Raw genomic sequence first — 57,671 nt, 5'->3', positions numbered from 1 at the left:
ACAACCGAGAAATCAATCTGTTGACCGATAGAGATAGCACTAAATTCCGCTTTCAGGTTGTTAAAGACTTCCGACAATTGAAACCCGCGCACGTTAGTCTGCAACTTCCCAGACTCAAGGCGTGAAATATCCAGCAAATCGCCAATCAACTCCTCTGCGGCTCCCAATGCACTCTCGATATGAGAAGAGAGTTGGCGTGTTTCATCATCCTTGCTTGCCTCCGATAAAGAAGAGGCAAATAAACGAGCTGCATTTAGCGGCTGCATTAAGTCATGGCTCACCGCAGCTAGAAAACGCATTTTTGATTGCGATTCCGATTCCGACTTTTTGGTGGCAAACACCAATCGTTTGTTGAGCTGTTCGAGCTCTTGCGTTCGTTCAATCACCCGCTCTTCAAGCCGCTCATTCGCATCACGTAATGCACTTTCCGCTTCTCTAAATACCGTAATGTCAGTAAAGCTCATAACAAAGCCGCCGCCGGGCATAGGGTTACCTTGAACTTCGATCACGCTACCATCGGGACGCACTCGAGACGACGTATGAGGAGAGCCTTGCTCTAGATAATGGATGCGTTTGCGAACGTGCTCATTGGGATCACCTGGCCCACATAAGCCTTGTTGTGCATTGTGACGAATGACATCAGCAATGGGTCTGCCAACTTGGATTAAACCAGCAGGAAAGCTGAATAGTTCGAGGTATCGACGATTCCACGCCACCAACCTAAGCTGTTTGTCTACTACCGCTATGCCTTGTCCAATATGTTCAATTGCCCCTTGCAACAAGCCACGACTAAAGTGATAAAGCTCCGACGCTTCATCAACAATGGTCGCCACTTCCTCAAGCTGCATATTTCGTCCCTGCAAGGCCGACGTTAGCACCAGTTTGGCCGATGACGCGCCAAACACCCCGGCTAAAACACGTTCTGTATGACGAATTAGCTCTGCAGAAGCTTGCTGATTGGGTAAAGGCTGCTTTTCCTGCTGCTTCCAAAACTGTCGAAATGCACTTCTGACTCTGGTTCTGCCAACAAACCGAGAAGCAAGCATCTCCAGTTCAGCCACTGTGACTCGGCTTTGATATAAGCTGAGATTCTCACTTTCAGGAAGTGGCGTACCAACAAACGAAGCCGATTGCAGTCTTTCTGTTAGGCTTGAACGAGTGGCCAGTGAAATTACTACAAAGCAAATAGCATTCAACACGACGCTAATTAGCATGCCCCAGTCAGAGCTTTCAATATGTAGAGATGAGAGAATGTCAGGCGGCGTAATCACTCGTAAAAGTAGGTTATTGGTCGCATCGCCAGCTAAAAGCCCAGTTTCACTCATCAGGGTGATCAGCCAAATTGCGAATCCAACAAACAGTCCGACATACACCCCTTTTCGATTACCGAGACGCCAATACATCCCCCCAATCAAAGCAGGTGCAAACTGGGTAATAGCCGAGAATGACAAAAAACCAATCGCCGATAGCGAGTGTATTGTGTCCAGCGCCTGATAAAACGCCCAAGCGCCAAACAACAGCAAGCAAATGAGTGCTCTACGAATAATAAGCAGCAGACCGGATAAATGACGGTGTGAGCGGTGCGCCAGTTTAATTCGGCGCAGTAACAATGGCATCACCAGATCATTCGACACCATGATCGCCAATGCAATGGTAGACACAATCACCATACCACTGGCGGCTGATGTGCCTCCTAAAAACGCCAATAAGGCGATATTGTTCGCCTCTGCAAACTTAGGAATACTGATGACAAAGGTATCTGGAGATGTTCCCATCAATAAGCCTTGTCCTACCCAAGCAATTGGCAACACAAATATCCCCATCAGGACCAAATACGCGGGGAACAACCACCTTGCAGTATGTAAATCTTGGGCGCGCTCATTCTCCACTACAATCGTGTGGAACTGACGCGGTAGACACACGATCGCCATCATGGTCAGGCCGGTATGAATTAGCAAGGTAGGAATATTAGGGGATTGATAGGTATTCGATGCCAGTTCACCAAGATGGATATCTGGGCGTTGCCATGCCAAGTAAAGAATGAAAAAGCCAACAACGAGGAATGCTACCAATTTGATAATTGATTCAAAAGCAACAGCCATCATCATGCCGCGATGGTGCTCGGTATTATCGATATGGCGAGTGCCGAACAGCATGGTAAAAATTGCTAGCGCACCAACAACAAACCACGAAATATGATTATCTTGATAGCCCAGTTCATCCGCTAGATTCGGTGCGACGACATCCAATCCCATCGTAATACCGCGAAGCTGTAATGCTATGTAAGGCAAGATGCCGGCTACCGCAATCAGCGTCACCACTACCGCTAAGCCTTGAGACTTGCCATATCGTGCGGCAATAAAATCCGCGATTGAAGTAATGTGTTCGCGCTTTGCTATCAAAATAAGGCGAGCAATAACACGCCAGCCTAATGTGAAGACGATAATGGGGGCGATATAAATGGGTAGAAATGCCCAAGGATTGGAGCTGGCTTGACCAACGGTTCCGTAAAAGGTCCACGAAGTACAATACACAGCAATAGATAGGCTGTACACCCAAGGTCGCCAGTTAGACAACCATTTCTTTTGTCTGTCTCCATACCACGCAATAAGAAACAAAATCCCCAAATACGCCAGTGAAACGGGGACGACTACCCATCCTTGCATGTTGTGATATCCCTTTAAATTCCTTAACTATTATTTAAAGGGCTATCACTAATTTTCACAAATGTTCAGCCTCAATTCTGTGGCTCAGGCTGAGAATTTTCGTTGATATCTCGCACACCTTTGTTTTTCGGCTCAACTTTAATAAACAGTGCGAAGAAGCCCATCGCCGCCATCCCCCAGAAAACGTTGGCTCCCCACAATTCGTAGCCCCAGCCACTGACGGCCATCATCAACGCAATAAGTGCACCTAATGGGATGGCGTTATACAGGGCCTGCAATGCCACCATCTTGTTAGCATCAGACTTTTGGATATATTGAATGGCAGCAATATGAGCGATTGCGAACGTCACACCATGCAGTAACTGGATAACGACAAGTGCCCCAACGGCGGTCGTTGAAGCCGTCAAACCCCAACGAACCATGACACCCACAGAAGAAATAACAAACAGAGTGCGTAGCGACCATCCTGCAAACCATTTCTTACTGAAAGCGAACAATAGCACTTCCGATACCACACCTAGGCTCCACAAATAGCCGATTAGGCTTTCTGGGTGCCCTGCTTCCTTCCAATAAATAGAGCTAAAGCTGTAATAAGCCGCATGGCTTCCCTGAATAAGCGCAATAAGCACCAAAAAGCGTATCACCGACCAATCTTTTAACAGTAATGTCAGCTTTGGCCTAACCGCATCATCTTCATGTTGAGAAACTGGCATAGTCGCTGGACTACGCATCACCAACAGCATCGAGAACACGAAACCCGCAATCGCGGTGTAAACAATCATATTCGCGCCAAACTGTGAGGCTAAATAACCCACCACAGAAGAACCCGCTATAAAGGCAATAGAGCCCCAAAGTCGGGTACGGCCATAATCCAACATACTGCGGTTCGCATAGTGGTTAGCCATCGCATCGGATAAAGGCACAACCGGGCCAAAGCTGAGGTTAAACAGAACTGTGACCAAGGCTAGCATCATAAAACTTGGGCCTGCTGCTAGGTGAGCAGCGACAAAAATGGTGCACGCTAACGTTGCCCAGCGTAGTGCTGGTAACAGACTTTCTGCTTTGTGAATTCGTGGGGTAATCAATAGGTTTGCAACGCAGCGAGTCGCAAAGCCTAATCCCATCAACATACCGACATCTGCTGCAGATACCCCTTGATCTTCAAACCATAACGCCCAAAAAGGCAGATAAACACCGTAGGCAAAAAAGAAACCAAATAAATATTGGGATACCCAAGCGAATGGGGATGGACTCAACATAGCAGCAACCTAAAACAACGACAGGAAAGAGAGCAAAGAGACGCTCTGAATAAGATCGCGCCCATTATGCAATGCGAAACGTTTGCAAAAAAGGGAATTGTTTATAGAAATGAATTTCCCCATATCAAAATGCCTTAAATATTACGTGGCCAACATTCGACTAAAGTCGTCTGGAGCTTGTCGTTAATTTTGCCAGACTATCAGCATAGCCACGGTTACGGAGCTCGTTTTTATGCCTGATAAATTCAATATGTCGTCACCTCCTTTCGACAGACTCACCGAACAGCAACAAAATCAGCTAAGAACAGCCTTAGATGTCGCGTACTTTCGAGATAAGGACGTCATGCTGCGTGCCGGGTCACCCAGCGACAGTTTACATATTATTATTAAAGGCTCTGTCGAAGAGCGCGATGAACACAACCAAGAAGTATTTGCCCACTATACCTATGATGATCTCTTCGACGTCCGTGCATTACTGGGCGATAGCGTGAAACACAATTATGTCGCTTTAGAGGACACCTTAGTTTACTTGTTACCTAAAGAGGTATTCTTATCTCTTTATCATAGTAACGGGCAGTTTGCGGCCTACTTTGATACCAGTTTGGCTACCCGTCAGCAGTTGATAGAAGAAGCACAGAAGCAACAAAACCTTGCTGAGTTCATATTGACCAAAGTCGACGAAGACATCTACCACCCTCCTTTAATTCTAGGGCCAGACTTAACCATTACTGACGTTACTAAGCAGCTGCTCAATCATGGTGTCGACGCCGCATTAATTGAACTGAATCTGGATACTGACACGCAGCAGCGCCACCCTAATACCCTGCCTTACGGCATAGTCACTCGCACCAATATGCTCCATGCCGTCGTGCTAGAAAACCTACCTAATACCACTCCAATCAGTGAGATTGCTACTTTTCCAGTCCACCAAGTCGACAAAGAAGAGTTCCTTTTCAATGCAATGGTGACTATGACTCGACAACGGGTAAAGCGACTAATGGTATGCGAAGGGAAGAAAGCGGTGGGCATGCTCGATATGACTCAAATCCTCAGTGCTTTCTCTACACACTCGCATGTGCTGTCACTCAGTATCGCCAGAGCCAACAATGTTGATGAGTTGGCGTTAGCATCTAATCGACAGCAGCAACTGGTAGATAGTCTCGTGACTAACGGAATCCGAACTCGATTTATGATGGAACTGGTTTCTGCTATCAACGAGCAAATCATTGAGCGCGCGTTTGAGCTTATTCTGCCACCTGCGATGCACGGTCACTGCTGTCTTATCGTCATGGGCTCAGAAGGTCGTGGAGAACAGATTCTAAAAACTGACCAAGATAACGCGCTTATCTTAGAAGATGGTATTGATTGGCCTAATAAAGACAGCGCGCTCAAGGAGTTAAACCATACACTAGCCAGGCTAGGTTACCCACTTTGCCCTGGCAATGTGATGGTCAGCAATGCTCATTGGGTCAACACCACCAGCGAATGGAAACATCGCATAGAACAACTCGTGAGTAGCGCTAATAGTGAAAGTGTCATGGAAATCGCGATTCTGGCCGACGCCAGAGCTGTCGCAGGAAACGCTGAATTGTTAACACCAGTTAAGCAACATTTGCAACAGCAGATGGAAGGTCAAGAAGCAATCCTTACCGAATTCACTCGCCCAGCCCTCAACTTTGCAGTGCCTCTGACTTTGTTTGGTAATGTTAAATCATCAAAACAAGGTGTGGATCTTAAACAAGGCGGTATCTTCCCAATAGTTCATGGGGTGCGCGCCATCAGTCTTGAGTATGGTATCAACGAAACCAACACCTTTGATCGCATCGAACAACTGGTCAGTAAGCGAGTATTGGAAACCTCCACCGCAGAAAATTTGGCCGAAGCGCTCAAGCATTTCTTTAAACTCAGACTGCAGCAGCAGCTATCTCATCACGATATTAGCAATGCCATTCAACTTAATGATTTAGAGAGACCAGAGCGAGACTTACTACGACATGGATTCCATGTCGTGAAAAAATTTAAACAGTGGCTGGGATATCACTACCAAATACGTCACTAATTTCAGCGGAGCAAGGCAGTACCATGAATATTATCTCAAGAGCCTATTGGCGCTATCATTTGCGCCACTCGCCACATCGGCACTTGTTTGCTCGCCCCAAACACAATGAGTATGTGTCCTTGGATTGTGAGACGACAAGCTTAGACCCAAGTGTGGCAGAGATTGTCACCATCGCCGCAACTAAAATTATTGATAACCGAATAATCACTAGTGACCCATTTGAAGTGCGTTTATCTGCACCCAAATCTCTAGGAGAAGACTCGGTGAAGATTCACCATATTACTCACGATGAGCTCAAACACGGCATTAGCGAAAAACAAGCGATGTCAGCACTGCTGAACTTTATTGGTAATCGACCTTTGGTAGGCTATCACATCCGTTATGATAAGAAGATTCTTGATCGCGCGGCTAAAAAACACCTTGGGTTCCCCCTACCCAATGAGCTCATTGAAGTTAGTCAGATCTACAATGATAAACTACTCAAGCTGCTTCCCAATGGTTACTTCGATCTAAGTTTGGAGGCAATCTGTCGACATTTGCAGATTCCTAATTATCACAAACATGATGCATTGGAAGACGCTAAAGCCGCCGCCATGGTCTATCTCAAGCTGACTCGAGGCTCACTTCCACCCTTTCGCCCACAGAGCTAATTATGCTAATCGGTCAGAATGCGACTTAGCTCTCATTAACGCAGGCTTGTAAGTCATTAATTTTGTTTGCCTTTCCTATACTAAGCCTAAAGTCTAATTGCTGAATACCGCAATCTAGCCGAGAGTTAATACACGATCTAGTTCAGCCCTAGTCAAAAAAGCTCAATTCACAAGGAGAGAAGCAATGAGTGAAGTTCATGTTTATCCGGTAAAAGAAAATATTAAAACAAACACTCACGCGGATGACGACACTTACCTATCCATGTACCAACAATCCGTCAGCGATCCTGAAGCCTTCTGGGGTGAGCATGGAAAAATCGTTGATTGGATTAAGCCATTTACCAAAGTAAAGCAAACCTCATTCGACACTGGACACGTTGATATTCGTTGGTTTGAAGATGGCACCCTGAACGTATCTGCCAACTGTATCGATCGTCACTTAGCGGATAAAGGTGATGAGGTTGCCATTATTTGGGAAGGCGACAACCCAGAAGATGACAAGACTCTAACTTTCAATGAGCTTCATAAAGAAGTGTGTAAGTTCTCTAATGCATTAAAAGCTCAAGGAGTTCACAAAGGCGATGTCGTCTGCCTCTATATGCCAATGGTGCCAGAAGCCGCCATCGCTATGTTAGCTTGTACTCGTATTGGTGCAGTTCATACGGTGGTATTTGGTGGTTTCTCGCCTGAAGCACTCTCTGGACGCATTATCGACTCCGATGCCAAGGTCGTTATTACGGCGGACGAAGGAGTACGTGGTGGACGTGCAGTTCCACTTAAGAAAAATGTCGATGAAGCACTGACCAATCCAGATGTAAAAACCATTAGCAAAGTGATGGTGCTAAAACGCACCGGAGGCGATGTCGAATGGCACGAGCACCGCGACGTTTGGTGGCATGAAGCGACAGCACAAGCTTCTGACGTTTGTCCTCCAGAAGAGATGAAAGCGGAAGATCCGCTGTTTATTCTGTACACCTCTGGCTCTACTGGTAAGCCAAAAGGTGTACTTCATACTACTGGTGGTTATCTCGTATACGCCACCATGACCTTTAAATACGTTTTCGATTATCAACCAGGTGAAACCTTCTGGTGTACCGCTGATGTAGGTTGGATCACTGGCCATACTTATTTGGTTTATGGACCACTGGCAAACGGGGCTAAAACGATTCTATTCGAAGGTGTCCCAAACTATCCTGACACAAGTCGTATGAGCGAAGTAGTTGATAAGCATCAGGTTAATATTCTTTATACCGCTCCAACAGCAATCCGCGCATTAATGGCTAAAGGTGATGAAGCTGTCAAAGGCACGACTCGCGATAGTCTGCGCATCATGGGCTCGGTTGGTGAACCTATTAACCCAGAAGCCTGGGAATGGTATTACAAGACCATCGGCAATGAGAAATCACCAATCGTCGATACATGGTGGCAGACTGAGACGGGTGGCATTCTTATTACCCCATTACCAGGGGCAACCGAACTTAAACCTGGCTCAGCAACACGTCCATTCTTTGGTGTTCAACCTGCTCTGGTAGACAACATGGGCAATGTTATTGACGGTGCTACCGAAGGTAACCTTGTCATTCTAGATTCATGGCCAGGTCAGATGCGCACGGTTTATGGTGACCATGATCGCTTTGAGCAAACTTACTTCTCTACATTTAAAGGCATGTACTTTACTGGTGATGGTGCTCGTCGCGACGAAGATGGCTATTACTGGATTACTGGTCGTGTCGATGATGTGCTGAACGTCTCAGGCCACCGTATGGGTACCGCCGAAATTGAATCCGCTTTAGTTGCCTTCGATAAAATTGCTGAAGCGGCCATTGTTGGTATCCCACACGATATTAAAGGTCAGGCGATTTACGCTTATATCACTCTTAATGACGGTGAATTCCCATCGGCAGAACTGCATAAAGAAGTGAAAGATTGGGTGAGAAAAGAGATTGGCCCAATCGCTACACCAGATGTACTTCATTGGACTGACTCGTTACCTAAAACTCGTTCAGGTAAAATCATGCGTCGTATCCTACGCAAAATTGCGACTGGTGATACTAGCAACCTTGGTGATACCTCGACCTTGGCAGATCCAAGCGTCGTAGATAAGCTGATTGCGGAAAAAGCCGAACTTGCTTAACTTATTTGACACTTAATCAACAAACCGCCCGCTTTTCGGGCGGTTTTTTTGTATCAGGATTTATCAAGGTGACGTCAAAATGTGCTCTGTGTTGCAATTTTTCTGACAGACAAGAGGTGATTAGACCAGTAAATTGCTGCTAAATGCTGTGAATTAGCTATAATCTTGGTCAATTTTTAAAAATATGATGGTTATGAGCTTTTCATACCCTCATTTTTTTATGTAGACTTGAAATAAATCACGTTTATTTCACGTTAACCGAAGATGGCGACATTATGGCAGCAAAGTCACGAATTCTAGTTTTAAATGGACCAAATCTTAACCTCTTAGGTCTAAGAGAACCTGGTCATTATGGAAATGAAACACTAGCGCAAATCGTTGATAACTTAACTGATCAAGCATCACTTGCGGATATTGAATTGTCCCATCTCCAGTCAAATCGTGAATATGAACTGATTGAAGCCATCCATGCTGCGCATGGTAATACTGATTTTATCATTATTAACCCTGCTGCTTTTACGCACACGAGTGTTGCACTACGTGATGCATTACTGGGTGTTTCAATCCCATTTATTGAAGTGCACTTATCTAACGTTCATGCCCGAGAAACATTCCGTCATCATTCTTATTTGTCTGATGTTGCCCAAGGTGTTATCTGCGGATTGGGTTCGCAAGGCTATGAATTTGCGCTTTCAGCTGCCATTAAAGCCCTGAAAGCAAAATAACCAAATACTCTACGGCTCAATATTTGAGGCCGTCTTACTCACAAGATAAAGAGAAAGAAACATGGATATTCGTAAAATTAAAAAGCTAATTGAACTTGTAGAAGAATCTGGCATTGCAGAGCTAGAAATTTCTGAAGGTGAAGAATCGGTACGTATCAGCCGTAACAGTCCGGTCAGTGCAGCACCAGCACCAGTTCAATACGCAGCAGCACCTGCTCCAGCGGCAGCACCGGCACCTGCAGCAGCTCCTGCGGCGGCAGCGCCAGCAGCATCAGCAGACGAGCCAGCAGCTCCTGCGGGTCACCAAGTTCTTTCTCCAATGGTTGGTACGTTCTACAGCGCTCCAAGTCCAGATGCGAAACCATTTGTAAAAGTAGGCCAACAAGTTAACGCTGGCGATACTCTATGTATCGTTGAAGCGATGAAAATGATGAACCAAATCGAAGCAGACAAGTCTGGTGTGATTGCAGCAATCCTTGTTGAAGATGGCCAACCTGTTGAGTTCGATCAAGCTCTAGTAATTATCGAATAATAGAGAGCGCTCATTATGTTAGATAAATTAGTAATCGCGAACCGTGGTGAAATTGCACTACGTATTCTGCGAGCATGTAAAGAGCTAGGTATCAAAACGGTTGCTGTTCACTCAACGGCTGACCGCGATCTTAAGCACGTGCTACTAGCAGACGAAACCATTTGTATTGGTCCTGCACGCGGCATCGATAGCTACCTAAATATCCCACGCATCATTAGTGCAGCGGAAGTGACTGGTGCCGTTGCTATCCACCCGGGTTATGGTTTCCTATCTGAGAATGCTGACTTTGCTGAACAAGTAGAGCGTAGTGGTTTCATTTTTGTTGGTCCGAAAGCAGAAACGATTCGCCTGATGGGTGACAAAGTTTCGGCAATCAACTCGATGAAGAAGGCGGGTGTTCCTTGCGTGCCTGGTTCTGATGGTCCTTTAGACGACGACGAAACAAAGAACAAAGCGCACGCTAAGCGCATTGGCTACCCAGTCATCATCAAAGCCTCTGGTGGCGGCGGTGGTCGTGGTATGCGTGTTGTTCGTAGCGAAGGTGAGCTTATTGAAGCTATCGCTATGACACGTGCAGAAGCAAAAGCCGCTTTCAACAATGATATGGTTTACATGGAGAAATTCCTAGAAAATCCACGTCACGTTGAAGTTCAAGTGATTGCTGATGGCCAAGGTGGCGCAATTCACCTAGGTGAGCGCGACTGTTCTATGCAGCGTCGTCACCAAAAAGTAGTGGAAGAAGCTCCAGCTCCAGGCATTACAGAAGAAATGCGTAAGTACATCGGTGAGCGTTGTACTCGTGCATGTATTGAAATTGGTTACCGTGGTGCAGGTACGTTCGAATTCCTATACGAAAACGGTGAGTTCTACTTCATCGAAATGAACACTCGTATTCAGGTAGAGCACCCAGTAACAGAAATGGTAACGGGCGTAGACCTAATCAAAGAGCAGCTTCGTGTTGCTGCAGGCCAACCACTGTCTTTCACTCAAGATGACATCAAACTTCGTGGCCACGCTATCGAGTGTCGTATCAATGCGGAAGATCCTGAGCGTTTCTTACCATGTCCAGGTACTATCACGCGTTTCCACGCGCCAGGTGGTATGGGTGTACGTTGGGAATCTCATATCTACACTGGCTACACTGTGCCTCCTCACTACGACTCAATGATCGGTAAGCTAATCACTTTTGGTGAGAACCGAGATGTTGCCATTGCTCGTATGAAGAACGCACTGGGTGAGATGATTGTAGAAGGTATTAAAACTAATATCACACTTCAAGAATCGATTATGAATGATGAGAACTTCCAACACGGTGGTGCCAACATTCATTACCTAGAGAAAAAGCTTGGCATGAGCTAAGCCCTTTCTAAAAATACTAAAAACCCACTACGGTGGGTTTTTTTATGCTCACTTAACGCGAATCTGCTACACTCTGCGCAAAATTCGTCAAGCAAGGACCCAACTCATGCCTTGGATTCAAATCAAACTAAATGCAACCAACGAAAACGCTGAACAAATCGGCGATATGTTGATGGAAGAAACTGGCGCTCTATCCGTCACCTTCCTAGATGCACATGATACCCCTGTTTTTGAGCCGTTACCTGGCGAAACTCGTCTGTGGGGCGATACTGACATCGTAGCCCTGTACGATGCAGAAGCAGACACCAAGCTTATTTTGACCCAAATAACTGCGTCAAACATGCTCGCTGAGGGCTTTGCTCATAAAGTTGAACAGCTCGAAGACAAAGATTGGGAGCGTGAGTGGATGGAAAACTTCCACCCAATGAAGTTTGGCGAACGCTTGTGGATCTGCCCAAGCTGGCGCGATGTTCCAGAGCCAGATGCCGTAAATGTGATGCTAGACCCTGGTTTGGCTTTTGGCACAGGCACGCACCCTACTACAGCTCTGTGTCTTGAGTGGCTTGAATCTTTAGACCTTGCTGGTAAAACCGTTATCGACTTTGGTTGTGGCTCTGGGATCCTAGCAATCGCCGCGATCAAGCTTGGTGCAGCAAAAGTAATCGGGATCGACATCGATCCTCAAGCTCTAACCGCATCGAAAGATAACGCTGAGCGCAATGGCGTTGCTGACCAATTGGAGCTATTCCTACCACAAAACCAACCGGAAGGCTTAATTGCCGATGTGGTCGTTGCCAATATTCTTGCGGGTCCTCTTCGTGACCTATCTGGCATCATTAAAGGCTTAGTGAAAGAAGGTGGCCAACTTGCCATGTCTGGCGTGTTAGACACCCAAGCAGAAGATGTTGCGAACTATTACCGTGATGAGATGACTATCGACCCAATCGTTGAGCTCAATGAATGGTGCCGAATCTCGGGTAAAAAGTAACCATTATTATTTACAAAGCAGTGCGTTAGCTTGCTAACGCACTGCTTTTTTTTGTTGATACAGAATAGTTTTACCACTAAACGCCTGAAAATCAGGCAATTTGCAGAAACAAATTGTAAATGCTCAAATATTAGTCTTTTCACGCACCGAAAAAATGCGTAAAATGCGCGCCCTTGCTTGTGTAAACCTGTGGCAATGTTTTGAGAATCGGACAATACCAACTTAAGAACAATCTGATTGTGGCGCCTATGGCGGGTGTTACGGATAGACCGTTTCGAGAGTTGTGCCTTCGTTACGGTGCGGGAATGGCGGTCAGTGAAATGATGTCATCCAACCCGAAACTGTGGAAAACAGCTAAGTCACAGCAACGCATGGTGCACGAGGGTGAATCTGGTATTCGCTCGGTGCAAATAGCAGGTGCCGATCCCAAGCTTATGGCTGAGGCGGCACAATTCAGTGTTGAGAACGGTGCGCAAATCATCGACATCAACATGGGTTGCCCTGCTAAAAAAGTGAATAAAAAGCTCGCGGGCTCAGCTCTGCTTAAGTACCCAGACATTATCGAAGATATTCTGCGTACTGTGGTTGATGCCGTAGATGTCCCTGTGACATTGAAAACCCGTACAGGCTGGGATACGGACAATAAGAACTGTGTCCAAATTGCAAAACTAGCCGAAGACTGCGGCATACAAGCACTCGCCCTTCACGGTCGAACTAGAACTTGTATGTACAAAGGCGAGGCAGAATACGACAGCATCAAAGCGGTTAAAAACGCTATCTCTATACCGGTTATTGCTAACGGTGATATCGATAGCCCAGAGAAAGCGAAATTCGTACTGGATTATACCGGTGCAGACGCTTTGATGATTGGACGTCCGGCCCAAGGACGGCCATGGATTTTTGAGGAAATCCAACACTATTTGGAAAACGGTACACTGATGCCAGAGCGTCCCACCGAGGACGTACAAGGCATTTTGCTAGGTCATGTTCAGGCACTTCATCAGTTTTATGGTGAATATTTAGGTCCACGCATCGCTCGTAAGCATGTTGGCTGGTATTTAAAAGAGCATGAACAAGCCAGTGAGTTCCGCCGTGCCTTCAACGCGATTGAAGCGGCTAATGAGCAGCTAAACGCATTGCAAGGCTATTTTGAAAACGTTGCATCATAATTACGAGAAGAGCTAAACCGATTATGTTCGAACAAAATTTGACTTCAGAACCATTGACAGTTACTACAGTAACATCTCAAGACCAGATCACACAGAAGCCTCTACGCGACTCTGTAAAAGCGTCTCTAAAGAACTACCTTGCTCAATTAAATGGTCAAGACGTCACTGAATTGTATGAACTAGTTCTAGCGGAAGTAGAACAGCCGCTACTAGACACCATCATGCAGTACACTCGCGGTAACCAAACTCGCGCAGCAACTATGATGGGTATCAACCGCGGTACTCTTCGTAAGAAACTTAAGAAATACGGCATGAACTAATCCATTGTGATTGTTTTTGTGAAAAAGCCAGAGCCTAGCTCTGGCTTTTTTATTGTCTGTAGATCACAACTCTGTTGTTATCAGCCATATTGCATTCGATAAAACGGTACGTGGGTCAAATCTTAGACCATTAGGGAATAGCCGGATGTTTCACCATCACGTATCGTATAACACACAATAACCACAAAACCTTGTCAGACTGGCCACACAATAACAAACAATGAAAGTCAGCATACCAACTGCCCTGTTGGTAATGTGTTCACCTTTAAGAAAAAGGAGTTCTTAGGATGAATGCCAAATTTTTGCGCCGTAGCTCTATTCAAACTCGTCTCTATCTACTGATAGCGATTGTCTCCATCACGCTGATGGTCCCGCTCGTTCTCGCCCTAGTTGATTATCAACAGTCCTTAATAGCGGCAAAGAAAACTAAAACTCGCCACTTAGTTGAGAGTGCCTACTCGCTTGTCGACCATTACCACCAGCAACAATTGTCCGGTCAGTTGAGTCAACAGCAGGCTCAAGCAGCGGCCGCTAAAGCGATACAGAGTCTTCGTTATGAAGGGAACGATTATTTTTGGATTAACGATCTTACCCCCACCATGGTCATACACCCTATCAAGCCCCAGCTAAACGGGCAAAACCTTAGTCAAATTGCCGATCCCAGTGGCAAAAAACTGTTTGTTGAGATGGTGCAAGTTGCAAAACAACAACAAGCGGGCTTTGTACCTTATCTCTGGCCTAAACCTGGTTTAGAAACACCCGTAGAGAAAGTCTCTTATATCAAGGCCTTTAAGCCTTGGGGATGGATTATCGGTACTGGTGTCTATGCCGATGATGTTCAAGCGCAAGTCTGGCAAGCCATACAGAAAGTCTTGATAACCGTCTTGATTGCGTTGGGCTTTATGTTGGCATGTGCCACCCTCATCAGCCGTAGTATTGCGAAACCTTGCCGCGAAACATTAGAGGCACTGACAGAGATAGCCAGCGGTGACGGCGATCTATCGAAGAAGCTACCAGAGCAAGGCAATGATGAATTGAGCCATATTGCCGCTGCATTTAACCGCTTCACACATAAGTTGGAACATATCATTAGCGATATTAAGCCGGTAACCGACAACATCACCCAAGCTGCCATTTCCCTTAACGCTGTAGCACAAAACGGAGCGAGTCAGTCACAGCAGCAACAGCAAGCTGTGGATACCGTAGCGTCCGCTATGAACGAGTTGCATGCCAGTAACCAAGAAGTGGCCAACTCTGCTCAGCATGCCGCTCATGCTGCCACTTTAGCCAGTGAACAAGGACAGCAAGGTAGTGAAGTGATAGAACTTGCCGCGTCATACATGCAGTCCCTCTCAGAGCGTCTTACAGAAACGGATAACAACATCAAGCTACTGGCGAGTGACACCCAACAGGTAGGGGCTGTTTTAGAGGTGATTCGTGGCGTGGCTGAACAAACCAATTTGCTCGCGCTCAATGCCGCTATCGAAGCGGCTCGTGCGGGAGAGCAGGGTCGAGGCTTTGCGGTGGTTGCAGATGAAGTTCGCACATTGGCCACCCGCACTCAAAGCAGCACGGACGAAATCGAACTGATTATTCAGAAGTTGCAAAATCAAGCGGCGCAAGTAAGTCAATCGATGACCCAAACTCAGCAACAGTCACAACAAACATTAGAACAAGCGAGCAACGCCAAGCTCGCGCTGCAAGAGATTGACACCCAAGTGAACGCTATCGTTGCGCTGAATCAGCAAATCGCTGAAGCCAGTTCACAGCAAACCTTGGCGACTGACGAAATTAGCCAGAACTTAACACAAATTGCTGATCACGGTAATCAGTCAGCTCTAGAAGCTCAAAAACTGGCTCAAGCCAGTGAGCGGTTAATGGAAAACGGCCATCAACTCAGTTCTGGTATAAGCACCTTTAAAGTCTCTTAGCCTTAAGTACTAAGAATAAAAAAGGCGAACAGTCACGCTGTTCGCCTTTGATATTAAGCGGTCGTCAATCGGGGTAGCGGCCACTCTCTAGGATGAGTGCATCAAGATGGAGCATGCAAAACGACATCAGACGCCCTAATCAATCTATTTATTGGTCTTTCAATACTTTAACGGTATAGCAGCCATCTTTCTGACGATAAACACCGTGAATATCAGTCTCAAAGCCTGGGTAATGCGCGCCGATTTCACACAGCATTTCCAAGAAATCCAACACAGGACGTGAACTATCAGTCACCATTTCACCCGGTAACACAAGTGGCACACCTGGAGGATAAGGTAAGATCATATTAGCACTGACACGACCCACCATCTCTTTTAAGTTAATCTCCTCAATTTGACCACGTAGCTCTTGTTGCCAAGCCGCATGTGGTGTGACTTTCATTTCAGGCAGAACATCGAATGCTTTGTACATCAATTCTGGTAATTGGTATTTCATTGTTAGCTCATGAATACCCTGAGCCACCTCTTGGATGCGTTTGCCTTCATAGAAATGAGGGTCTTCTTGGTATAGTGACGGCAACATAGTACGTATGGTTAGGTTAAGGTCGAAACCGCGTTTAAACTCGGTTAAACCGCGCAGCAGTTGCATTGCTTTAGATTTATCGATACCAATGGAAAACAAGAACAACAAATTGTATGGGCCTGTTTTCTCCACCACGATACCGCGTTCGTCAAGGTATTTAGCAACTAGGGAAGCCGGAATACCGGTTGATTCCATCTCACCAGACTTACTCATACCCGGAGTCAATAACGTGATTTTGATTGGATCTAAGTACATGTGCTCATCGTCTAGATCTTTAAATCCATGCCATGTCTCTTTAGGATCCAATTTCCAGCATTCTGTTGTGTCGATGTTGTCAGGCTGCCATACATCGAAGAACCATCCTTCACTCTCATCTCTAAGGCGTTTGATCTCTTTACGGAAACGAATCGCACGATCGATAGAGTCTTGCATCAATTTACGGCCAGTATTACCACGCATCATTGCCGCTGCCGTTTCTGTTGATGCCACAATACCGTATTGTGGTGAGGTTGAAGTGTGCATCATAAATGCCTCATTGAAAGAAGCTTTATCAAACTCACCTTTAATGTGAATCATGGAAGCTTGAGAGAAGGCTGCTAACAATTTGTGAGTCGATTGTGTCTCATAGAACACTTTACCCGGCATTGCTTCACCGCTCATGCCACACTTGCCATCATAAATAGCGTTGAAATTAGTGTAAGGCACCCAAGCACTGTCAAAATGAATGTGCTTACAATCCAAAGACTCTTTGATGAACTGGGTATTGTAAAGTAGACCATCATACGTTGAGTTAGTGACTACCGCATAGGTCGGTGCGCTAGCCCCTTCAGTATTTGCTACTTTGTTAGCAATAACCTCACGGCTAAACTCGCGTTGTGGAATCCCCCCAAGAATACCGTAAGCATTGCGAGTTGGACGGAAGTAAATCGGTGTCACGTCGCTCATCATCATTAAATGAGTTAGTGACTTATGACAGTTACGATCCACAAGCACAGTACTGCCTGCTGGCGCTGAGTACATACCAACGATTTTGTTCGATGTCGATGTACCGTTAGTTACAATATAAGAACTATCCGCGTTAAATGTTCTCGCGATATACTCTTCCGCTTCTTTGTGCGGACCAGAATGATCAAGTAACGACCCTAGTTCAGGCATAGAGATTGAGACATCGGCCTTGAAGGTGTTTGGTCCATAGAAGTCGTAGAAAATACTTCCCGCAGGGCTTTTTTGGAATGCCGTGCCTCCCATATGTCCTGGAGTACAGAAAGTGTATTTTCCTTCTTCGACATATTTAAATAACGCTTTAGTGAATGGCGGCATGATAGCGTTTTTATACGCTTCCGTTGCTTGGTTCACTTTGATGACAATATCGTCCGCCATACCTAAAGCGTACTCAAAGAAGCTGACATTTAAACGCAGATCCGTCAGTGAAATATCCAATGTAGATTGGTCATTAGCAAATGCATGTACTGGCAGCTTCTCATTTACTGCGCTGATGCGCTCACAAAGATTGAGCGAGTATTTATCCCAGTCAAACAGCACACCACAGACGCGGGGATTCATTTCAATCAGTTTAATTAGGTCTTTGTCGTCAACTGGGTAAACTACGTCATAACCTGCTTTTTCTAGCGCAGCGTGCAGTTGACGAACAGGCTCTTCTTTGAAGAACACACCCATGTGATTAAGGATTGCGAAAATATTCATTTGGACATCTCCAAGGTGAATGAGGGCGCTCCCTGCCAAAGACAGTGAGTAAATAGAGCGCCTAGGAATAAATGGGCTGGTGCACTTCGCACCAGCGAAGAATTAGTGACTCGCTTGCTGCGAAGACAGTTCGTTAGGGTGTTGCTCCATGTACTGAGCTAAGCCCGCTTTTTTGCTGTAGAACATCAAGATGATGAGTGACATGATAAAGGTGGCTGTTAATGTTGTTCCTTCTGCTCCTGCTAATGCCACCATGCAGAACAAGCATGCGATACCAGAGAAGAACATCACGAAACCATTGCGAGTCGTCATACCTTCAAAACGAATCAAGTTAATGCTGGAGTAGAAGTAAGGCAGCATAGTGAGCAATACGGCATCAGTCGTCAGTTGATTAAATAGGTCTGCCGCATGAGCAGTTTTTGAACTGAACACCATCAATACACACATTAACGCTGTCATTTTGATTGAAGCGAGAATGAGACCTTTTCTAGGAACACCATTTTTATCGACTTCACCATAAATTTTCGGGAAGTTGCCATCATTGGCCGCCCGTTTACCGGCTTCACCCACCAACATCATCCAAGAACCCAAAGAGGTAAAACAGGCCAGTGCAGTGAAAGCGGCAACGAAAGGCGCAGTCCAGTGACCAAAGATCTCTGTGGTAGCTAGTGCAAACGGTGCACCAGATGCAGCGACTTCAGAAGCAGGGAACATACCGCTGATCATTTGAGTCGACACAATGTAAATCACACCAGCAATAGCGGTCCCTAACATGGTTGCTAGTGGAACAGTACGTTTTGGGTTATCCACCATACCGGAGGACACCGCTGCTGATTCAACACCAACAAAAGACCATAGACAAATCAATACCGCCGCGATAACAGCGTGACTATCACTGCCTGCAGAGACATTCCAGTTTTGGCTGTACAACGCAGGTTCAAAGTGCGTCCAACCAAATAACGCTGTACCGAGCACAGGGATGAGGATAAGCACAAGCCCCAATGTACATAAGCGGCTAACCCAACTACCACCAAGCAAGTTCACCATAGTGAATACCCAAACCGAGGCAATCGTCGCAAGACCAGCAGGAATCGGGTTGTTTAAGACTGGGAAAAAGACCGAGAGATAAGAAACACCTGTAATTGCAATCGCTAAATTACCGATCCAGTTTGCGTGGTAATAGAGCACACCGGTTTGGAAGCCAAACACAGGAGAAATTTCACCGGCATACGCGATAGGTCCCCCCTCTTGAGGGTTCTTCGTTGCCAAACGTGCAAACACAAATGCAAGGCTCAACGCGCCAACAATACATATCACCCAGCTATAGAGTGAAATGGAACCCACAGCCGCCAGGCTCGATGGTAACAACGCAATACCACTGCCCATCATGTTACCCGCCACAACACCAGTACAGGCAATGAGGCCGATTTTCTTTGTATTCGATGACATAACATCTCCAAATTAGTTCTACTTGAACGTCATGCGTTCAAACTGAAGCCGATTCGAGATGTCACCGTAAGAAGGTTGAGCAACACCTCGTGAATTTTCGAGATGCAGGTTACGCCCAATTTCAAGCAAAGAAATCAATCTGAAGTTATCAATAAAACCATTAGCTAGAAACGTTCAACCTTGATATAAACCTTATCAAAAAATAAAATTAAACCGTTAAAAAACAATAAGATGAAGAAAATAAACTACCAAGCTAAACCATTCTAAAAATATCAAGGTGAGCCTTTATCACCAAAAACGTACTTTCCTGATATCAAGACAGCCCTATGCCAGATACAAAAACGCCCTCCAATAAGGAGGGCGAGTATTTGAGTATGGGTGCGCTACTGAATTCTCTACGCGCTCAACAAGGATTAGATAAGTCGGACAACAGAAGGATGAACTGCACGATACATGGCGTGGTCAATCTGTTTTAGATTGCTATAAAAAATCAGATTTTCGCACAACAAGTAGGTTTCTACGGACGTATCAATATAGAAGGCTTCACTGTAGGCCTCACTTGCACTATCCACATCCCCTGATAACTCAGCGTGCTTACCTTTAATGATATAAGCCAACACAGAATCACGAAGTTGAAGCGCTTGGTTCAGGTAGGCGGCGGCCTGCTCTTGGTCTCCCACCATGGTTTCATGTAAAGACAGTGCCTCGTAGATACGCGGTTGTATCGGTCCATTCGATGTCGCAAGGTATTGTTTTAGCGCACCACTGAGTTTGCCTAGCTTCTCTTGGGCTAAAGGGCTACTCTCGTCTAAAGCACTTCTAACATAATAGGCGGCCAGCAATTCAGACTGTACATAGGCGTTATCCGGCTCTTGCTCTACCACCTTTTCCAACAAATCAATGCCATATTGGAACTGCCTAACATCAGACATATTCAAATAATGGTTAGCACGAATAAACAACCCTAGTGCTTCAGGGTCACTAGGTACTCCAGCCATCATGGTCACCGCACGTTGCTCAGCATTGGCTACATTAAGCACTCGCATCAAATCTAAGGAGCTTTGTTTGAGTACAGATTTCAAATGCTTGTCGGCTAAGGCATATTGACGGCTAAACAACACTTTTTCGGAGGAGTTATCTCGATATTCCAATTCAAGAAAGTCGCGGCCATCGTCTTCATCCACTCTTACCAGTACAGTTTTACCGGGGACAATTCCCGTTTTGAATGCCGTTTTATGCAGCATCACCCGATAGCCACTGACTTGAGTAATATCCGACATCAACTTTTGAGCAAAACCATCCGCCAGTTCATAACTGCGCCCCAAGCTGCGGATACCATCTTGAAACTCAAACTCGATAAGATGCGTATCGATAACCTGAGTTATGCTCACTTCCGACTGCTGGTAGGTAAAAATGCCAATCGCGGCCACCAAAATACCAATCCAAATTGCGTTGATAACCCCTAAACGCCATGGACTTAACAGGCGTTTGGGCTTTTTACTTCGCGTTGCCTTCTGCTTCTGGTACAGAGCTCGAGTCAATGGCGCAGCCGGAAAAGCGATCGCTTCCTGAGTATCGGTGTCACTCTCCGCAACTATTGGATCGGATTTAGAGTGTAACGTTAACGTCTCCGAACTTGCAGGGGCAATAGAAGAAGATCGATATTGAAGAAATTGCTCTGGCGTCATTGGTGTGACGGCAGCCACTAGTTTGTAGCCACGTTTGGGCACCGTTCCGACATAATGCAGATTCTCTTCACGACCATCTCGGAGGATTTTTCGCAGTTCAAACACAGACTGAGTCACAACCTGATCAGTGACAATGGCGCCGTCCCAAACGTAACGAATTAGTTCATCGCGACAGTAGACTTGGCCAGAGTGTTCGGCTAAGAAATGTAATAGATTGATTAAGCGTGGTTCAACAGAGACTTCCCTATCTTGTCGATACAGCTTATTTTCATCAACACTGAGAACCCAGTCGTTGATTTGAAAATAGACCTCTACCATATGAATTTTCGTCTCTCACATACACGTCCCCGCACTTTATAGCCCCACGCTACCAGCGGATGACGGTGGAAAGGCGCGATTATAGAGGTCTTGAGAGTTTTCACCTATACAATGCCGATGATCAAAGGTGCAAACTAAGGTTGGTAGCCTCGCGGATAGCTATGAGGTGTGGTTATTCCAACGCCGCTAATATAGAGCAATGACTGGCATCATGACCATGCCCACAACACGCGTCATTGATTTTTTTCAACGCGGTCCGAATACGTGTTAGCTCCGCTATTTTCTCATCGATGATGCTAAGTTTGGCAGAGGTGATAGCTTTCACCTCTGCACAGCTATGCTCGGTAGCTTCAAGTTTAATGCCTAGCAGTTCTTTGATTTCGTCTAGGCTCAAGCCGAGCTCTTTGGCTTTTAAAATAAAGCTAACCTGCTTTTGGCTCTCTTCATTATAAAGACGATACCCAGATTCACTGCGCCCTGCGGGAGCGATAAGTTGGTTTTTCTCATAAAATCGCAACGTATCCGCTGTGACTTTGCAGCGTTTTGCTAACTCACCTATCTGAAACATAACCGTTTAAATTAACCTCTTTGTTACAAAACTGGCCTATAATCCTTTTTTTTGCACTTTTTTTTGCGATGCCAAACGATTGCGCGAGCTTTTTTGTAATAGATTGGTTAGAATACGCGCCATCGACACAAATGATGCTTTTTTGCTCAAGGATAATTGCCAAAGTATTAGTGACCTGTCCCTATGATGGTGCAAGCCACGCTATTTTGGCAACTATCTTTATGCCGTAGGTATAAACACCTACACACAGCAACGTTAACTCCGTGATTTTGAGGAAGACAGAAGCATGAATAACGCTCGTCCAATTCGCCGCGCTCTTATCAGCGTATCTGACAAAACTGGTATTGTTGAGTTTGCCGAAGCGCTAGCACAACGTGGTGTTGATATCCTATCAACAGGTGGTACAGCTCGCCTACTTGCAGAGAAAGGCATCGCAGTAACTGAAGTATCTGACTACACAGGCTTCCCTGAAATGATGGATGGTCGCGTCAAGACTCTGCACCCTAAAGTTCATGGTGGTGTGCTAGGTCGTCGCGGTCAAGACGACGCTGTTATGGAAACACACGGTATCAACCCTATCGATATGGTTGTCGTTAACCTTTATCCATTCGCAGAGACGGTTGCTAAAGAAGGCTGCACGCTAGAAGACGCCGTTGAGAACATCGATATCGGTGGTCCAACTATGGTTCGCTCTGCTGCGAAAAACCACAAAGACGTGACTATCGTTGTTAACGCCCACGACTATGACCGCGTTATTGCTGAAATGGACGCAAACGAAAAGTCTCTGACTCTAGAGACACGTTTTGACCTAGCTATCGCTGCGTTCGAGCACACAGCTTCTTACGACGGCATGATTGCTAACTACTTCGGTACTATGGTTCCATCTTACGGTGAGAACAAAGAGGGTGATGAAGAGTCTAAATTCCCACGTACGTTCAACCAACAGTTCGTGAAGAAACAAGACATGCGCTACGGTGAAAACAGCCACCAAGACGCTGCATTCTACGTAGAAGCAAACCCAGAAGAAGCGTCTGTATCTACCGCTCACCAAATTCAAGGTAAAGCGCTGTCTTACAACAACATCGCTGACACTGACGCTGCACTTGAGTGTGTGAAAGAGTTTGATGAGCCAGCTTGCGTTATCGTTAAGCACGCAAACCCATGTGGTGTTGCTCTGGGTAAAGACATCCTTGAAGCGTATGACCGCGCTTACAAAACTGACCCAACATCAGCGTTTGGCGGCATCATCGCCTTCAACCAAGAGCTAGATGCAGAAACAGCGAAAGCCATTGTTGAGCGTCAGTTCGTTGAAGTGATTATCGCACCTTCTGTTTCAGCTGAAGCAGTAGAAGTGGTTGCCGCTAAGAAAAACGTTCGCCTACTAGAGTGTGGCGAGTGGACAACTAAAACAACTGGTTTTGACGTTAAGCGCGTTAACGGTGGTCTTCTGGTTCAAGACCGTGACCAAGGCATGGTATCACTTGATGACCTTAAAGTAGTCTCTAAGCGTCAACCGACCGAAGAAGAGCTGAAAGATGCACTATTCTGCTGGAAAGTGGCTAAATACGTGAAATCCAATGCGATCGTTTACTCGAAAGGCGACATGACTATCGGCGTAGGTGCTGGTCAAATGAGCCGCGTGTACTCTGCGAAAATTGCTGGTATCAAAGCTGCTGACGAAGGTCTGCAGGTTGAAGGCTGCGTAATGGCATCAGATGCGTTCTTCCCGTTCCGTGATGGCATTGACGCTGCAGCAGAAGCTGGCATCAAGTGCGTTATCCAACCAGGTGGCTCTATGCGCGATGACGAAGTTATCGCAGCCGCTGATGAGCATGGCATGGCGATGATCTTCACAGGCATGCGCCACTTCCGTCACTAATTACTCGTCGCATTTGGTGCTGTAGCCACATTAGTGCTGCAACACCAACTGCTTAGAGTAATCCAAATTTTGAAAGGATTATTAAATGAACGTTCTAATTATTGGTGCTGGTGGTCGTGAGCACGCTCTGGGTTGGAAAGTGGCTCAGAATCCAAATGTTGAAACTGTTTTCGTAGCACCAGGCAATGCAGGTTCTGCGCTTGAGCCTAAGCTAGAGAACGTTGCGATTGACGTTGAAGACATTCAAGGTCTGGTTGCGTTTGCAAAAGATAAAAACATCGAGCTAACGATTGTTGGTCCTGAAGCACCGCTTGTGATTGGTGTTGTTGATGCATTCCAAGAAGCGGGTCTAGCGATCTTTGGTCCTACTCAAGCTGCAGCTCAGCTAGAAGGCTCAAAAGCGTTCACCAAAGACTTTTTAGCTCGTCACGCTATCCCAACTGGCGCTTATGCTAACTTCACGGAAATTGAACCTGCACTGGCTTACGTTCGTGAGCAAGGCGCACCAATCGTTGTTAAGGCTGATGGTCTTGCTGCTGGTAAAGGTGTTATCGTTGCGATGACGCTTGAAGAAGCAGAAGATGCAATCAAAGACATGCTAGCTGGCAACGCATTTGGTGACGCTGGTAGCCGCGTGGTTATTGAAGAGTTCCTAGATGGCGAAGAAGCAAGCTTCATCGTGATGGTTGATGGCGAAAATGTATTGCCAATGGCAACGAGCCAAGACCACAAACGTGTTGGTGATAAGGACACAGGTCCTAACACTGGTGGTATGGGCGCATACTCACCTGCTCCAGTGGTTACTCAAGAAATCCACAACCGCATCATGGAAGAAGTTATCTATCCAACGGTTCGCGGTATGGCGTCAGAAGGAAACCCATACACAGGTTTCCTATACGCGGGTCTAATGATCGACAAAGACGGTACGCCTAAAGTTATCGAATACAACTGTCGTTTCGGCGACCCAGAAACACAACCTATCATGATGCGTATGCAATCAGACATGGTTGAGCTTTGCCAAGCTGCAATCGACAAGAAGCTAGACCAAGTCGAGTCTAAGTGGGATCCACGTGCATCTATCGGTATCGTTCTAGCGGCAGGTGGCTACCCAGCGTCTTACAACAAGGGCGATGTTATCTCTGGTCTACCAACAACAGAAGTGGAAGGCGAGAAAGTATTCCACGCAGGTACAGCAGACAAAGACGGCAATGTTGTGACTAACGGTGGTCGAGTGCTCTGTGCAACTGCACTGGGCAACACTGTATCTGAAGCTCAAGCACGTGCTTATGAGCTAACCAAAAAAATCAGCTGGGACGGCATGTTCCACCGTAACGACATCGGCTATCGTGCCATTGCACGCGAGCAAGGCGAGTAGCTTCGCTCTATCGAACGGTAGCAAAAAGGCGCTCAATTGAGCGCCTTTTTTTATTCTGTAGTCTAGTCACCTTGTGCTGGTTATTCAGTGGCAAGCACTGGACGTTTAATGCAATCGGTCGAACCATCAGAGAGCATTAGCAATTGTTCTACTTTTGCTCCAGTCAGTCGAGTACTGCCTAAAAACGCGACATAGCTTTCCACTTCCGCCAAACGCTGCACAACAAAATCTGGCAAACTCTGTTCAAACTTAATATTGTTAAATTCAATACCGCTACAGGTTTCCAACGATTTTCCATCCCAATGACCTTGGATAAGCTCTAAACCATCACTATCCTGCTCTTTTACTCTTTCCACAAGTAAGTCAGCTTCACGTTGGTAGTTTTCTAACTGAGCACGTTTAATAGGTAGGACTTTGCCATTTCGACGGTATTGTTGATAAATAGCTTCGCCATCTTTATTGAAGCGCACGTGAATACGGTAATTGACTGAACCTGACTCAAGCTCATTCTGTACCCCTTCTCGCACAAACTCACGCAGTGTGTCACCGCTCCAACGATAATTGGACTTATACCAACCATAGTCATTCATATTGACATAGTCAGCAGCACTGAACGGTTTTGTCAGCCGCTCGGTATACCAATACAAACTCGTTGCATCCCCTAACGTTTGACCACCTGTGTATTCCGAATACTGATTCAGAGATGGTGACGGAGAAGAAGAGCAACCAGCGAGCGTTGCAACTAATAGTGATACCAACAGAGTTTTCTTCATTGATGTCTATAACCTCAAACAAAAGCAACGTAGGCAAACAACAGCTTCTACTTACTGTAGGACAGCGTGAATGACAAGGCGTTCACTTCAATTCAGAGTATTGGGGAGAGATTGATGGATAAGCGCATTACATCGGCTAACACGTTTATCGATCAACCGCAGAGGAAGGAAAACAGCACCGATGAAAACTCATCGGTGCTGTAGAAATTATTTAACTGCGTCTTTTAGCGCTTTACCAGCTACGAAAGCTGGAACGTTCGCTGCAGCGATTTGGATTTCTTCACCAGTTTTTGGATTACGACCAGTGCGAGCTGCACGGTGGTTTACTTTGAACGTACCAAAACCAATTAGTTGAACTTGGTCACCTTCAGTTAGCGCTTCAGAAACACCTGAAAGCGTCGCTTCAAGCGCTGCTTTAGCTTGTGCTTTAGATAGGTCTGCTTTCTCAGCGATAAAGTCGATTAATTGGGTCTTGTTCATTAGGTTTCCCTTCTTCATGTTATCGAGTTAGAGCCCACTCTAAATCATAAAGCCCCCATCTGGCAAAGGTTTGTAGCCGATCTTTCTCACTTATGACCGAGATTTAACCGTTTTATGAGCAATAACTCACAATTTGTTACGTGAAGATTGAGTTTGAAACCTTGTAATTTATTGCATAAAGTCCCATAAATGCACTGCCGCACAATTAATAAGCCTGATAAATCTATTGCGCGGCTACTGTTTTTTAAGCACTCACCAACAATGCACAGGCTCATTTGCAGCAAAGTTAGGTTGATGTGTGCACATATTAGGAAATGAATGTTTCTTTTAACGGTTTACATAGCGATCGCTATCGGTGTTTCTTTTATCTGTTCTGTGCTTGAAGCGGTGTTACTTAGTATTACACCAAGCTACCTGGCTCAGCTTCGCCAACAAGAACACCCTGCAGCAGAAAAGCTTAGCAAGCTTAAAGCTGAACTCGATCGACCATTGGCTTCTATTTTGACGCTTAACACTATCGCGCACACTATCGGTGCAGCAACGGCAGGTGCACAAGCTGCTAAAGTGTTTGGTAGTCAATGGCTAGGCGTTTTCTCAGCGGTACTGACATTAGGTATTTTAGTGTTGTCAGAGATCGTCCCGAAAACCATTGGTGCAACCTACTGGCGTCAGCTTGCTCCTACCGCAGCCACGATTTTACGTTGGATGGTATGGGCACTAACTCCATTTGTTTGGTTTTCTGAGCAAATCACTAAGCGTCTGGCTCGTGGCCATGAAGCGCCAAAGATGCGTGATGAGCTGTCTGCGATGGCGATGTTGGCAAAAGAAAGTGGTGAGTTTGCTGAGGGTGAATCCAATATCTTGAACAATATTCTTAATATTCAAGATATTCCGGTAACGCAAGTTATGACACCGCGCCCGGTGGTTTTCCGCGTTGCAGCTGAAATGACCATCAATGAATTCTTGGATCAACACAAAGAGACTCCTTTCTCTCGTCCGCTGGTCTATAGCCAACAAAAAGACAATATCCTCGGGTTTGTACACCGTCTGGAATTGTTTAAGTTGCAGCAACAAGGCAGTGGGGAAAAGCAGTTAGGCTCTGTAATGCGTCCTATCCACGTGTTGTTTAACACGATTATGTTGCCTAAAGCCTTTGAGCAAATGATGGCTGCACGCCTACAGATTGCAATGATTGTAGACGAATATGGCACCATTCAAGGCATCATTACACTCGAGGATATTTTTGAGCACTTACTAGGCCAAGAGATCGTCGACGAAGCAGACAAAACCACAGACATGCAAGAACTGGCTTACCAGCGTTGGGAACACTGGAAAGAGAAGCACAGTATGATCGATGGTTCTGATGATGAAGAATACGAAGAAGTCGACAACAACTCAGAGTCAGAAAAGAAAATCGATGCCGACATCAAAAAAGATGAACAGCAATAATCTCTAGAAAATAAAACGGCAGCGCTTAGGCGCTGCCGTTTTTTATTGGCTTACGTTTGAGTTAGTGACTGCCGATATCATTTCCTAAAAGGAAGTTCTCATCACTACTGACCACCACACCATACTTAAGGAAGTTTTTCCCTAAAATCATACTGTAGTGGAAACGAGAGCGGTCTTGTAGGTTGACTCGAACCGTCTTCTCGACATCGCCAAGTTTCACCCGCATTTCAACCACTGGGCGTACATTGGCTTTTTCACCCGCCTTCGCTTTGATGCGCATTACATCCACCACTTCACGGGTGAATTCTTGTTTCATCCCCATATCATTGGCATAAGTGAAGGTCACCATGTCTTTACCGTCTTTCTTGAACTGTTTAATATCCAATGCATTCATTGAACTAACATCAGCGCCGGTATCAAGTTTCACAGGGAACTTCAAGCCTTCTACCGTTGCATTCTCAATATGACCTGCGGTAAAGATAGGATAGGCGTCCAGCAGATTTTCGCTTCGAGTATTCACCAAGACACCCGCTTTCGTCGCTTTCTTACCTATGATGAAATAAGGCTCTTCACCTTCATCGCTATCCAACGCTTCCAAAGCAAATTCAACTGTCACTTCTTTGTCGCCAACAATGAACTCACCGTCGACAACAGGACGCACCGTATCACCTACTTTGATTTTACGAAGAATGGTCTTGCGGATTTTTTCTTCGTTACCTTGGTCGTTAGATAAGTAGTACTCCACTTTATCACGACCTTTAGCTTCAATCATTTCAAAGCTAGCGACTTTTAATAACGGCGTGCTAACCGCAAAAGAAGGCTCAGCGTTTAACTTGTAGCCATCAAGAATCAGACTTTCCACAGGAGAAACCACCAGCGGTTTATTCTTCATACGAGACTCAAAGCTTTGCTTCTTTTTGTCTAGCTTATCTTTGGCACCCGTATCGACAATAAAGTTCTTACTGAGTGTATCTAAACCCAATCGAAGCTGAGTACTATATTTGGAGCGATCTTTTAAATACACCTGAATCGTCTGCTCAAAGTCTTTACCACCTTTGAACGGCACAAAAATAACTGGGTATTCATTACCACTGACAGAGAGCATTTTCACCAGAGGATACGTCACACGCTTTTTCGCGTTTTCTTTCCCCGCTAAGTCAAAGCTCACGCTGTTATCTTTTTTATTTACTTCGACATTCTGAGCATTAAGAATGCTGTAGTTATTTTGCAAAGATAGGCTTACATCGACTGGCACACCATCAACTTCACCAGACTCACGACGACCAATAACTTGAGCGTCTTTCTGTTCTTGCAAATAGTCGTAACCAGCCATGACCCAGGCATTGTCAGCTAAGAATGTTTTACCAATTAAGATAGGAGCACTAAAACCACTTCGGTCAGTTAAGTTCACTTCGGTTTCTACTGTTTTACCTGCAATGGTCAGCGGCAGGGTAATCACAGGGCGATAGATAGGTGTCGCACTGGTTCGGCTACGAATCACACTGGTGCGCGTCAAAGGTCGCTCCATAGTGATTTTCTCTCCAGTGTATGGATGACGAAGCGTAAAAGTCACCATACCACCGAAGTTTCGTTCTTCATTATCAAATTCTTCTAGCCACCAGTCACTGGCAGAGCCGCCATACTCATCTACGATGGTCTGCAACAGCTTCTCATCAGTTAACCCTTGGTACTTTGGGTTGTCGCTGGTGACATGGATATCTTCAGCGTGCATCGATGTAGTGTCCGCACCAGTATCAATCTTGCCAACAAAAGGGATACCTTTAAGTGCATCAATATCTTGATAGTACACACTCTCAACGCGACCTAAGACGAGTTTATCTTCGATAGAAAGTACAGGTTCTTGAGTAGTAGAGAGATCTGGTGCAGCCATAGCCCACCCACTGGTCATTGAGGCGAGAATTAACGCCAACTTAGTTGCTGTTCTATTCATTTTAATACATCCATTCATTGACCGACTTTTAATACCCCGTTTGTCTTGAGACAACGGCCACTGTAATTCATTGCCAACTCTCTTTAACTTTACAGAAAATTAACGGAATATCCACGCGATTATCAATAAATTAGCAAATTACTGAATTGTTTCACGGCTAAGTGATAGAGAAAAATAACCAAGCAATTGCAAAACTTAGCTCAAGCCCTTATATCCTATAGATATCGAAGAAAGGACCTTCCTTTCCCTAACACACAACAAGAGAATACACGGATGAGCCAAGCTATCTGTCAACTGATTGCTAAAGAGCTGAGCGTCAGCACGAAGCAAGTTGAAGCTGCTGTCACTTTGATTGATGACGGCAACACCGTACCCTTCATTGCACGTTACCGAAAAGAGGTAACAGGCGGGCTTGACGACACCCAATTACGTACTTTGGATTCTCGCCTTAGTTATCTAAGAGAATTGGACGAAAGACGTCAGACAATTCTGAAATCCATTGATGAGCAGGGCAAACTCAGTGACGAATTACGCACTGAAATCGAAAACGCCGATAACAAAACACGTCTTGAAGATCTGTATCTACCATATAAGCCAAAACGTCGCACTAAAGGGCAGATTGCCATTGAAGCAGGACTAGAGCCACTTGCAGATCTGCTTTGGAATCAACCAAATAACACTCCGAAAGACGCTGCCCAACAGTATGTTGATGAGTCAAAAGGTGTCGCAGATAGCAAAGCCGCTCTTGATGGTGCACGCGCTATCATCATGGAACGAATCGCTGAAGATGCCGACCTATTAGAGAAAATTCGTCACTACCTAAACCGCAATGCGGAACTTAGCGCTCGAGTGATCCAAGGCAAGGAACACGAAGGCGAGAAGTTCAAAGACTATTTTGAACACGACGAAGCCATCAGCAAAGTTCCGTCGCACCGTGCACTAGCCATGCTTCGTGGCCGCAATGAAGGCTTCTTGCAATTGTCTCTCAACGCCGATCCAGCTAATCAAGAAAACGCGCGCGAGTCTCACTGTGAAACCATCATTGCAGAGCATTACGATGTTCATCTAAGCCAAGCGCCAGCGGATGCTTGGCGCAAACAAGTCATCAGTTGGGCATGGCGCATTAAAGTATCGATGCATATGGAAACCGAACTGATGGGCGCGCTCAAAGAACGCTCTGAAGTCGATGCCATTACCGTATTCGCCACAAACTTGAAAGACCTTCTGATGGCCGCACCAGCTGGCCCAAGAGCAACACTAGGTCTAGACCCTGGTTTGAGAACAGGCTGTAAAGTGGCTGTCGTCGACACTACAGGTAAAGTGTTAACAACAGAGACCATCTACCCTCATCCACCGCAAAAGCAATACGATAAGTCAGCACAGGTTATTGAGCAGTTAGTGCGTCAATACAATGTCGACCTAATCGCGATTGGTAACGGTACTGCCTCACGCGAGACAGACAGCTTTGCTGCCGATGTGATTAAACGTGGCAATCTTAAAGTTCAGAAAATTATCGTCAGCGAAGCTGGTGCTTCAGTGTACTCAGCCTCGGAACTTGCTGCCAAAGAGTTCCCAAACATGGACGTGTCACTACGTGGTGCCGTCTCTATTGCACGCCGACTGCAAGACCCACTGGCTGAACTGGTGAAAATCGACCCTAAGTCTATTGGTGTTGGTCAATATCAGCACGATGTAAGTCAAACCATGCTAGCTAAACGTCTAGATGCAGTCGTGGAAGATTGCGTAAACGCAGTTGGGGTTGATGTAAATACGGCCTCAGCTGCGCTACTCACTCGAGTAGCAGGACTTTCATCGACACTGGCGCAAAACATTGTCGACTATCGTGATGAAAATGGCCGCTTCGAAGCCCGTACAACCTTGAAGAAAGTCGCCCGTTTAGGTCCTAAAGCTTTTGAACAGTGCGCAGGTTTCCTTCGCATCATGAATGGCAAAAACCCTCTTGATGCCTCTTCGGTTCACCCTGAAGCGTATCCAGTGGTCAAAACAATTGCTGAGAAAACTGGCCGTAAAGTGCAAACGATTATCGGTGATAGCAGCTTTTTGAAGTCTATTAACGCCATTGATTACACCGACGAGACATTTGGTTTACCAACTGTCACCGATATTATCCGCGAATTGGATAAGCCAGGCCGTGACCCTCGACCTGAGTTTAAGACTGCAACCTTTGCTGAAGGGGTCAACAAGATCTCCGACTTAGAACCCGGCATGGTGCTAGAAGGTGTGGTGTCTAACGTCGCTAACTTTGGTGCCTTTGTGGATATTGGTGTACATCAGGATGGATTGGTACATATTTCAGCTCTAACGGATAAGTTTGTCGCCGACCCTCGCGAAATAGTTAAAGCAGGTGACATCGTTAAAGTTAAGGTAATGGAAGTCGATGCAGCCCGTAAACGCATCGGCCTGTCTATGCGTTTAAACGATGAACCTGGACAAGATAACAGAACTAGCCGCAGCTCATCTCAAAAGCCGAGAGAGCCTCGAGGCGGACAGCGTCAACACAAACCTCGTCAGGAATCCGGTAATAGCGCCATGGGTGGCGCATTCGCAGCGGCGTTTGCCAAGGCGAAAAAGTAGTTTCTATCAATAACAAAAGAGCACCTTAAGGTGCTCTTTTTAATTCACGTTATATCGAACCGTTCAACTAAGTGACCGCAAGAATATCAGAGGGTGTATTAGGCGCTACTGCATGGCCGTAATGATAACGAATCACGGTGCGACGTTTGGCCATCTTCCCTTCGAGTATCGCTGCATCGACTATTTTCTTCGGTAAACGAAAGCGCATAGCATAGCCTTTCCCTTGCGACTGACTATAGGTATTTAGCGACAACAACCGAAACCAATTTTCTACCGGATTATGCGGCTGAGAATCCTCTTCTTCCGTTTCATACTCTGGGTGCTCAGCAGGATCCCAGGCGCTGCGCTTACGGCGTTTTTCATCTTCGTTGATGCGTCGTTCAGCATTGGTTCTCGCCAGTTCCACGGGAGCGATGATCGGCTCTCTCACTTTGTTGTCACGAGCCACTTGCTCTGTCTGCGGATTCACGGACGGTGCAATAACCGGGGCACTTACACTGTTGGGTGACACTATCATGGTCACTCTCCTCTGTAATGAGTGATTACAGCCAATACCTCTACACTTAGCCTTATCTTTAACCGATTGAACTATCGTCAATCATCTCAATACAGTATCGGACAAAATGCATAAAGCTTTACCGATTTTGTGTAAAAATCCTGCAAATATCAGCGAACTAGCGCCTGCACCTTGTCGATAAAACCGCTTTGCTCGGTAATAAACGGAGCATGCGAAGAATCCTTAAATACATGTGATTGATGACCGGATGTGAGCTCATCTAGCTGTTTTGCAACACGCACTGGCACCAAACCATCTAATCGACCATACCAGCGGTGAACTGGCATCGATAGTTCTCCCAACTGTTGACGCAGATCGAGGGAGTCCAACCAATTCAGTCCTAGCATCAACGCTTCTTGAGAAGGCATAGGCCGCGATAACACCGCCTCTTTTAGTTGTTTCACATCTTGACGAGCACTTGGACTGCCCATGGCTTGCAGTGCCATAAATCGTTCAATGGTTAGCTTGAAGTTCTCAGTTAGCTGTTCCGTAAATGCAGCTAGTACATCCTTTTTAATCCCGCGCCACTGTTCACCTTCAGAGAACTTGGGCGAGCTTGCTAATGTCACCAACTGCGAGATTCTTTGCGGATAATAATGAGCTATATGAGTCGCCACTAACCCGCCTAAAGACCAACCCAACCAAATGGCTTGGTCGGGAGCATCCGCCAGTAACAACTCACAAAACTGCTCAAGGGACTGATACTCAACATCATGACTGAAGCCATAACCGGGTAAATCAACGCTATGCACGGTGAAAGACTGAGCCAGTTCGGCACTGCACTTGGACCATACCGCGCCATTCATGCCCCAGCCATGAAGCAAAACGATATCGGGTCCCTGACCTTCAGAATGCCAATGTACTTTTGATGCTGAGCTCACGTTATCTCCTACCGAATTCATACTATGTTGGGGTTGTTTTGCTTCATGCTAAACAGATATTCTCAAACGTCAAATTAGACCAATGAAACTGTCACTTCCAATACCCTCTCTGTGTCATTTATGCGGTTTGCGTATCGACTCAACCATGGAGCACCATTTATGGTGCCCACATTGTCATCGACAAATGGCGTTACACATTAAACGCTGTCATTGCTGCGGTTTACAAATAGAGACACAAGCCGATAAGTGTGGTCAGTGCCTTAAATCACCGCCACCATGGCACCAAATGTATTGTTTGGGTGACTACCAATACCCACTTTCAACACTCATCCAGCAGATAAAGCGGCAGAAACGCTATTGGCTACTTCCTCCTCTAGCACGAATGCTCAACGGTTTGATTCTTCACCCTGCTCCCATGGTGGTCACCGTACCAATGACATGGCATCAATATCTGTTAAGAGGGTTTAATCTTAGTGAAGTGATCGCTAACGAGATAGCTAAGTCCACGCCTCAAGCTCAACTCAAGTCCGATGTATTTCTCAAACACGCTCGGGCTCCTATGCAAAAAACCTTGGATAAAACCGCGAGGCTGCGTAATGTTCAACGAGCGTTTTCATTACATCAACGACCAAAAGCAAGTCATGTTGCGATAATTGATGATGTGGTCACAACTGGCGCAACTGTCAGACATTTAAGCGAATTATTGCTTGATGTAGGGGTCGAAAAAATCGATATTTACTGCTTGTGCCGCACGCCAAAATGAGTTGGTAAACCACTGCAACCTCAAGTTGCACACAATACAGACAAATAATTTTGGCATCTACTCACGACAGGAGTAGAATAGTGGTAATAACCTACAACTATACTCAGGTATTCGTCGTGTCAAATCCAATTACTATTACAGAAAGTGCACAAAGCCACTTTGCCAAACTACTGGCTCAACAGCCAGAGGGTACGAACATCCGTGTTTTTGTCGTTAACCCAGGCACTCAAAACGCTGAATGCGGTGTGTCTTATTGCCCACCAGAAGCGATTGAGTCAAACGACACCGAATTTAAATACGAAGCCCTATCTGCTTATGTTGATGAGCTATCTCTACCCTTCCTTGAAGATGCTGAGATCGACTTCGTCACTGACAAAATGGGTTCACAGCTTACGTTAAAAGCACCAAACGCGAAAATGCGTAAAGTCGCTGATGATGCGCCATTAATGGAACGTGTCGAGTATGCTATCCAAACTCAAGTAAACCCTCAGCTTGCTGGTCACGGTGGCCACGTTAGTCTGATGGAAATTACTGAAGACGGTATTGCCATCGTTCAGTTTGGCGGTGGTTGTAACGGTTGCTCTATGGTTGATGTGACCCTGAAAGAAGGTATTGAGAAACAACTTCTTCAAGAGTTCTCTGGTGAACTTACAGCGGTTAGAGATATGACCGAGCACGATCGTGGCGAGCACTCATACTACTAAGTGACTTTTTCGCCCCACGCGGCCATGAAGTTCGAGCAGAGCGCCAAGGGAAACCTTTGCGCTCTGTTTTTTTATGGTTCTATTTGGCGATGACTCAATTCCTATATATATTAAGCAGTACAATAATTTCTGTTCCGCACGCTCACATCACTAATCTATGTGGAACAACGCTAAGGAGATAAGCCATGCCGTCCAAAAAAGGACCTGAAATCTTAGCCCAAAAGACCGTTGCCGAATCTCGGCTATTTAAGATTGAGGCGTTAGACTTAGCGTTTTCTAATGGCACTAAGCGCACTTATGAGCGAATGAAGCCAAGTGGTCGTAACGCAGTCATGATGGTTCCTATTACAGAGCATGGTGATATTTTATTGGTACGCGAGTACGCGGCTGGCACAGAGCGATACGAGCTGGGCTTTCCTAAAGGACTTATCGACCCTGGCGAGTCACCTGACCAAGCAGCGGTACGAGAGTTGAAAGAAGAAATCGGCTTTGGGGCAAATAAGCTAACTCCGCTTAAAGAAGTCATCTTAGCACCGTCTTATTTTTCAAGTCGCATGACCTTGTTCGTTGCTCAAGATCTCTACCCTGAACAGCTTGAAGGCGATGAACCAGAGCCTTTAGAGATAGTGAAATGGCCACTTGCTCAGGCAGACGAACTCCTCTCTCATATGGATTTCTCCGAAGCACGCAGTATTACCGCATTACTGCTGATGTTAAGAATGAAGTCAGAACTAGGACTATAACGTGACGGCACTGAATAAAGATCTCTCCCACCTCATTCCCGACGCCATCAGCATTGCTCGTCTTGCTGGGCAGCTCATATTAGACATCTATGAAAACAAGCAATATGAGGCGTTTACCAAAGAAGATGAGACTCCAGTCACCACCGCCGACCTCGCAGCTCACAAACTGATTGTTGAAAAGCTCAGTCAGTTAACACCAGACATCCCTGTACTGTCTGAAGAAGCAGCAGATATCAGCCTTGAACAACGTTCACAATGGGATACCTACTGGCTTGTTGACCCGCTTGATGGTACTCAAGAGTTCATTGCGCGCAGTGGCGATTTCGCTACGATTATTGCTCTGGTTCGCAATAATAAGCCGATTATGGGAATCGTCTATGCACCAGTGTCAGGCGTGACTTATTATGCCTACGAGAATAAAGGGGCTTGGAAAATCCCATCCATGGATGAAAGCTTGAGAATTAACGTCCTCAAACATGACACTCAAGATCAATCCATCGCCATTGCGATTAGTCGTCGCCAAAATATCAACCGTGTCACAGCAAGAATGAGCTCTGCGTGGAACTACGATTTGGTTCCTCTTGGATCTGCGGCACTAAAAGCGTGTCTAGTGGCTGAAGGCGCGGTGGACTGTTACCTGCGCTTAGGCCCAACAGGTGAATGGGACACAGCAGCAACCCAATGCATTGTCGAAGAAGCTGGCGGTGCCATCTTAAGCACCGAGTTAGGTCCGCTGTCCTACAACCAAAGAGAGACATTGGAAAATCCAAACTTCATTGTGATTGGCGACCAATCGCTAGCTTGGAATAAGATTCTCATTCAAGAATAGACACTAAAATAAAACTAAAAAAGGAGGCTAAGCCTCCTTTTTTAGTTGTTAACTCAACAAACAACTTCGTCCCCAGTTCCTAGAATCTTCCTTGATAATTAAAGGAATAACGACCTTGATTATCAGGGTTACCTAGCCAACTCAACTGCTGACGCATGGTCGCAGGGAAATCACCTTCCGGTTTAAACCACGCGCTGGATTGATATTGTCGGTTCGGCGTCAGCTGCCCTGAGAACTCACTAGAGACTTGCTTACTAGATTGACTGCCTTTCGCGGTTAATACACTGTCATTACACGCCAAATCAACAATAGTCGGCCCGAAGCTTAAGCTGCCGACAGGGGTTTCAATATAGCCAGCACTCCATGACAGACTGCCCTCTCCCGTTCCACACCAAGGAGATTGGTATTGCAACGATTTGATCGCCAATTCAAGCTGCCCCCCTGCCGAAACAGGTACGGGCATAGGAGAGTATTGCAGAACGGTATCTGCCGGTATCGAAGCTAACAAGGTCTCCACGTAAGGTCCTGAGAAGCTGATACCAACGTTCCCTTTGCCAGAGAGACCAAACGCGCTGCCACGGCCAAACCTAACGGCATATTCTGGGGACAGAGTTAGCAAACTCGACCATGAGAAGGACCAGTTAAGCTCTCCCAGTTGGTAGTTCTGAACTCGTACATTTTGAGCTCGCCCCTGCCAAACCGTCCCTTCTGCGCTATCAATAAATACACCTTGAGGCAACGGTGAGAAGCTCAATGCCACGCTTGCAGGCAAGTGATAGATAGCACTAGCGGTAAATACACTGGTGCAAAGTAACGCGTACTTAATGACTCGTTTCACTTAGCTACCTCTTTTAAATTGCAGACGGTTCACTTCTATCACACCACTCAAATCCGCCTTATCAATATCCATATTTTCCACTGTCACTCCGTGGTTTTCCTGTAAATAGAATAACCAATTTACGAAGAACTCAAATGGGATCGGTTTGATCCAGACTTGCAACTGGTCGTTACGAGGCTGCATTCGAATCAACTCGACATTAAATCGATTTGTTGACGACGTGATAACCTGATTTAAAGGCTGCTTGGAGACAACCACACCGCCTGCACGACGTTTTTCAACGATGGAATCGGCTTGTTCACTTACCCAAGACAACAATTGACGCTCTGATTGAATGCGCATTTGAGCATTCTCAGTTCGCTGAGCAAACGGGGCGAGTATCCCCCAATAGATGATCCCAATAATGGCAACGACAGAACATGCCAAAACCAGTCGCTGTTCCCTTTGACTGATACTAAGCCACCAGCTTTGTGCGCTAAGTAGTAGACCTTTCATGATTAACCCTATTTTGCCTTCAACACAAAGTTACCCATCACCACTTCACCATTACGGTTAAGGGGACCTTGTGACACATCGAACTGCGTTTCCAGTTTTATTCTTGCCGCTTCAAAGCTTTCAAAATCCTTGCTGGTGACACTCATACGAACTTCATTGCGATTGCCATCAAAGGTAAAACTCTCAACTTGCATGCCATTCACTTGACCCACGGTGTCGGGCAATTTCGACAACCATTCCAACACAGACGCACTGGAGATATCGGAGCCACCTAATCGGCCTAGCTCATCTTGCATTTGTCTCTTCAGGTAGCTCACTGTAGGAATGCGTTTCTTATCTGGAAACATGCTTCGGAAAATACGTTCACTTTCCGCTCGGTAAGCTGCTGCTTGAGCTTCATACTGATTAACAAGCACTACTTGTTCCGCAATCAGAGCAACGATAAGTATTGAGGCCGCGATAGCTACTTTCTTCCAAACTTTCCAATGTTTTAAGAAAGAAGCTTTAGGTTTAAAGTCACCACTGAGTAAACTAAAGCCGCTATCCACCACTCCTTTTGAAAGTAGTGCCATGGCGGGTTCTGCTGGCAAAGTTTGCCATGAAACATGGTCAGAATACGAAGCAACAATCGTAGGTTCTTCTGAATAGCTCTCTACGACTACTACAGCAGACTCTTCTTGATCTTGCTGCTCCCGAGAGGATAAATAATCCGACTTAATAACCGCTTCAAGCCAGTTGTTATCAACCGTCATACCCGACCATTCAGAGGTACGAAACAGCCACTGCTCATCCATTTCAATCGCAGAAACATGTTGTGTCTTGGGCAAAGCTAAAACATCAGGAACGACCTTTTTAACTTCAATATCATGTTGCAAAAACGCCTCAAGCACATCAGATAAATAGTGCTTATCAACCGCACACACTGCCGCTTTGTCAGCGTGTTTATTAAGAATCGTAAAGTGAAGCTGCTCGACATCTTGAGCAATATCATCTTCTACAAGAAATGGCAGCATGGTTTCAAACTGCCTAGCTCCACCTGCAGGGATCTCAACTTGAGCGAAGTGAACATCCTGTGCACATAGCATAAGCATTGTGACACGCTGCTGCGCGTATTCCTTGATCTCTTCGAGCTGCGCTAAACTGTCAAGCACACCACTCGCTATCACTTCTTGCTGATTGGTCGACCAAACCGCCCAATGTACAGGGCTAGTCGGCTGACTATTCAGGCGAACGGTTAAAAACTCGCTCACGAAATCCTCCAAATCGACGGCGCACTACCGTCACATCTTGCCTATCTTGGCTAAAAAATAAGGTTCTTAATCGCAGTCTTGATTCGTCCACAATTACCTGCGCATCTAACTCAAAGTAAACACTGTCCACAGTCAGGAAAGGAGAACCTTGCTGCTTTGTATTGTCATCCACCGCACCCATTTGTGGCTCTGCTAAAAACTGATTCACACCAGACCACCCATCAAAGGGGCGATTTTCAATAAGCTGTTTGGCATTATCCACCGACAAATTCGGTGCAAATAACGCAGCGAGTAACGGTGCTTGCTCGACCGAAATCGTATTAACATTGAGCTGCCAACTGGATGTCGGTAACGCGCAGACTAGTGGAGCAATTTTCAACATAGCTTCACCAGACATCTGATTAATTGCTCTCAGTTCAGAACTGTCGGCGATTAGACCATTAGCGGCAACATACGCTGGCGACAAAGACTCGTAGTAACTGTCTCCAACTCCAGACACGGAGCGAACAGTCGTTTCCTTATTGATAAACTCCCAAGTCGAATCAGCAATTTGTTCGGCTTGGTAATTCTCGACTTCACTTTCTTCCAGCAATCGCTGAAAGAAACGCACCAAAAATGGTTTAGTGGCGCTATTGGCATTCGGTGTCACATTCGCCAGAGCATTGACATTGAAGCATGACTGCATATCTCGAATGTAGCCAGTTGCTTGACCGTAATCGAGTGGATAAGTGCGCTCCTCAAGAGCCCAAGGTTGATTCAGATTAATACTGTCTTTGTTATCTTTGTAGCTCTCTTTTATCGCAACGGAGGCCAATGCCTCAACACCAATGGCATACCAATAGGCCTGTTGATAATTAACCTGATTCGATGCTCGAGTGAACTGACTAAACAAGCGCTCAGACATCGTAGCGGCTATTGATACCATGATGGCTAAAAGCAGCAGAATAACAATCAAGGCAACCCCTTTTTGGGAGTTAGGCATCACTCTCTTCACGAGTTGCCTCCTTGGTTATTACCACCTTGATTCCCACTGCCATCTTGATTCCCATCACCATTATTAGGTGCCGATGACGCGTTAATGGTACCTGTAGGAGTCAGGTAAATCCTGGTTATCTCACCATAATCTTCGAAGGTAAGCTTAATCTCCACAGCTAATGGCAGTGACAAGTCTGCTTGCCACTCTTTAAGCCACGTTTCCCCATTGTAAAAACGCATGTCAAAGTCTTCTACACCGCTAAAGATAGGGAGAACCACAGGAGGCTCGCCCACAGCCGTGTCAGGGTAGCGCCACCATACTCTTTCTAGTTTGCCCTGTTTTAGTCGATAGCCAATTTTCGCTACTTCACCTCGCGGAAATTGATTTTGCGGATTGAGCCACCCTAGACGAGTAAAAAGTAACCCTTTTCCTTCAGACTCCAATAAGTTTTGCTGCCACAAGATCAACCGATTTAACGGCGCCTCTCCCTCGTGTCTAAACTGCCTAAGTGCCATTTGCCTAAAGTCACTATCCAGATAGACAAACCCTCGCTGGATTTCTTGCAAACGAGCACTGCGCTCCTGCGAGAGTTCGTTACTTCGCTGAACTTGGTTAACCACTTGATAAGCAGCAACACTGAGACTTGCGAAGATGGCGATAGCCACTAATACTTCAATCAGTGTAAAGCCTTGAGAACGCTTACCTATCAACGTAGCTCCTCACCGTCACGATGGGACTGGCTTTTTTATCTAGTGCCACACTCACATCAACGGCTTTAAGTAAATTATCAGATGTTTTTACGGGAGTGACGCTCCAAAACCACTCGCGTCCCGCCAATTTCTCGCTTCCGTTTTGGGCTTTAAGCGCAGACGTATCCAGCATAACCTTGGCCATTTGATTATCCACCACCATTGCGGCAAAGGCTTTGTCTTCTAGATAGTTTAAGGTATTGATGTGCTGACTCACTGAACGAATGATCGCAATGGCCGCCGTTGCAAAGATAGCAAGGGCAATCAACACCTCAAGTAAAGTCATCCCTCTAGCGTTTGTTTTCATTCCAATCCTTGTCGTCCATTAGCTGCAACGAACCATTATCTTGGATCTGTACATACCAAGACTGCGCTTTAAGCGCTCGGTTTACAGGCGCTAAAACAAAGGCTCCCGGCGTAATCTCTCCACTGGAAAGAATAAAAACTTGCGGCGGTTTTTCTGCTTTTTTCTTTTTCTCGATGTCAGCAAACATATCTTCATCAAACAAAGTACCAGGTTCAAACAATCGGTCATCATTGCCCCAGACACCATTGCTTAAATCGAGTTTGACAGTCATCTCTTCCGGCAACGTGGTTTCTTCAGGAATCTGATTCAATGACACTCTTTGCCAACCGTCAGCTTGGAGCTCCAGAAACACATACTGCTTTTTATCTTCATCAACTCGTATTCCAAAGTCCTTTCCAGCTAACATGGCCTCTTCATTGAAGAGCTGAAGCCTTTGGAATAAGCGCTGAGCTTGTTGTTTCACTTGTTCGTCTTGCGGCTGAGGTAAGGTCGAAATGACTGCGACGGCACTGATGGATAACAGTACCAATACTAGGAGCACTTCCAGTAAGGTGAAGCCTTGATGATGTTGCCGTATGAGAGAACGCATGACATACCATTGAAAAAGGTAGGGCGAATACTCGCCCTACTGATTACCGATTACTGAAAGTCTTGAATATTCCAGTTGCCAATATCGGCTGCTGCGCCTTCACCACCTTCTTGACCATCAGCACCTAACGTAAAGATGTCGATAGTGCCTTTGTCACCAGGGCTCAAATATTGATAGTCATTGCCCCACGGGTCATTAGGTAAACGACGAATATAACCACCATCACGGTAGTTACGCGGCTCAGGGTTACCCGGCTTAGTCACTAGCGCTTCCAGACCTTGATCCGTTGTTGGATAAACGCTGTTGTCTAACTTGTACATATCAAGCGCATTTTCTAACGCGACTATATCGGTAATGGCTTTTTGTTGATCCGCTTTCTCTTTGTTGCCTAGTAGATTAGGAACAACAAAGCTTGCCAAAATACCTAAGATAACAACAACCACCATTACTTCGAGTAACGTAAAGCCAGCCTGTTTTCTGTTTGTTTTTCTCATTTCTCACTCCAAAGAAAACGCCTCTAGACAGAGGGTTGTGATTTCATTATCTGATTAGATTATCCAGACATTAAATTGTTCATTTCTAAAATTGGCATCAATGTCGCCATTACGATAAATAGTACCAAGCCAGCCATCAGTGCGATTAAAGCGGGAGTAAAAATTCCCAAAGCAATATTTATGGTCGATTCAAAGTTCTGATCTTGGTTATCAGCTGCACGCGTTAACATGCTTTCGAGCTCACCACTTTGCTCACCACTCGCAATCATATGCAGCATCATTGGAGGGAACAGTTTGGTTTGTTCCAGTGCTTTACGAAGACTTGCACCTTCGCGTACATTGTCGGCGGCATTAGAAACTTGCTTCTTAGCAAAATGATTGGTCATCACATCCACTGACACCTTCATGCCTTCAAGAATTGGAATTGCGCTCGAGGTACAGATTGCCAATGTTCGAGCAAAGCGAGAGGTATTAAGACCACGTGCTATTTTGCCAATCAACGGGAGATTAAGCACCTTGGTATCCCAACTCATTCTTATTGCTGGTCTTTTCAATGCAGCTTTGAAGAGGTAAAACAACACCAGAAATACTGCGACAACGACAATGCCCCATTGCTGCACAAAGTCACTGGAAGAAAGCAAGAATTGAGTCGACTTAGGCAACTCTTGTCCCATTTGGACAAACTGACCGACGATTTTGGGTACCACGGCTGCTAGAAGGAACGCCACAATGGCGACGGCAAACACCACCAGCACCACTGGGTAGATCATTGCTTGTTGTAGTTTGGAACGAAGTTTTTGACGGTTTTCAGCGTAATCAGCTAAACGTTCAAGGATAGAGTCTAGATGGCCCGACTTTTCGCCAGCCGCAACCATGGAACGAAATAGCTCATCAAAGATATGCGGATACTCCGCCAAACTGTCTGACAAGGTATAACCTTCGGTGACTTTAGAGCGTATTGCAGCAAGCATACTGCGAATTCGTGGCTTCTCTGATTGCTCTGAAACCGCTTTTAAACACTCTTCTAACGGCATACCCGATTGAACTAGCGTCGATAACTGACGTGTAATAAGCGCTAAATCAGGCGTACTGATACCACGCTTAAAGGCTGGTTTTGACGTTTCACCATTGGCACTTTTGCTCGACTTACCTTTCGCTTCGACAATATCGATAGGAATCATGCCTTGCTCTTTCAGGCGTAAGCGAGCTTGGCGAGCATTATCTCCCTCAACTAACCCTTTTACTTGCTTTCCTTTGGCATTCAGAGCCTTATATTCAAACGCTGCCACTTACGCTTCCTTGGTCACACGCATGACTTCTTCAAGAGAGGTAATTCCATGCTTCACTTTATGGAAACCGTCATCTCGTATACTCGGAGTATGTGAGCGTACTGCTTTTTCAATCGCCTGCTCGCCTGCTTCATCATGAATAAGGGTCTGTACTGTTTCATCAACCATCAAGAGTTCGTGGATACCAGTACGTCCACGATAACCTTTGTGGTTACACTTCTCACAGCCGACAGCTTTATGTAGTACCAGCTCTTCATACTCGGCCAGCCCGAATAACTGCTTAGTAGCGCCATCCGCTGCATAAGGTGCTTTACAGTCATTACATAAGGTACGGACCAAGCGCTGCGCTAGAACGCCGAGTAGAGAAGAGGAAATCAGAAACGGTTCAATGCCCATATCACGCATTCGCGTAATCGCACCAACAGCCGTATTAGTGTGCAGTGTCGACATCACCAAGTGACCAGTTAATGAGGCTTGAACAGCAATTTGGGCCGTTTCAAGATCTCGAATCTCACCCACCATCACCACGTCGGGGTCTTGACGTAGAATGGCACGCAAACCTCGAGCAAAGGTCATGTCTACTTTGGGGTTAACCTGCGTCTGACCGATACCATCAATATCAAATTCAATAGGATCTTCAACGGTCAGTATGTTGCGCTCATTACTGTTGATCTCTTGCAGACCTGCATACAGAGTAGTGGATTTACCAGAACCAGTTGGACCGGTCACCAAAATGATGCCATGTGGCCTCTTAATCAGGTGTCTAAAGTTTTCATGGTTGGCTGCTGTCATACCTAAACTATGCAAATCTAGACGCGTCGCGTTTTTATCTAGTAGACGCATCACCACTCGCTCACCATGTGACGATGGCATCGTAGAGACACGAACGTCTACCGCTCTACCACCAATACGCAATGAAATACGGCCATCTTGAGGAACTCGCTTCTCCGCAATATCCAGCTTAGCCATAACTTTGACACGTGATACCAACAGCGGTGCCAACTTACGACTTGGCGCCAACACATCACGCAGTACCCCATCAATACGAAATCGAATCGACAGCACTTTTTCAAAGGTTTCAATATGAATATCCGAGGCGCCTTCTTTGATGGCCTCGCCAAGCATGGCGTTGATTAGCTTGATTATCGGTGCATCGTCATCCGATTCCAACAAATCTTCATCTTGTGGTAACTCCTCTGCTAAAGAGAAAAAGTCATCACTGTCAGCACCAATATCTTCCATCAACTGACGAGCCTCAGACGAATCACGCTGATAAGCTTGAGTAAGCTTTAAATCAAACTCCTCAGAAGAGAGAGCATGTAAGGAAAAAGGCTGACGAAACACTCGCTTAACTTCTTGCAATGCATTCAACTCCAGCGGCTCTACATAGTAGAGCACGGCGTCTGACTCTAGAGACTCGAACACTACCTTAAAGCGATTAGCAAAGCTAAACGGCAGGCGAGTCACCAAAGGGCGCTGTTGGATAGTGTCCATAATTACTTCGCTTCTACCTGATCAAAGAATGCTTGAATTTCAGATGGGTAGCGCGTGGTATTATTGAACTCAGGTAATACTGGAATGTAGCCGTCATCCATCAGCTTCAAGCCTTTATCCGCCTTGAATAACTGCTCTGCACGAATGTAGTTATATTTACGCTGAGTGATACCATCAGACGTCATGCCATCACGGATAATCGTCGGTTTAATGAAGACCATGAGGTTCTTTTTCTCAACCGTTGTACTGGTGGAAGTGAACAAACGACCCAGATATGGGATATCCCCGAGGAAAGGAACTTTCGACTCACTTTCAGCGGCACGTTCATCAATCAAACCACCCAATACCAGCATCTGACCATCTTGGATCATCACCGAAGTGTTAAGCTGACGCTTAGCAAAACGCACATCTACCGCGCCATTAGCACCAAGAACATTGGAAACTTCTTGCTCAATATTAAGCTGAACCGAGTTACCTTCGTTGATCTGTGGGACGACTTTAAGCTTGATACCTACTTCTTTACGGTCAACCGTTTGGAATGGATTGCTGTTGTTTGAGCCAGCTGTCGAACCGGTCAATACTGGCACTTCTTCACCAACGATAAACGACGCTTCGCCGTTATCCATAACAGTAATGCTAGGAGAAGACAGAATATTTGAGTTGGAGGTACTGGAAACTGCTGTAATAAGAGCGGTCCAATCGCCAAGAGCAATACCTACAGCAGCACCTTGGACACCGCTGAGTGCGCTAGCAAGCTTGGTATAGTCACCTGTGGTCTTGGTTTCAACGTTGTACGGCGTTCCATCCGCTCTATAACGAGTTTCTGTTGTGGTCTTGTCTTTGGCTTCTTCCATACCAACCATAACATTGCCGATAGAAGCTCCCGTATTGGAAAACTGAACCACACTACCCGCAGAGGCATTACCCCATTGCACGCCAAGGTTAGCGCCATCAACGTCGGCAAGTTCAACAATCAGCGCTTCAATTAGAACCTGCGCACGACGTATGTCTAGCTGCTTAATGATCTCAAGCAGGGCTTTCATAATGTCTGGCGGCGCAGTAATCACAAGCGCGTTGGTATCAGGGTGCGCACTGATCATCACTTCAGAGCGGTTTGCTCCACTGCCTGACGTAGAGCCAGACTGCTTCTCTTTCTGAAGGTTATCTGACACCCCTTTTAGCACATCCACAAGGTCTTCAGCTTTGGCATATTTAAGATACTGAACTCGGTTGTTGCCTTTGGTCGCCATCTCAACATCAAGCTGATTAATCAAACGACGTAGACGCTCACGAACCTTAGGGTCACCAGAAATCAAGATAGAGTTAGTTCGTTCATCCGCCACCAGCTTAGGTTGCAAGAGTGCTGGGGTGTTTTTAGCGTCTGTCGTCTTATTTAAAGCATCAACAATACGAACCATTTCAGCGGCAGAAGCATTCTTTAATTCAACCACTTCAACTTCTTTATCACCCGCTTGGTCTACACGGCGAATAATATCTGCTAGGCGATTAACAACGGCGGCACGGCCGGTAATAAGAATGATGTTCGCAGGGTCATAATGAACCACATTACCTGCACCAGCATTATCATTTAGCTGGCGCAACAAAGGAGAAAGCTCTCTTACCGAAACATTCTTCACCGCGACCACACGTGTCACGACACTGTCTCCTGTGACGTTATCGGAATCACCAACTACGGGAATCGCCGAGGTCTTGGCATCTTTTGCTTTGATAACCTTCAAAATGCCATTGTCCATCTCTACGACAGCGAAACCATAGACTTCTAAGACATTAAGAAAAAAGCTGTAATATTGCTCTTCATTTAGAACATCATAGCTACGCACATCGACTTTACCGCGCACTGACGGGTCAACAATGATGGTCTTATCGAGGTTGCGTCCAACGATATTGATAAACTCATGTAGGTCAGTTCCCTTGAAACTGGCACTGAATTCATTGGCTGATACCGTTGGCGCAGCCATCAGGCTCCCCATCAATAACCAGGTACTTGTTTTAAGCCAACTTTTCACTTGTTGCTCCCTTGTAATGCCTTACGCATAACTAAAACTGAATGAATATGTCATGTTGTTGCCCGTCACGCTCTACCGTTAGATTGAGTTCGGTAAGCTCGGAAATAGACTGATAAATTTTCCCCATAGCAGCAGGATCAGTGAGATCGGCACCATTAAGTGCAACAGCAATATCACCATTTTGAAGTCCTACGGCGTTAAACAGCTCTGGATCTCGTCCAGGACTGACTCGGTAACCTTTTACCTGACCATCTCTTTTCACTTGAGAAAGTCGGACATACTGAAAAATCTGTTGTGGATCTTGAGTAATCGTTCTGCGAATCGCTGTCAGCTTTTCTTCTGAATCAATAGGGTTATTTCCCGCAATATTGGAGGCTGCCACTTGTGGCGCCGTCTTCAACTCAAGTTTTTTATATTCCAAGCCTTCTAACATCACCGTCTCATCACGTCCGGAGTTGGAAATAATGATTCGGTCAATCATCACGGCGCTCACCGTCGCTCGCGTGCCTTCAATCTGTTCTCCAATCCCATACGTTCCTTGCTTGCCACGATTGGCAACCACCGCAAGGCTCAAGTTAGGATTACTACTTACCACCGAGCCGACTAAAACCACATTCAAACGTGTTTTAGGTGCATCAGTCACCACTGGCGCCTGTACTACTTTTTGCTCGCGATTGTACCGTCCAAAGATATTGGCTTTGTTGATATCGGAAGAGTGTAAATTATTAGATTGAGTTTGCGCTTGGTTATTAACCGCAACGGGCGCAACCCATTGACTAACAGAATGAGTTTGAGGAAACAATTGCCATAGTAAAGCGCCAGCAATCCAAGCGGACACCGCTAACATGGTTAGAGTAAGCGTTAGGCTAATTTGAGATTGATACTGCAGACAACGACGAAAAAATGAAGATATAGAAGCGGTGTTGATACTCGCAGCCGATATGGATATTCCTTTCACTCTCCTAACTTCCTGCCCTACTAAACATTTACTGACTGTGTAATTAATTGTTATTGCTAAATTATCAGCAATCGTTTTTTGTATGGTTAATCATCTGACTATAGCATAACTACTATGACTGTAGTGCAATCCGCAGAATGGGGTTGAAATAATTAGATCTAAACTCCATTTAGAGGAATATTAGCATGATAAACCTATCAGCAGCTCTCCTCAATTTGTCAGTAATTACTTAAAACTGTCAGGTTATTGAGCACAAGAGCACTGATATTGAGTTAGATAGCAGGATTCAGTATGAGTTCCGAAGAAAAAGCCGTTCGCCTCGATAAATGGCTGTGGGCCGCCCGCTTTTACAAGACAAGAAGCATCGCTCGCAACATGGTCGATGGTGGCAAAGTCCACTATAATGGACAACGTTCTAAACCAAGCAAAATTGTAGAATTAGGCGCTGTCATCGCCCTCAGACAAGGCAATGAAGAAAAGACAGTGACTATTGAGCGTATTTTAGATCAACGCAGAGGTGCACCGGAAGCCCAAACTCTCTACTCAGAAACATCAGAGAGTATTGCCAAACGAGAAGATAACGCGTTGCGCAGAAAACTAAATGCTCACAACCCAAGCCCTGAGCGTCGACCTGACAAAAAACAGCGTCGCGACATTATTAAGTTTAAACATCAATAAGCTGGAGTTTCCTAAATGGCTAACAACACATTAAATCGCTACCTCTTTGAAGAGCTATCAGTGCGCGGAGAGCTCGTGCAATTGGATAGCGCCTATCAGGAGATACTATCCAGCAAAGAATACCCAGCTCCACTGCAAACTCTTCTAGGTGAGTTGCTTGTTGCGACAAGTCTACTAACTGCTACGTTGAAGTTCGAAGGTTCAATTACCATGCAGTTGCAGGGTGATGGCCCAGTTTCCTTAGCGGTAATTAATGGAGACCACAACCAAAAACTACGTGGTGTTGCTCGCTGGGAAGGTGATATTGCTGATGATGCTTCAATCCACGACATGATGGGTAAAGGCTACCTAGTTATCACCATTACTCCAGATCAAGGTGAACGCTATCAAGGCGTTGTCGGATTGGAAGGTGACAATTTGTCAGAAGTGCTAGAGGGCTATTTCGAGCGTTCTGAACAGTTGAAGACTCGTTTATGGATCCGTACTGGTGAAGTTGATGGTCACAAGCATGCGGCAGGTATGCTGCTTCAGGTTATGCCTGATGGTACCGGCTCTCCAGAAGATTTCGAGCATCTAGAGCAGCTCACGAATACTGTAAAAGATGAAGAATTATTTGGTTTAGAAGCTAATGAATTGCTCTACCGTCTATATAACCAAGATAAAGTACAGCTATTCGAACCAAAAGAAGTGGAATTTTTCTGCGGTTGTTCTCGTGAACGTAGCGGCGCAGCTATCGTCACTGTCGCTCAGGAAGAAATATTTGACATTTTGGCTCAAGATGGCGAAGTTGCCCTGCACTGTGATTACTGTGGTTCAACCTACGCTTTTGACGAGCCAGAGATCAAAGCACTTTACGCAGATGCCCAATCGGATAACAAGACCGTACACTAATTTTTAGAGTGTAAAAATGAATAAAAGCCAGATCAGATGTGATCTGGCTTTTTTTGTTCGTTTTATTTAACAAATACGCAAATTATTAATGCAAATGCACTAACAAAAGACGTAAATCATGTGTTACATTTGATCTAACGCAAAGGTTTGCTTTGGGGAGAATTAGCCTAATTTCAATATGTGACAAAACACTTAAAACCATCAATAACTGATGAATAATTTTTGAACTATATCCCTGTTTTCTCGGGTCGCCGTTGCTAGCATGGAGTTCAAAATAAAAAACAAATAATAAATAACGAATTACAAAAAAATTTTAAAATCCCTACAAAAATCCAATAAGGAGCACCTATGACCGTTATGGACATTAATAAGGCTGCACAAATCGATCTTACCAAGTACGGAATCACTGGCGTAACTGACATTGTACGCAACCCAAGCTACGAACAGTTATTTGAAGAGGAAACTCGCGAAGGTCTAGAGGGCTACGAAAAAGGCGTAGTCACTGAACTTGGCGCCGTCGCTGTAGATACGGGTATCTTTACTGGTCGCTCACCAAAAGACAAATTTATCGTTAATGATGACACCACTCGCGACACCATGTGGTGGACATCCGATAAAGTTAAAAATGACAACAAACCTATGTCTAAAGAGGCATGGGATGACCTAAAACTACTCGTTACAGGTCAACTTTCTAACAAACGCTTATTCGTCATTGACGGATATTGCGGTGCGAACCCAGACACTCGACTCTGCATTCGTATTATCACAGAAGTGGCTTGGCAGGCTCACTTCGTTAAAAACATGTTCATCCGTCCAACAGAAGAAGAGCTCGCTACGTTTGAGCCAGACTTCGTTGTCATGAACGGTGCTAAGTGCACTAACCAAAAATGGGAAGAACAAGGGCTCAACTCTGAAAACTTCACTGTATTCAACCTAACGGAAAGAATGCAGCTTATCGGCGGTACTTGGTACGGTGGTGAAATGAAGAAAGGTATGTTCGCAATGATGAACTACTTCCTTCCTCTAAAAGATATCGCATCCATGCACTGTTCTGCGAATATGGGCGAAGAAGGTGATGTGGCTGTCTTCTTTGGCCTATCAGGTACGGGTAAAACAACGCTATCAACCGATCCAAAACGCGCACTGATCGGTGACGATGAGCACGGTTGGGATGATGACGGTATATTCAACTACGAAGGTGGTTGTTATGCGAAAACAATCAACCTTTCGAAAGAAGCTGAGCCAGACATCTACAACGCGATTCGTCGAGATGCATTATTAGAGAATGTTACTGTTCGCAACGATGGTTCTATCGACTTTGATGATGGTTCGAAGACAGAGAACACTCGTGTCTCGTACCCACTTCACCATATCGAAAATATCGTGAAGCCAGTATCGAAAGGTGGTCATGCGAACAAAGTCATCTTCTTGTCAGCAGATGCGTTTGGTGTACTTCCACCAGTTTCTAAATTGACACCTGAGCAAACTAAGTACCATTTCCTTTCAGGCTTTACAGCGAAGTTAGCAGGTACTGAGCGTGGTATCACAGAGCCAACACCAACATTCTCAGCATGTTTCGGGGCAGCATTCCTAACGCTACACCCAACTAAGTACGCAGAGGTTCTAGTGAAGCGTATGGAAGCAGCAGGCGCGGAAGCTTACCTTGTGAATACTGGTTGGAATGGCAGTGGTAAACGTATCTCGATTCAAGATACACGCGGTATCATTGATGCGATTCTAGATGGCTCTATTGAACAAGCAGAAACGAAGACTATTCCTGTGTTCAATCTAGAGGTACCGACTTCGCTTCCAGGCGTTGACCCAACTATCTTGGACCCAAGAGACACTTATGTAGATCCACTACAATGGGAGAGCAAAGCCGAAGATCTAGCGAAACGCTTTATCAATAACTTCGACAAGTATACTGATAATGCAGAAGGTAAATCATTGGTAGCCGCTGGCCCTCAATTGGACTAATTGTTAGATAAACGTTCAATTTTTTAACTCTAGCCCCTCTTTTTGAGGGGCTTTTTCGTGTTTTTCACGCTAAATTATTGTTTATGTTGGAAGGTAGGAAAATAACTTCGTGATAAGAAAGATAATTGCGCTTTGGATAGCATTGCTTGCACTTGGCTTACTTTCAGTTTTGATCGTTTTTGGTGTCTTGCATACACAGTATGCCAAACCAATTATCACTTATGCTCTGCAGCAAGCATTGAACATAAAAGTGGATAGTGAGGCGATAAGTTATCACTACCCTAATAGAATCGATTTTTCGAATGCCAACTTTTCAAAAGCTGAGCACGATTCCATTAGTGTCAACAAGCTATCGGTGTGGTTTTCACTGCCAACGTCGACTTCTAAGTGGCTACACATTAACGAGTTGTATGTTAGTGGTGCCAATCTATCAAACCTTACGCTGGGCCTAGATGCATTAGCTGATTACCAGATCAACAACATCGCTCTCGATCATGTAGATTATTCTGGACACGACGTGATCATCAATGATCTGCAGCTCCAACTAAGAAACCTAGAGGTAGGTACATCAATCGAAAGTACTAGAGCAGACTTTCAAGTTCGTGCTTCCCAGGTCTACTATCAAGGTGAAGCTATTGATGAGCTTCTCCTTGATGGTTCCCTTGCTGGCGACAACACGAAAATCTACGGTGCCTCATTCACGTGGAAAAAGGCGCAAGTTACCACTCAAGCGCAAATTGAGAATGGTCATTGGTCTTTAGTCAACACCACTATCAACAAGCTAAAATTTGATTTGTCAGAACTCAGCCAAGGACCGTTAAGTTCACTCACTTCTGTGATTGGCCATATTAACAGTTTGGATCTTTTAAACTCTGATATTACCTACCAGGGAGCGCATGCAGAAAACGTTAGTGCGTCGTTAGAAAACATCGACCTCACTCGCTCGATATGGACACAAAGTCAAGCGTATCTCTCGCTCGATGCTGACAAGCTTCAATGGCAACAGTTTGATTTCATTGAGCCGACTCTAGAACTCAGCTTTTCACCAAATAAACTCGACATCAAAGATCTCGATACCAACCTTGAACAAGGTCGGATTCAAATAGCAGGTACGTTAACTCCAAATTCAATAGCATTGAACAAAGTCGATTTAGATGGCATCAAGTATTACCAAGAACAACAAAATCACTCTTTAACGGATCTGTTTACTCACTTGCATCTCAGCGATCTTAAACAGCTCTCTATCGACTCGCTGAATATCAACCGTAGTCAATGGATTCAACTTGCTCGAAAGCCTTATTGGCAAGTTACGGGTCTAAACCTACAAGCTGAAGATCTACTTATCAAAAAAGATTATCGTTGGGGCTTTTGGCAGGGAAGCGCTATTGCGTCAGCCAATAGCGCTAGTATCGATAAAATAATCGCCAACCAAGTGGCCGTTGAAACCAAAAGCACTGATGGAAAGTGGCAACTCAACCGGCTGTTTATCCCTTATGACAAAGGATACATCAGCGCCTCAGCAGAACTTGACTTTGCTGCGCCAAGTCAGCCTTTACGAATTGATGCTGAAGCATATTCAGCCCCTGTCGAGCTACTCAATTACTTAACTGACAGTAAACAAATACAAATTTCCGGCTTAGCCGATGTGGCGCTGTCAGTAAATGCTCTTACGGCAGACAAGTTATCGTTACAGCACACTTTATCGGGCTCTCTTGAAGCCAATTTCTACAACACTCAAATGACAACTGAAGAAACTGATACTTATAATGTTTCTCTATCGCCATTTAAGTTAAGTGCAGATAGAGGGCAGCTGACCCTTGCCGCATTCGAGGTCTCGAGCCAAGAGTGGAATGGGAAAGCAGAAAGCACTATCGACCTAAGAAAGGATCCACTACGTTCACTTCGATTAACATTGCACTCCGAGTGCCGCTCTCAATATCATGTTGAGTTGTTGACTGGTCACATCGGGCTTGAAGAAGCGGAATGTGCAGATCAAAAAAAGCAGCAGATTCAACCATAACCTGCTGCGATTGAGATTATTATGTGGAAAGTAGCGTGTCTTTATAGTTTGGTAGCAACATATAAGTACCAACAAACTCGACGGCAGGCACATCTCCACTGTAGATCGTAACATTGATGATGATGCGCGCCTTTCTACCAGTTGCCAATCGGTCTAAGTCGCCACTAATACCATCAAGAGAAGTCACCGATACTGGACTCATTTCTACGGGATGACGATAACGAATGCTACTGTCTGCCAACACGATATCAGCATGTAAACCTCGCTCACGCATCAAGAGCCATGTCATCCCCCATCCTGTTAATGTCGCAAGAGTAAAGGCAGAACCGGCAAACATTGTATTGTGTGGATTGAGGTTAGGATTTAGTTGGGCACCACATTCAAAGCGGTAACCAGTATATTGGTTAATCTTAATACCCATTTTATCACTGATTGGTATCTGTTGCTCCCAACGCTCTTGCAGCTCAGCACACCATTCAGGTCTTCTTAATACTTTAGCCAAAGGGTCAAGCTGTTTAACCATTTGTAGGTGACGAACAGGACCTTTCTGATCATTAAGTTCACCTTGGCTAGTGAATCCATTTTTCTCGTAGAATGAAATTGCATCTTCGCGGGCATTACAAACTAGGCGCTTCACCCCTTCTTGACGTGCAAATGATTCCAATGCTACTAAAACAAGAGAGCCCATCCCTTTATCACGGCGATTGCTTTTTACCGCCATATAACGAATTTGGCCTTCGTTATCAGGCGTAATGTATAAACGTCCGATAGCCATAGGTCTTCCTCGACCATCCACTATCATACGGTGATGACTCATTTCATCGTATTCATCACGTTCAGAACCGACTGGTAGTCGCCACGGCTCTCTTAGCATCTGCCATCTAAATTGGTAGTACTTAGCTAACTGGTTGTCAGTTTTAGGAGTAATAAGCTTAAACATAGATATCCTTTCGCATGCAAACTAATGCTCTACTCGATTATACTTGTAGCCAGAAGGTAACAGGCCCATCATTGACTAATGATACTTTCATATCAGCAGCAAAACGGCCGCGTTCAGTCGGTAAAACTTCAGAACAATGATCTGAAAAGTAATCATACAGACGCTCTGCATCAGTAGGATGAGCCCCTCGCGAAAACCCAGCTCTTGTTCCCTTCTTAGTATCCGCAGGTAAGGTAAACTGCGATACGACTAAAACACTACCACCGACTTGTTTGACGTTGAGATTCATTTTTCCGTCTTCGTCTTCAAAAACACGGTATGTCGTGACTCGCTCGACCAAACGTTTTGCTTTCGCTTCATCGTCGTCTTTTTCTACACCAAGTAGCACTAATAAACCTTTGCCGATCTCTCCGACGACTTCGCCGTCTACTTTTACCGCCGATTCACTCACTCTTTGAATTAGTGCTATCACTTATGGTTTCCTTGTTATCACGCATTTCAGTCACAGCTTCAGATTGTAACATGCCCGAATCGGGTAGCCAGTGTTCTTTCTCCCCCATCGCAGCCGTGAACTCCGCACCGATAAGTACAATAAACCAACACAAGTAGATCCACAGGAATAAGATTGGTATCGCCGCTAAAGCACCATAGATAAGCTGATATGACGGAAACTGCGTGATGTAATAAGCAAACCCCTTTTTGCTTATTTCAAACAATAAGGTAGCGACTATTGAGCCAACAACAGCATGACTGAAGTGTACTTTTTTGTTTGGAACTAACATGTACAGCCCGATAAACGCAAAGAACGCCATTATTGCTGGTAACCATGCGATGAAGAGGCTAAAAGCACCGCTAACCACATTATGTTCTAGAGCTTTCAAAGAGGTCACATAGGAAGTACCAACTATACTTGCGCCGATTAAAATTGGTCCAAGGGTTAGTATCATCCAGTACATGGAAAATGAAAAAACCATGCGGCGTTTAACTCTGACTCGCCAAATATAGTTGAGATTCTTATCAATATTAGAAATCAACATGAGTGCCGCGATAAATAAGAAAGCACTACCTATTGCCGTCATTTTACCGGTATTTGATACAAACTCGACTAACGCAGAGTACACAGCATCTCCGGCAGCAGGAACAAAATGCTGAATAATGAAGTCTTGAAGCACTTCTCCTGTATTAGAAAAAACAGGAAATGAGGACAGTACGGAAAGCAGTACCGTCAAAAGAGGGACGATTGATAGTAGAGTGATATAAGCAAGATAACCTGCATTCACATTAATCCTATCGTGAGACATTCTTTGGGCTAAATAACGGGAGAAATTTAAGGTTTCTTGCCCAACAAATAACAGTCTCTTAATAACCACATCTGGGCTTTTGATTGGCATCTAATTAATCCTTGCTATGCTGTCTGGCCCAAATGAGCATAAGACTCGGCCAAAACAAACTCTACTCGTTGCTCTAGTTTTAAAAAAGGCACTGATATACAGCGGTATCCTAGAGACTGGTATTGTTTTATCAATTGTCGATGAATCTCTAATGCTTCTTCAAACGGATAAGGTCGAACGTCATCTTGAACGTATGTATCAGTGTTAGGTTCGCAAGTAAAAACTAGGGCCTGATATCCTACCTTAGCATGTTCCGTTACTTTTGGCGGAATCGACTCGTTTCCAAAGGTTAAGTAGGCACATATATCCGGAATGGCACGATCCAAAAAGCTCAGTTGTTCACTTGTCGACGCTACCTGCTTTTGATTCATCATATCTTTAAAGCATAGTTCAGCAAAAGCAGCTAATTGATTCCAAGGAAGTATTCCATTTTCTAGTTTCGACTGTTCTTCAATAAGCTTTCTCGGTACTTCTTCAAACGTCTTACAATCACGAGCAGCTAAAGCATCAAGCAGTGTTGTCTTACCAGACCCTGGCCCGCCTGTAATAATAAAGGGACTATGTCGTTCCATCGTAATCTTGCTAGTAGGTAAAGATAGTAACGAGTCTAACACTGTTTTGATGTGATAAAAGATGGCAGTTTGAAGAAGATGGACGGAATTAAATAATAAATCCAAACATTACTACAACTGTAGCGAAAGGAAATAGGTAATAAAGCACTATAGCAAATGCGGAAACGTGGAATTAAAGCTTGGCAATATCCTACGGTGTGACGACCTGAAAGCAACACATACGAAAACGCCCCAGCAAATGCTGAGGCGTGGAAATAAAGCTTGGCGATGTCCTACTCTCACATGGGGAAACCCCACACTACCATCGGCGCTATTGCGTTTCACTTCTGAGTTCGGCATGGAATCAGGTGGGTCCACAATGCTATGGTCGCCAAACAAAATCTTGCTTGGGTTCACCTTGCTCTGCAAGATGACTCTATATACTGGTGCTGATACCCAGACTCGAACTGGGGACCTCATCCTTACCAAGGATGCGCTCTACCACCTGAGCTATATCAGCATAGTGGTTGTCCTTCAGGACTAAAAAAGCCCGTCTTTTCAAACGGGCTCTTTCAAATTTAAAGCCTGGCGATGTCCTACTCTCACATGGGGAAGCCCCACACTACCATCGGCGCTATTGCGTTTCACTTCTGAGTTCGGCATGGAATCAGGTGGGT

General features: G+C 45.4%; 49 protein-coding genes, 1 tRNA gene, 2 rRNA genes and 1 pseudogene (1 of these 53 running past the window's edge). 23 read left to right on the top strand and 30 right to left on the bottom strand.

Annotated elements, in window-relative coordinates; genetic code table 11:
• Together L2W36_RS23610 and L2W36_RS23605 are read right to left on the bottom strand one after the other, a co-directional pair.
• Positions 1 to 2,666, bottom strand: the 5' portion of a protein-coding gene (locus L2W36_RS23610) for a hybrid sensor histidine kinase/response regulator (RefSeq protein ID WP_236111753.1). 760 nt of this gene lie to the left of the window's left edge; 2,666 of the gene's 3,426 nt are visible here — the first part of the coding sequence; its start codon is at positions 2,664 to 2,666; the stop codon falls past the left edge of the window.
• Between the two features lie 71 nt (positions 2,667 to 2,737).
• The gene (locus L2W36_RS23605; RefSeq protein WP_236111752.1) at positions 2,738 to 3,925 is read right to left on the bottom strand and encodes a 3-phenylpropionate MFS transporter; all 1,188 of its coding nucleotides are present in this window, start codon (positions 3,923 to 3,925) and stop codon (positions 2,738 to 2,740) included.
• Between the two features lie 232 nt (positions 3,926 to 4,157).
• On the opposite strand from L2W36_RS23605, the gene L2W36_RS23600 reads away from it, so the two are divergent.
• The 10 genes from L2W36_RS23600 to L2W36_RS23555 all read left to right on the top strand — a co-directional run bounded on the left by L2W36_RS23600 (position 4,158) and on the right by L2W36_RS23555 (position 15,792).
• Positions 4,158 to 5,984: a putative nucleotidyltransferase substrate binding domain-containing protein gene (locus tag L2W36_RS23600; protein WP_236111751.1), complete on the top strand. Its 1,827-nt coding sequence runs from the start codon at positions 4,158 to 4,160 to the stop codon at positions 5,982 to 5,984.
• 23 nt (positions 5,985 to 6,007) lie between these two features.
• Positions 6,008 to 6,634 (top strand): 3'-5' exonuclease, encoded by a 627-nt coding sequence (locus L2W36_RS23595; RefSeq protein WP_038222766.1) that lies wholly within the window; start codon positions 6,008 to 6,010, stop codon positions 6,632 to 6,634.
• 184 nt (positions 6,635 to 6,818) lie between these two features.
• On the top strand, positions 6,819 to 8,768 hold the full coding sequence (acs, locus tag L2W36_RS23590; RefSeq protein WP_006073433.1) for an acetate--CoA ligase: 1,950 nt from the start codon (positions 6,819 to 6,821) through the stop codon (positions 8,766 to 8,768).
• 275 nt (positions 8,769 to 9,043) lie between these two features.
• Positions 9,044 to 9,493, top strand: a complete 450-nt coding sequence (gene aroQ, locus L2W36_RS23585; RefSeq protein WP_006073432.1) for a type II 3-dehydroquinate dehydratase — start codon at positions 9,044 to 9,046, stop codon at positions 9,491 to 9,493.
• A gap of 61 nt (positions 9,494 to 9,554) precedes the next feature.
• Positions 9,555 to 10,025 (top strand): acetyl-CoA carboxylase biotin carboxyl carrier protein, encoded by a 471-nt coding sequence (gene accB / locus L2W36_RS23580; RefSeq protein WP_006073430.1) that lies wholly within the window; start codon positions 9,555 to 9,557, stop codon positions 10,023 to 10,025.
• A 15-nt stretch (positions 10,026 to 10,040) separates the two neighbouring features.
• Positions 10,041 to 11,384, top strand: a complete 1,344-nt coding sequence (accC, locus tag L2W36_RS23575; RefSeq protein WP_038223863.1) for an acetyl-CoA carboxylase biotin carboxylase subunit — start codon at positions 10,041 to 10,043, stop codon at positions 11,382 to 11,384.
• A gap of 106 nt (positions 11,385 to 11,490) precedes the next feature.
• Positions 11,491 to 12,372, top strand: a complete 882-nt coding sequence (prmA, locus tag L2W36_RS23570) for a 50S ribosomal protein L11 methyltransferase (RefSeq protein WP_031494195.1) — start codon at positions 11,491 to 11,493, stop codon at positions 12,370 to 12,372.
• A gap of 200 nt (positions 12,373 to 12,572) precedes the next feature.
• The gene (gene dusB, locus L2W36_RS23565; RefSeq protein WP_031494196.1) at positions 12,573 to 13,541 is read left to right on the top strand and encodes a tRNA dihydrouridine synthase DusB; all 969 of its coding nucleotides are present in this window, start codon (positions 12,573 to 12,575) and stop codon (positions 13,539 to 13,541) included.
• A 23-nt stretch (positions 13,542 to 13,564) separates the two neighbouring features.
• Positions 13,565 to 13,861, top strand: a complete 297-nt coding sequence (fis, locus tag L2W36_RS23560; RefSeq protein WP_006073423.1) for a DNA-binding transcriptional regulator Fis — start codon at positions 13,565 to 13,567, stop codon at positions 13,859 to 13,861.
• A 287-nt stretch (positions 13,862 to 14,148) separates the two neighbouring features.
• A complete protein-coding gene (locus L2W36_RS23555; protein ID WP_236111750.1) occupies positions 14,149 to 15,792 on the top strand; it encodes a methyl-accepting chemotaxis protein in 1,644 nt (547 codons plus the stop codon).
• 148 nt (positions 15,793 to 15,940) lie between these two features.
• Here L2W36_RS23555 and L2W36_RS23550 read toward each other — a convergent pair whose 3' ends face one another.
• The 4 genes from L2W36_RS23550 to zntR all read right to left on the bottom strand — a co-directional run bounded on the left by L2W36_RS23550 (position 15,941) and on the right by zntR (position 22,102).
• Positions 15,941 to 18,079, bottom strand: a complete 2,139-nt coding sequence (locus L2W36_RS23550) for a lysine decarboxylase CadA (RefSeq protein WP_236111749.1) — start codon at positions 18,077 to 18,079, stop codon at positions 15,941 to 15,943.
• A 102-nt stretch (positions 18,080 to 18,181) separates the two neighbouring features.
• Complete coding sequence (gene cadB, locus L2W36_RS23545; RefSeq protein ID WP_006073415.1) at positions 18,182 to 19,528, bottom strand: cadaverine/lysine antiporter; 1,347 nt, start codon at positions 19,526 to 19,528, stop codon at positions 18,182 to 18,184.
• 413 nt (positions 19,529 to 19,941) lie between these two features.
• Positions 19,942 to 21,534, bottom strand: a complete 1,593-nt coding sequence (gene cadC / locus L2W36_RS23540; RefSeq protein ID WP_236111748.1) for a lysine decarboxylation/transport transcriptional activator CadC — start codon at positions 21,532 to 21,534, stop codon at positions 19,942 to 19,944.
• Between the two features lie 172 nt (positions 21,535 to 21,706).
• On the bottom strand, positions 21,707 to 22,102 hold the full coding sequence (gene zntR / locus L2W36_RS23535) for a Zn(2+)-responsive transcriptional regulator (protein WP_006073412.1): 396 nt from the start codon (positions 22,100 to 22,102) through the stop codon (positions 21,707 to 21,709).
• 31 nt (positions 22,103 to 22,133) lie between these two features.
• Between zntR and L2W36_RS27465 the strand changes: the two are divergent.
• The 3 genes and pseudogenes from L2W36_RS27465 to purD all read left to right on the top strand — a co-directional run.
• Positions 22,134 to 22,229, top strand: a pseudogene (locus tag L2W36_RS27465) (phosphoribosylamine--glycine ligase); the annotation flags it as partial.
• A gap of 159 nt (positions 22,230 to 22,388) precedes the next feature.
• Positions 22,389 to 23,981 carry a bifunctional phosphoribosylaminoimidazolecarboxamide formyltransferase/IMP cyclohydrolase gene (purH, locus tag L2W36_RS23530; protein ID WP_236111747.1) on the top strand — a complete coding sequence of 531 codons (1,593 nt, stop codon included), beginning with the start codon at positions 22,389 to 22,391 and terminating at the stop codon, positions 23,979 to 23,981.
• 85 nt (positions 23,982 to 24,066) lie between these two features.
• On the top strand, positions 24,067 to 25,356 hold the full coding sequence (gene purD / locus L2W36_RS23525) for a phosphoribosylamine--glycine ligase (protein WP_006073407.1): 1,290 nt from the start codon (positions 24,067 to 24,069) through the stop codon (positions 25,354 to 25,356).
• Positions 25,357 to 25,436: 80 nt separating this feature from the next.
• Here the strand turns inward: purD and L2W36_RS23520 are convergent, their stop codons facing one another.
• Together L2W36_RS23520 and hupA are read right to left on the bottom strand one after the other, a co-directional pair.
• Positions 25,437 to 26,129, bottom strand: a complete 693-nt coding sequence (locus L2W36_RS23520) for a DUF1481 domain-containing protein (RefSeq protein WP_006073405.1) — start codon at positions 26,127 to 26,129, stop codon at positions 25,437 to 25,439.
• Positions 26,130 to 26,336: 207 nt separating this feature from the next.
• The gene (gene hupA / locus L2W36_RS23515; RefSeq protein ID WP_006073404.1) at positions 26,337 to 26,609 is read right to left on the bottom strand and encodes a nucleoid-associated protein HU-alpha; all 273 of its coding nucleotides are present in this window, start codon (positions 26,607 to 26,609) and stop codon (positions 26,337 to 26,339) included.
• A 318-nt stretch (positions 26,610 to 26,927) separates the two neighbouring features.
• Here hupA and L2W36_RS23510 point away from each other — a divergent pair, with 318 nt between their 5' ends.
• Entirely contained in the window at positions 26,928 to 28,058 is a 1,131-nt protein-coding gene (locus L2W36_RS23510) for a CNNM domain-containing protein (RefSeq protein WP_236111746.1), read from the top strand.
• Between the two features lie 61 nt (positions 28,059 to 28,119).
• On the opposite strand, the gene L2W36_RS23505 is transcribed toward L2W36_RS23510, so the two are convergent.
• A complete protein-coding gene (locus L2W36_RS23505) occupies positions 28,120 to 30,009 on the bottom strand; it encodes a putative ATP-dependent zinc protease (protein WP_236111745.1) in 1,890 nt (629 codons plus the stop codon).
• Between the two features lie 273 nt (positions 30,010 to 30,282).
• On the opposite strand from L2W36_RS23505, the gene L2W36_RS23500 reads away from it, so the two are divergent.
• Entirely contained in the window at positions 30,283 to 32,604 is a 2,322-nt protein-coding gene (locus L2W36_RS23500; protein ID WP_236111744.1) for a Tex family protein, read from the top strand.
• A 67-nt stretch (positions 32,605 to 32,671) separates the two neighbouring features.
• Here L2W36_RS23500 and L2W36_RS23495 read toward each other — a convergent pair whose 3' ends face one another.
• Both L2W36_RS23495 and bioH read right to left on the bottom strand, forming a co-directional pair.
• A complete protein-coding gene (locus tag L2W36_RS23495; protein ID WP_006073398.1) occupies positions 32,672 to 33,121 on the bottom strand; it encodes a hypothetical protein in 450 nt (149 codons plus the stop codon).
• 149 nt (positions 33,122 to 33,270) lie between these two features.
• Positions 33,271 to 34,062 (bottom strand): pimeloyl-ACP methyl ester esterase BioH, encoded by a 792-nt coding sequence (gene bioH / locus L2W36_RS23490; protein WP_006073396.1) that lies wholly within the window; start codon positions 34,060 to 34,062, stop codon positions 33,271 to 33,273.
• Between the two features lie 61 nt (positions 34,063 to 34,123).
• Here bioH and L2W36_RS23485 point away from each other — a divergent pair, with 61 nt between their 5' ends.
• The 4 genes from L2W36_RS23485 (at position 34,124) to cysQ (ending at position 37,080) form a co-directional block, all read left to right on the top strand.
• Entirely contained in the window at positions 34,124 to 34,804 is a 681-nt protein-coding gene (locus L2W36_RS23485; protein ID WP_236111743.1) for a ComF family protein, read from the top strand.
• 116 nt (positions 34,805 to 34,920) lie between these two features.
• The gene (gene nfuA / locus L2W36_RS23480; RefSeq protein ID WP_031493658.1) at positions 34,921 to 35,508 is read left to right on the top strand and encodes a Fe-S biogenesis protein NfuA; all 588 of its coding nucleotides are present in this window, start codon (positions 34,921 to 34,923) and stop codon (positions 35,506 to 35,508) included.
• Between the two features lie 185 nt (positions 35,509 to 35,693).
• Positions 35,694 to 36,251: an ADP compounds hydrolase NudE gene (gene nudE, locus L2W36_RS23475; RefSeq protein ID WP_031493657.1), complete on the top strand. Its 558-nt coding sequence runs from the start codon at positions 35,694 to 35,696 to the stop codon at positions 36,249 to 36,251.
• 1 nt (position 36,252) lies between these two features.
• Positions 36,253 to 37,080 (top strand): 3'(2'),5'-bisphosphate nucleotidase CysQ, encoded by an 828-nt coding sequence (gene cysQ / locus L2W36_RS23470; protein ID WP_206379131.1) that lies wholly within the window; start codon positions 36,253 to 36,255, stop codon positions 37,078 to 37,080.
• A 79-nt stretch (positions 37,081 to 37,159) separates the two neighbouring features.
• Here the strand turns inward: cysQ and L2W36_RS23465 are convergent, their stop codons facing one another.
• The 12 genes from L2W36_RS23465 to gspC are packed head-to-tail and all read right to left on the bottom strand — an operon-like array spanning position 37,160 to position 48,546.
• Positions 37,160 to 37,918: a type II secretion system protein N gene (locus L2W36_RS23465; protein ID WP_198557236.1), complete on the bottom strand. Its 759-nt coding sequence runs from the start codon at positions 37,916 to 37,918 to the stop codon at positions 37,160 to 37,162.
• Positions 37,919 to 38,413, bottom strand: a complete 495-nt coding sequence (locus L2W36_RS23460) for a type II secretion system protein M (RefSeq protein ID WP_236111742.1) — start codon at positions 38,411 to 38,413, stop codon at positions 37,919 to 37,921. It lies immediately after the preceding gene.
• An 8-nt stretch (positions 38,414 to 38,421) separates the two neighbouring features.
• Positions 38,422 to 39,663: a type II secretion system protein GspL gene (gene gspL, locus L2W36_RS23455; RefSeq protein ID WP_236111741.1), complete on the bottom strand. Its 1,242-nt coding sequence runs from the start codon at positions 39,661 to 39,663 to the stop codon at positions 38,422 to 38,424.
• Complete coding sequence (gspK, locus tag L2W36_RS23450; RefSeq protein WP_236111764.1) at positions 39,632 to 40,645, bottom strand: type II secretion system minor pseudopilin GspK; 1,014 nt, start codon at positions 40,643 to 40,645, stop codon at positions 39,632 to 39,634. The genes gspL and gspK overlap by 32 nt, the downstream gene beginning before the upstream one ends.
• Positions 40,646 to 40,653: 8 nt before the next feature.
• Entirely contained in the window at positions 40,654 to 41,349 is a 696-nt protein-coding gene (gene gspJ / locus L2W36_RS23445; RefSeq protein ID WP_236111740.1) for a type II secretion system minor pseudopilin GspJ, read from the bottom strand.
• Positions 41,339 to 41,695, bottom strand: a complete 357-nt coding sequence (gene gspI, locus L2W36_RS23440; RefSeq protein ID WP_236111739.1) for a type II secretion system minor pseudopilin GspI — start codon at positions 41,693 to 41,695, stop codon at positions 41,339 to 41,341. The genes gspJ and gspI overlap by 11 nt, the downstream gene beginning before the upstream one ends.
• Complete coding sequence (gene gspH, locus L2W36_RS23435) at positions 41,679 to 42,284, bottom strand: type II secretion system minor pseudopilin GspH (RefSeq protein WP_062461620.1); 606 nt, start codon at positions 42,282 to 42,284, stop codon at positions 41,679 to 41,681. Before gspH ends, gspI begins: the two co-directional genes overlap by 17 nt.
• Positions 42,285 to 42,334: 50 nt before the next feature.
• On the bottom strand, positions 42,335 to 42,778 hold the full coding sequence (gene gspG / locus L2W36_RS23430; RefSeq protein WP_006073367.1) for a type II secretion system major pseudopilin GspG: 444 nt from the start codon (positions 42,776 to 42,778) through the stop codon (positions 42,335 to 42,337).
• Between the two features lie 59 nt (positions 42,779 to 42,837).
• A complete protein-coding gene (gene gspF / locus L2W36_RS23425) occupies positions 42,838 to 44,067 on the bottom strand; it encodes a type II secretion system inner membrane protein GspF (RefSeq protein WP_038223887.1) in 1,230 nt (409 codons plus the stop codon).
• Complete coding sequence (gene gspE, locus L2W36_RS23420) at positions 44,068 to 45,561, bottom strand: type II secretion system ATPase GspE (protein WP_236111738.1); 1,494 nt, start codon at positions 45,559 to 45,561, stop codon at positions 44,068 to 44,070.
• A 2-nt stretch (positions 45,562 to 45,563) separates the two neighbouring features.
• Positions 45,564 to 47,588: a type II secretion system secretin GspD gene (gene gspD / locus L2W36_RS23415; protein ID WP_236111737.1), complete on the bottom strand. Its 2,025-nt coding sequence runs from the start codon at positions 47,586 to 47,588 to the stop codon at positions 45,564 to 45,566.
• A gap of 31 nt (positions 47,589 to 47,619) precedes the next feature.
• Complete coding sequence (gspC, locus tag L2W36_RS23410; RefSeq protein ID WP_443088407.1) at positions 47,620 to 48,546, bottom strand: type II secretion system protein GspC; 927 nt, start codon at positions 48,544 to 48,546, stop codon at positions 47,620 to 47,622.
• 291 nt (positions 48,547 to 48,837) lie between these two features.
• Between gspC and hslR the strand changes: the two genes are divergently transcribed.
• The 4 genes from hslR (at position 48,838) to L2W36_RS23390 (ending at position 54,112) form a co-directional block, all read left to right on the top strand.
• On the top strand, positions 48,838 to 49,224 hold the full coding sequence (gene hslR, locus L2W36_RS23405) for a ribosome-associated heat shock protein Hsp15 (protein ID WP_236111736.1): 387 nt from the start codon (positions 48,838 to 48,840) through the stop codon (positions 49,222 to 49,224).
• Positions 49,225 to 49,239: 15 nt separating this feature from the next.
• Positions 49,240 to 50,115: an Hsp33 family molecular chaperone HslO gene (gene hslO / locus L2W36_RS23400; protein WP_006073352.1), complete on the top strand. Its 876-nt coding sequence runs from the start codon at positions 49,240 to 49,242 to the stop codon at positions 50,113 to 50,115.
• 348 nt (positions 50,116 to 50,463) lie between these two features.
• Positions 50,464 to 52,092 (top strand): phosphoenolpyruvate carboxykinase (ATP), encoded by a 1,629-nt coding sequence (gene pckA / locus L2W36_RS23395; RefSeq protein WP_006073350.1) that lies wholly within the window; start codon positions 50,464 to 50,466, stop codon positions 52,090 to 52,092.
• Between the two features lie 109 nt (positions 52,093 to 52,201).
• Positions 52,202 to 54,112 (top strand): AsmA family protein, encoded by a 1,911-nt coding sequence (locus L2W36_RS23390; protein ID WP_236111735.1) that lies wholly within the window; start codon positions 52,202 to 52,204, stop codon positions 54,110 to 54,112.
• 19 nt (positions 54,113 to 54,131) lie between these two features.
• Here the strand turns inward: L2W36_RS23390 and L2W36_RS23385 are convergent, their stop codons facing one another.
• The 7 genes from L2W36_RS23385 to rrf (L2W36_RS23355) form a co-directional block, all read right to left on the bottom strand.
• Complete coding sequence (locus L2W36_RS23385) at positions 54,132 to 55,052, bottom strand: bifunctional GNAT family N-acetyltransferase/hotdog fold thioesterase (RefSeq protein ID WP_006073348.1); 921 nt, start codon at positions 55,050 to 55,052, stop codon at positions 54,132 to 54,134.
• 37 nt (positions 55,053 to 55,089) lie between these two features.
• Positions 55,090 to 55,524, bottom strand: a complete 435-nt coding sequence (gene dtd / locus L2W36_RS23380) for a D-aminoacyl-tRNA deacylase (protein ID WP_006073346.1) — start codon at positions 55,522 to 55,524, stop codon at positions 55,090 to 55,092.
• A complete protein-coding gene (locus tag L2W36_RS23375) occupies positions 55,496 to 56,443 on the bottom strand; it encodes a virulence factor BrkB family protein (RefSeq protein WP_088876533.1) in 948 nt (315 codons plus the stop codon). The genes dtd and L2W36_RS23375 overlap by 29 nt, the downstream gene beginning before the upstream one ends.
• 14 nt (positions 56,444 to 56,457) lie before the next feature.
• Positions 56,458 to 57,015: an AAA family ATPase gene (locus tag L2W36_RS23370; RefSeq protein WP_236111734.1), complete on the bottom strand. Its 558-nt coding sequence runs from the start codon at positions 57,013 to 57,015 to the stop codon at positions 56,458 to 56,460.
• Between the two features lie 259 nt (positions 57,016 to 57,274).
• Positions 57,275 to 57,390: ribosomal RNA gene (gene rrf, locus L2W36_RS23365) — 5S ribosomal RNA — on the bottom strand.
• 48 nt (positions 57,391 to 57,438) lie between these two features.
• Positions 57,439 to 57,514 (bottom strand) — tRNA-Thr (locus L2W36_RS23360).
• A gap of 63 nt (positions 57,515 to 57,577) precedes the next feature.
• Positions 57,578 to 57,671: ribosomal RNA gene (gene rrf / locus L2W36_RS23355) — 5S ribosomal RNA — on the bottom strand; the annotation flags it as partial.

Source organism: Vibrio sp. McD22-P3, assembly GCF_021568915.1.
GTDB lineage: Bacteria > Pseudomonadota > Gammaproteobacteria > Enterobacterales > Vibrionaceae > Vibrio > Vibrio mediterranei.
Note: the sequence above shows the minus strand (reverse complement) of the source record. Positions and strands in the feature narration are given on the sequence as shown.

Coding starts and splice junctions, on each gene's coding strand:
- L2W36_RS23605 (WP_236111752.1), bottom strand. CDS start 3,925: ATGTTGAGTCCATCCCCATTCGCTTGGGTATCCCAATATTTATTTGGT.
- L2W36_RS23600 (WP_236111751.1), top strand. CDS start 4,158: ATGCCTGATAAATTCAATATGTCGTCACCTCCTTTCGACAGACTCACC.
- L2W36_RS23595 (WP_038222766.1), top strand. CDS start 6,008: ATGAATATTATCTCAAGAGCCTATTGGCGCTATCATTTGCGCCACTCG.
- acs (WP_006073433.1), top strand. CDS start 6,819: ATGAGTGAAGTTCATGTTTATCCGGTAAAAGAAAATATTAAAACAAAC.
- aroQ (WP_006073432.1), top strand. CDS start 9,044: ATGGCAGCAAAGTCACGAATTCTAGTTTTAAATGGACCAAATCTTAAC.
- accB (WP_006073430.1), top strand. CDS start 9,555: ATGGATATTCGTAAAATTAAAAAGCTAATTGAACTTGTAGAAGAATCT.
- accC (WP_038223863.1), top strand. CDS start 10,041: ATGTTAGATAAATTAGTAATCGCGAACCGTGGTGAAATTGCACTACGT.
- prmA (WP_031494195.1), top strand. CDS start 11,491: ATGCCTTGGATTCAAATCAAACTAAATGCAACCAACGAAAACGCTGAA.
- fis (WP_006073423.1), top strand. CDS start 13,565: ATGTTCGAACAAAATTTGACTTCAGAACCATTGACAGTTACTACAGTA.
- L2W36_RS23555 (WP_236111750.1), top strand. CDS start 14,149: ATGAATGCCAAATTTTTGCGCCGTAGCTCTATTCAAACTCGTCTCTAT.
- L2W36_RS23550 (WP_236111749.1), bottom strand. CDS start 18,079: ATGAATATTTTCGCAATCCTTAATCACATGGGTGTGTTCTTCAAAGAA.
- cadB (WP_006073415.1), bottom strand. CDS start 19,528: ATGTCATCGAATACAAAGAAAATCGGCCTCATTGCCTGTACTGGTGTT.
- cadC (WP_236111748.1), bottom strand. CDS start 21,534: ATGGTAGAGGTCTATTTTCAAATCAACGACTGGGTTCTCAGTGTTGAT.
- zntR (WP_006073412.1), bottom strand. CDS start 22,102: ATGTTTCAGATAGGTGAGTTAGCAAAACGCTGCAAAGTCACAGCGGAT.
- purH (WP_236111747.1), top strand. CDS start 22,389: ATGAATAACGCTCGTCCAATTCGCCGCGCTCTTATCAGCGTATCTGAC.
- purD (WP_006073407.1), top strand. CDS start 24,067: ATGAACGTTCTAATTATTGGTGCTGGTGGTCGTGAGCACGCTCTGGGT.
- L2W36_RS23520 (WP_006073405.1), bottom strand. CDS start 26,129: ATGAAGAAAACTCTGTTGGTATCACTATTAGTTGCAACGCTCGCTGGT.
- hupA (WP_006073404.1), bottom strand. CDS start 26,609: ATGAACAAGACCCAATTAATCGACTTTATCGCTGAGAAAGCAGACCTA.
- L2W36_RS23510 (WP_236111746.1), top strand. CDS start 26,928: ATGTTTCTTTTAACGGTTTACATAGCGATCGCTATCGGTGTTTCTTTT.
- L2W36_RS23505 (WP_236111745.1), bottom strand. CDS start 30,009: ATGAATAGAACAGCAACTAAGTTGGCGTTAATTCTCGCCTCAATGACC.
- L2W36_RS23500 (WP_236111744.1), top strand. CDS start 30,283: ATGAGCCAAGCTATCTGTCAACTGATTGCTAAAGAGCTGAGCGTCAGC.
- L2W36_RS23495 (WP_006073398.1), bottom strand. CDS start 33,121: ATGATAGTGTCACCCAACAGTGTAAGTGCCCCGGTTATTGCACCGTCC.
- bioH (WP_006073396.1), bottom strand. CDS start 34,062: ATGAATTCGGTAGGAGATAACGTGAGCTCAGCATCAAAAGTACATTGG.
- L2W36_RS23485 (WP_236111743.1), top strand. CDS start 34,124: ATGAAACTGTCACTTCCAATACCCTCTCTGTGTCATTTATGCGGTTTG.
- nudE (WP_031493657.1), top strand. CDS start 35,694: ATGCCGTCCAAAAAAGGACCTGAAATCTTAGCCCAAAAGACCGTTGCC.
- L2W36_RS23460 (WP_236111742.1), bottom strand. CDS start 38,413: ATGAAAGGTCTACTACTTAGCGCACAAAGCTGGTGGCTTAGTATCAGT.
- gspK (WP_236111764.1), bottom strand. CDS start 40,645: ATGCCTAACTCCCAAAAAGGGGTTGCCTTGATTGTTATTCTGCTGCTT.
- gspI (WP_236111739.1), bottom strand. CDS start 41,695: ATGAAAACAAACGCTAGAGGGATGACTTTACTTGAGGTGTTGATTGCC.
- gspH (WP_062461620.1), bottom strand. CDS start 42,284: ATGCGTTCTCTCATACGGCAACATCATCAAGGCTTCACCTTACTGGAA.
- gspG (WP_006073367.1), bottom strand. CDS start 42,778: ATGAGAAAAACAAACAGAAAACAGGCTGGCTTTACGTTACTCGAAGTA.
- gspE (WP_236111738.1), bottom strand. CDS start 45,561: ATGGACACTATCCAACAGCGCCCTTTGGTGACTCGCCTGCCGTTTAGC.
- hslR (WP_236111736.1), top strand. CDS start 48,838: ATGAGTTCCGAAGAAAAAGCCGTTCGCCTCGATAAATGGCTGTGGGCC.
- hslO (WP_006073352.1), top strand. CDS start 49,240: ATGGCTAACAACACATTAAATCGCTACCTCTTTGAAGAGCTATCAGTG.
- pckA (WP_006073350.1), top strand. CDS start 50,464: ATGACCGTTATGGACATTAATAAGGCTGCACAAATCGATCTTACCAAG.
- L2W36_RS23385 (WP_006073348.1), bottom strand. CDS start 55,052: ATGTTTAAGCTTATTACTCCTAAAACTGACAACCAGTTAGCTAAGTAC.
- L2W36_RS23375 (WP_088876533.1), bottom strand. CDS start 56,443: ATGCCAATCAAAAGCCCAGATGTGGTTATTAAGAGACTGTTATTTGTT.
- L2W36_RS23370 (WP_236111734.1), bottom strand. CDS start 57,015: ATGGAACGACATAGTCCCTTTATTATTACAGGCGGGCCAGGGTCTGGT.